This window comes from Pseudomonas sp. Irchel 3F6 (assembly GCF_900187595.1).
In the GTDB taxonomy this organism is placed as follows: domain Bacteria; phylum Pseudomonadota; class Gammaproteobacteria; order Pseudomonadales; family Pseudomonadaceae; genus Aquipseudomonas; species Aquipseudomonas siliginis.
This window is the reverse complement of the sequence record NZ_FYDP01000002.1, coordinates 572,947-630,330: the sequence shown is the minus strand read 5'-3', so window position 1 is coordinate 630,330 and position 57,384 is coordinate 572,947. Positions and strand designations below refer to the sequence as shown.

53 protein-coding genes (2 of these 53 cut by a window edge) are annotated in these 57,384 nt (G+C 61.1%); 27 read left to right on the top strand and 26 right to left on the bottom strand.

Annotation, left to right across the window (positions count from 1 at the left end; all coding sequences use genetic code 11):
- On the top strand, positions 1–855 hold the end of the coding sequence (gene bglX / locus CKW30_RS08890) for a beta-glucosidase BglX (protein ID WP_095180574.1). The gene continues 1,437 nt to the left of window position 1, outside the view; 855 of the gene's 2,292 nt are visible here — the last part of the coding sequence; the start codon falls outside the window, past its left edge; the stop codon is at positions 853–855.
- A gap of 196 nt (positions 856–1,051) precedes the next feature.
- Here the strand turns inward: bglX and CKW30_RS08885 are convergent, their stop codons facing one another.
- The 5 genes from CKW30_RS08885 to CKW30_RS08865 all read right to left on the bottom strand — a co-directional run bounded on the left by CKW30_RS08885 (position 1,052) and on the right by CKW30_RS08865 (position 5,387).
- Complete coding sequence (locus CKW30_RS08885) at positions 1,052–2,209, bottom strand: phosphatidylserine/phosphatidylglycerophosphate/cardiolipin synthase family protein (protein ID WP_056783426.1); 1,158 nt, start codon at positions 2,207–2,209, stop codon at positions 1,052–1,054.
- Between the two features lies 1 nt (position 2,210).
- Positions 2,211–2,801, bottom strand: a complete 591-nt coding sequence (locus CKW30_RS08880; protein ID WP_095180573.1) for a YceI family protein — start codon at positions 2,799–2,801, stop codon at positions 2,211–2,213.
- A 170-nt stretch (positions 2,802–2,971) separates the two neighbouring features.
- Entirely contained in the window at positions 2,972–3,268 is a 297-nt protein-coding gene (locus CKW30_RS08875) for a hypothetical protein (protein ID WP_056783423.1), read from the bottom strand.
- Positions 3,265–4,344: a serine hydrolase gene (locus CKW30_RS08870; protein WP_095180572.1), complete on the bottom strand. Its 1,080-nt coding sequence runs from the start codon at positions 4,342–4,344 to the stop codon at positions 3,265–3,267. Before CKW30_RS08870 ends, CKW30_RS08875 begins: the two co-directional genes overlap by 4 nt.
- Positions 4,345–4,508: 164 nt before the next feature.
- Positions 4,509–5,387: an acyl-CoA dehydrogenase family protein gene (locus CKW30_RS08865; protein ID WP_095180571.1), complete on the bottom strand. Its 879-nt coding sequence runs from the start codon at positions 5,385–5,387 to the stop codon at positions 4,509–4,511.
- 153 nt (positions 5,388–5,540) lie between these two features.
- Between CKW30_RS08865 and olsB the strand changes: the two genes are divergently transcribed.
- Positions 5,541–6,296 (top strand): L-ornithine N(alpha)-acyltransferase, encoded by a 756-nt coding sequence (olsB, locus tag CKW30_RS08860; protein WP_016771324.1) that lies wholly within the window; start codon positions 5,541–5,543, stop codon positions 6,294–6,296.
- The gene (locus CKW30_RS08855; protein ID WP_095180570.1) at positions 6,296–7,090 is read left to right on the top strand and encodes a 1-acyl-sn-glycerol-3-phosphate acyltransferase; all 795 of its coding nucleotides are present in this window, start codon (positions 6,296–6,298) and stop codon (positions 7,088–7,090) included. The genes olsB and CKW30_RS08855 overlap by 1 nt, the downstream gene beginning before the upstream one ends.
- A 105-nt stretch (positions 7,091–7,195) precedes the next feature.
- Here the strand turns inward: CKW30_RS08855 and CKW30_RS08850 are convergent, their stop codons facing one another.
- Complete coding sequence (locus CKW30_RS08850; RefSeq protein ID WP_095180569.1) at positions 7,196–7,780, bottom strand: ACP phosphodiesterase; 585 nt, start codon at positions 7,778–7,780, stop codon at positions 7,196–7,198.
- A gap of 168 nt (positions 7,781–7,948) precedes the next feature.
- Between CKW30_RS08850 and CKW30_RS08845 the strand changes: the two genes are divergently transcribed.
- From CKW30_RS08845 to CKW30_RS08835, 3 genes are read left to right on the top strand one after another with little or no spacing between them, the layout of a single operon-like run.
- Entirely contained in the window at positions 7,949–8,251 is a 303-nt protein-coding gene (locus CKW30_RS08845) for a helix-turn-helix transcriptional regulator (protein WP_016771327.1), read from the top strand.
- 34 nt (positions 8,252–8,285) lie between these two features.
- Positions 8,286–9,452 carry an MFS transporter gene (locus CKW30_RS08840; RefSeq protein WP_095180568.1) on the top strand — a complete coding sequence of 389 codons (1,167 nt, stop codon included), beginning with the start codon at positions 8,286–8,288 and terminating at the stop codon, positions 9,450–9,452.
- Between the two features lie 33 nt (positions 9,453–9,485).
- Positions 9,486–10,535 carry an alkene reductase gene (locus CKW30_RS08835; RefSeq protein WP_016771329.1) on the top strand — a complete coding sequence of 350 codons (1,050 nt, stop codon included), beginning with the start codon at positions 9,486–9,488 and terminating at the stop codon, positions 10,533–10,535.
- A gap of 397 nt (positions 10,536–10,932) precedes the next feature.
- On the opposite strand, the gene emhR is transcribed toward CKW30_RS08835, so the two are convergent.
- Positions 10,933–11,565: an efflux system transcriptional repressor EmhR gene (gene emhR / locus CKW30_RS08830; protein WP_016771330.1), complete on the bottom strand. Its 633-nt coding sequence runs from the start codon at positions 11,563–11,565 to the stop codon at positions 10,933–10,935.
- Positions 11,566–11,831: 266 nt separating this feature from the next.
- Between emhR and emhA the strand changes: the two genes are divergently transcribed.
- The 5 genes from emhA to CKW30_RS08805 all read left to right on the top strand — a co-directional run bounded on the left by emhA (position 11,832) and on the right by CKW30_RS08805 (position 20,389).
- On the top strand, positions 11,832–12,989 hold the full coding sequence (emhA, locus tag CKW30_RS08825) for an efflux RND transporter periplasmic adaptor subunit EmhA (protein WP_039762673.1): 1,158 nt from the start codon (positions 11,832–11,834) through the stop codon (positions 12,987–12,989).
- Between the two features lie 3 nt (positions 12,990–12,992).
- Positions 12,993–16,157 (top strand): efflux RND transporter permease subunit EmhB, encoded by a 3,165-nt coding sequence (emhB, locus tag CKW30_RS08820; protein WP_095180567.1) that lies wholly within the window; start codon positions 12,993–12,995, stop codon positions 16,155–16,157.
- Complete coding sequence (gene emhC, locus CKW30_RS08815) at positions 16,154–17,614, top strand: efflux RND transporter outer membrane subunit EmhC (RefSeq protein WP_095180566.1); 1,461 nt, start codon at positions 16,154–16,156, stop codon at positions 17,612–17,614. The genes emhB and emhC overlap by 4 nt, the downstream gene beginning before the upstream one ends.
- 416 nt (positions 17,615–18,030) lie before the next feature.
- Positions 18,031–19,290 carry an OprD family porin gene (locus CKW30_RS08810; RefSeq protein ID WP_095180565.1) on the top strand — a complete coding sequence of 420 codons (1,260 nt, stop codon included), beginning with the start codon at positions 18,031–18,033 and terminating at the stop codon, positions 19,288–19,290.
- Positions 19,291–19,582: 292 nt separating this feature from the next.
- Entirely contained in the window at positions 19,583–20,389 is an 807-nt protein-coding gene (locus CKW30_RS08805) for a methyltransferase domain-containing protein (protein ID WP_095180564.1), read from the top strand.
- A gap of 103 nt (positions 20,390–20,492) precedes the next feature.
- On the opposite strand, the gene pcaC is transcribed toward CKW30_RS08805, so the two are convergent.
- From pcaC to pcaR, 11 genes are all read right to left on the bottom strand, one after another.
- Positions 20,493–20,885: a 4-carboxymuconolactone decarboxylase gene (pcaC, locus tag CKW30_RS08800; RefSeq protein WP_007917093.1), complete on the bottom strand. Its 393-nt coding sequence runs from the start codon at positions 20,883–20,885 to the stop codon at positions 20,493–20,495.
- A gap of 10 nt (positions 20,886–20,895) precedes the next feature.
- Entirely contained in the window at positions 20,896–21,687 is a 792-nt protein-coding gene (gene pcaD / locus CKW30_RS08795) for a 3-oxoadipate enol-lactonase (RefSeq protein ID WP_095180563.1), read from the bottom strand.
- An 11-nt stretch (positions 21,688–21,698) separates the two neighbouring features.
- Complete coding sequence (locus tag CKW30_RS08790) at positions 21,699–23,063, bottom strand: 3-carboxy-cis,cis-muconate cycloisomerase (RefSeq protein WP_095180562.1); 1,365 nt, start codon at positions 23,061–23,063, stop codon at positions 21,699–21,701.
- Positions 23,064–23,108: 45 nt separating this feature from the next.
- Positions 23,109–24,404: an MFS family transporter gene (locus CKW30_RS08785; RefSeq protein WP_041478914.1), complete on the bottom strand. Its 1,296-nt coding sequence runs from the start codon at positions 24,402–24,404 to the stop codon at positions 23,109–23,111.
- A gap of 261 nt (positions 24,405–24,665) precedes the next feature.
- The gene (pcaG, locus tag CKW30_RS08780; RefSeq protein WP_095180561.1) at positions 24,666–25,232 is read right to left on the bottom strand and encodes a protocatechuate 3,4-dioxygenase subunit alpha; all 567 of its coding nucleotides are present in this window, start codon (positions 25,230–25,232) and stop codon (positions 24,666–24,668) included.
- Between the two features lies 1 nt (position 25,233).
- Entirely contained in the window at positions 25,234–25,938 is a 705-nt protein-coding gene (pcaH, locus tag CKW30_RS08775) for a protocatechuate 3,4-dioxygenase subunit beta (protein WP_041478916.1), read from the bottom strand.
- A gap of 36 nt (positions 25,939–25,974) precedes the next feature.
- Positions 25,975–27,180, bottom strand: a complete 1,206-nt coding sequence (gene pcaF / locus CKW30_RS08770; RefSeq protein ID WP_177434204.1) for a 3-oxoadipyl-CoA thiolase — start codon at positions 27,178–27,180, stop codon at positions 25,975–25,977.
- On the bottom strand, positions 27,177–27,956 hold the full coding sequence (locus CKW30_RS08765) for a CoA-transferase subunit beta (protein WP_016771341.1): 780 nt from the start codon (positions 27,954–27,956) through the stop codon (positions 27,177–27,179). Before CKW30_RS08765 ends, pcaF begins: the two co-directional genes overlap by 4 nt.
- Positions 27,956–28,813, bottom strand: a complete 858-nt coding sequence (locus CKW30_RS08760; RefSeq protein WP_095180559.1) for a CoA transferase subunit A — start codon at positions 28,811–28,813, stop codon at positions 27,956–27,958. The genes CKW30_RS08765 and CKW30_RS08760 overlap by 1 nt, the downstream gene beginning before the upstream one ends.
- A 269-nt stretch (positions 28,814–29,082) precedes the next feature.
- Positions 29,083–30,429, bottom strand: coding sequence for an MFS transporter (locus CKW30_RS08755; RefSeq protein ID WP_041478919.1), 1,347 nt, complete (start codon positions 30,427–30,429; stop codon positions 29,083–29,085).
- A 293-nt stretch (positions 30,430–30,722) separates the two neighbouring features.
- Positions 30,723–31,565 carry a pca regulon transcriptional regulator PcaR gene (gene pcaR / locus CKW30_RS08750; RefSeq protein ID WP_016771343.1) on the bottom strand — a complete coding sequence of 281 codons (843 nt, stop codon included), beginning with the start codon at positions 31,563–31,565 and terminating at the stop codon, positions 30,723–30,725.
- 631 nt (positions 31,566–32,196) lie between these two features.
- Between pcaR and CKW30_RS08745 the strand changes: the two genes are divergently transcribed.
- The gene (locus CKW30_RS08745; RefSeq protein WP_008080067.1) at positions 32,197–32,397 is read left to right on the top strand and encodes a hypothetical protein; all 201 of its coding nucleotides are present in this window, start codon (positions 32,197–32,199) and stop codon (positions 32,395–32,397) included.
- A gap of 370 nt (positions 32,398–32,767) precedes the next feature.
- A complete protein-coding gene (locus CKW30_RS08740; RefSeq protein WP_016771345.1) occupies positions 32,768–34,243 on the top strand; it encodes an inorganic phosphate transporter in 1,476 nt (491 codons plus the stop codon).
- A 975-nt stretch (positions 34,244–35,218) separates the two neighbouring features.
- Here CKW30_RS08740 and ccoM read toward each other — a convergent pair.
- From ccoM to CKW30_RS08730, 3 genes are all read right to left on the bottom strand, one after another.
- On the bottom strand, positions 35,219–35,332 hold the full coding sequence (gene ccoM, locus CKW30_RS27750) for a cytochrome c oxidase subunit CcoM (RefSeq protein WP_016771346.1): 114 nt from the start codon (positions 35,330–35,332) through the stop codon (positions 35,219–35,221).
- Between the two features lie 149 nt (positions 35,333–35,481).
- Positions 35,482–35,643, bottom strand: a complete 162-nt coding sequence (locus CKW30_RS27285; RefSeq protein WP_016771347.1) for a hypothetical protein — start codon at positions 35,641–35,643, stop codon at positions 35,482–35,484.
- A gap of 94 nt (positions 35,644–35,737) precedes the next feature.
- Entirely contained in the window at positions 35,738–36,079 is a 342-nt protein-coding gene (locus CKW30_RS08730; RefSeq protein ID WP_024011931.1) for a hypothetical protein, read from the bottom strand.
- 240 nt (positions 36,080–36,319) lie between these two features.
- Here CKW30_RS08730 and rapA point away from each other — a divergent pair, with 240 nt between their 5' ends.
- A complete protein-coding gene (rapA, locus tag CKW30_RS08725; protein ID WP_041478023.1) occupies positions 36,320–39,166 on the top strand; it encodes an RNA polymerase-associated protein RapA in 2,847 nt (948 codons plus the stop codon).
- Between the two features lie 110 nt (positions 39,167–39,276).
- Here rapA and CKW30_RS08720 read toward each other — a convergent pair whose 3' ends face one another.
- On the bottom strand, positions 39,277–40,626 hold the full coding sequence (locus tag CKW30_RS08720; RefSeq protein ID WP_056783397.1) for an MFS transporter: 1,350 nt from the start codon (positions 40,624–40,626) through the stop codon (positions 39,277–39,279).
- Positions 40,627–40,927: 301 nt separating this feature from the next.
- On the opposite strand from CKW30_RS08720, the gene CKW30_RS08715 reads away from it, so the two are divergent.
- Positions 40,928–41,296, top strand: coding sequence for a YkgJ family cysteine cluster protein (locus CKW30_RS08715; protein ID WP_024011928.1), 369 nt, complete (start codon positions 40,928–40,930; stop codon positions 41,294–41,296).
- Between the two features lie 150 nt (positions 41,297–41,446).
- Positions 41,447–43,729 (top strand): bifunctional diguanylate cyclase/phosphodiesterase, encoded by a 2,283-nt coding sequence (locus tag CKW30_RS08710; RefSeq protein WP_095180558.1) that lies wholly within the window; start codon positions 41,447–41,449, stop codon positions 43,727–43,729.
- Here CKW30_RS08710 and CKW30_RS08705 read toward each other — a convergent pair.
- Positions 43,620–44,516 (bottom strand): NAD(P)-dependent oxidoreductase, encoded by an 897-nt coding sequence (locus CKW30_RS08705; protein WP_177434203.1) that lies wholly within the window; start codon positions 44,514–44,516, stop codon positions 43,620–43,622. The genes CKW30_RS08710 and CKW30_RS08705 overlap by 110 nt on opposite strands.
- A gap of 196 nt (positions 44,517–44,712) precedes the next feature.
- Here CKW30_RS08705 and CKW30_RS08700 point away from each other — a divergent pair, with 196 nt between their 5' ends.
- Complete coding sequence (locus CKW30_RS08700) at positions 44,713–46,911, top strand: hypothetical protein (protein ID WP_095180557.1); 2,199 nt, start codon at positions 44,713–44,715, stop codon at positions 46,909–46,911.
- 284 nt (positions 46,912–47,195) lie between these two features.
- Here the strand turns inward: CKW30_RS08700 and CKW30_RS08695 are convergent, their stop codons facing one another.
- Complete coding sequence (locus CKW30_RS08695) at positions 47,196–47,501, bottom strand: DUF2288 domain-containing protein (RefSeq protein ID WP_016771353.1); 306 nt, start codon at positions 47,499–47,501, stop codon at positions 47,196–47,198.
- Between the two features lie 351 nt (positions 47,502–47,852).
- On the opposite strand from CKW30_RS08695, the gene CKW30_RS08690 reads away from it, so the two are divergent.
- The 9 genes from CKW30_RS08690 (at position 47,853) to CKW30_RS08650 (ending at position 55,529) form a co-directional block, all read left to right on the top strand.
- On the top strand, positions 47,853–48,980 hold the full coding sequence (locus CKW30_RS08690; RefSeq protein WP_016771354.1) for a branched-chain amino acid ABC transporter substrate-binding protein: 1,128 nt from the start codon (positions 47,853–47,855) through the stop codon (positions 48,978–48,980).
- 229 nt (positions 48,981–49,209) lie between these two features.
- Positions 49,210–50,133, top strand: coding sequence for a high-affinity branched-chain amino acid ABC transporter permease LivH (gene livH, locus CKW30_RS08685; RefSeq protein ID WP_016771355.1), 924 nt, complete (start codon positions 49,210–49,212; stop codon positions 50,131–50,133).
- Positions 50,130–51,386, top strand: a complete 1,257-nt coding sequence (locus tag CKW30_RS08680) for a high-affinity branched-chain amino acid ABC transporter permease LivM (RefSeq protein ID WP_016771356.1) — start codon at positions 50,130–50,132, stop codon at positions 51,384–51,386. Before livH ends, CKW30_RS08680 begins: the two co-directional genes overlap by 4 nt.
- On the top strand, positions 51,383–52,150 hold the full coding sequence (gene livG / locus CKW30_RS08675) for a high-affinity branched-chain amino acid ABC transporter ATP-binding protein LivG (protein ID WP_016771357.1): 768 nt from the start codon (positions 51,383–51,385) through the stop codon (positions 52,148–52,150). The genes CKW30_RS08680 and livG overlap by 4 nt, the downstream gene beginning before the upstream one ends.
- Positions 52,151–52,852 (top strand): ABC transporter ATP-binding protein, encoded by a 702-nt coding sequence (locus CKW30_RS08670; protein ID WP_003222380.1) that lies wholly within the window; start codon positions 52,151–52,153, stop codon positions 52,850–52,852. It abuts the gene before it with no gap.
- Positions 52,853–53,082: 230 nt separating this feature from the next.
- A complete protein-coding gene (locus CKW30_RS08665; RefSeq protein ID WP_041478029.1) occupies positions 53,083–53,388 on the top strand; it encodes a DUF2282 domain-containing protein in 306 nt (101 codons plus the stop codon).
- Positions 53,389–53,413: 25 nt separating this feature from the next.
- Entirely contained in the window at positions 53,414–54,301 is an 888-nt protein-coding gene (locus CKW30_RS08660) for a DUF692 domain-containing protein (RefSeq protein ID WP_095180556.1), read from the top strand.
- Positions 54,298–55,056, top strand: coding sequence for a DUF2063 domain-containing protein (locus CKW30_RS08655; RefSeq protein ID WP_095180555.1), 759 nt, complete (start codon positions 54,298–54,300; stop codon positions 55,054–55,056). The genes CKW30_RS08660 and CKW30_RS08655 overlap by 4 nt, the downstream gene beginning before the upstream one ends.
- Entirely contained in the window at positions 55,053–55,529 is a 477-nt protein-coding gene (locus tag CKW30_RS08650) for a DoxX family protein (RefSeq protein ID WP_095180554.1), read from the top strand. The genes CKW30_RS08655 and CKW30_RS08650 overlap by 4 nt, the downstream gene beginning before the upstream one ends.
- Before the next feature lie 98 nt (positions 55,530–55,627).
- Here the strand turns inward: CKW30_RS08650 and CKW30_RS08645 are convergent, their stop codons facing one another.
- The gene (locus CKW30_RS08645) at positions 55,628–56,542 is read right to left on the bottom strand and encodes a LysR family transcriptional regulator (RefSeq protein ID WP_056783386.1); all 915 of its coding nucleotides are present in this window, start codon (positions 56,540–56,542) and stop codon (positions 55,628–55,630) included.
- A gap of 104 nt (positions 56,543–56,646) precedes the next feature.
- Between CKW30_RS08645 and CKW30_RS08640 the strand changes: the two genes are divergently transcribed.
- Positions 56,647–57,246: a short chain dehydrogenase gene (locus CKW30_RS08640; protein WP_056783385.1), complete on the top strand. Its 600-nt coding sequence runs from the start codon at positions 56,647–56,649 to the stop codon at positions 57,244–57,246.
- Positions 57,247–57,250: 4 nt separating this feature from the next.
- Here the strand turns inward: CKW30_RS08640 and CKW30_RS08635 are convergent, their stop codons facing one another.
- Positions 57,251–57,384, bottom strand: partial view of a hypothetical protein gene (locus CKW30_RS08635; protein WP_095180553.1) — the 3' portion only. It continues 214 nt past the right edge of the window; only the last 134 of its 348 coding nucleotides appear in the window; its start codon lies beyond the right edge, outside the window; it ends in the stop codon at positions 57,251–57,253.

Genomic DNA, 57,384 nt, shown 5'->3' with positions numbered 1-57,384 from the left:
GTCGATGACCCGCGCCCGGCCAGCGTGCTGATCGACGAAGCGGTGAAAGCGGCGAAGGATGCTGACGTGATCGTCGCGGCTGTCGGCGAGTCCCGTGGCATGTCCCATGAATCCTCGAGTCGCACTGACCTGAACATCCCGGAAACCCAGCGCGAATTGATCCGCGCGCTGAAAGCCACTGGCAAACCGCTGGTGCTGGTGTTGATGAACGGCCGCCCGCTGACGATTCTCGAAGAGAACCAGTCGGCCGATGCGATTCTGGAAACCTGGTTCAGCGGCACCGAGGGCGGCAACGCCATCGCCGACGTGCTGTTCGGCGACTACAACCCGTCGGGCAAATTGCCGGTGACCTTCCCGCGTTCCGTGGGCCAGATCCCGACCTACTACAACCACCTGAGCATCGGCCGGCCGTTCACGCCGGGCAAACCGGGCAACTACACCTCGCAGTATTTCGATGACACCACCGGCCCGCTGTTTCCGTTCGGTTATGGCTTGAGCTACACCACCTTCGCCCTGAGCGATATGGCGCTGTCATCGACCACCCTGAACGCCAGCGGCAAGCTCGACGCCAGCGTCATGGTCAAGAACACCGGCAAGCGTGACGGCGAAACCGTGGTGCAGTTGTACATCCAGGACGTCACCGGTTCGATGATCCGCCCGGTGAAAGAGCTGAAGAACTTCCAGAAGATCATGCTCAAGGCCGGCGAACAGAAAGTCGTGCACTTCACCATCACCGAGGAAGACCTGAAGTTCTACAACGCCCAGCTCAAATACGCGGCCGAGCCTGGCAAGTTCAACGTACAGATCGGCCTGGATTCGCAGGCGGTGACGCAGCAGAGCTTTGAACTGCTGTAACAGCAAGCACACCGCCCCCCTGCACTGATCGTTCCCACGCTCTGCGTGGGAATGCAGCCCGTGACGCTCCGCGTCACTGGACGCGGAGCGTCCCTAGAGGCATTCCCACGCGGAGCGTGGGAACGATCAAATGACACACCGCTTTCGCGAGCAGGCTCGCTCCCACATTGGATTCAGGGTGTATTCAAAATCGTGGTTATCCGCGTCTATCGAGAATATTCACCACCAACCGATCCACCCAGCCCCACACCCGCTGCTTGACCCGCCGCCACAACGGTCGGCGCTGCCATTCCTCCAGGCTCACCAGCTGACTCAAGCCGAAGTCCTTCACAAAACTCGCCTCCACCGCTGCCGTCAACGCCGGGTCCAGTGCTTCCAGATTCGCCTCCAGATTGAAACGCAGATTCCAGTGATCGAAGTTGCACGAACCGATGCTTACCCATTCGTCGACCAGAACCATTTTCAGGTGCAGGAAGCACGGCTGGTATTCGAAGATCTGCACGCCGGCCTTGAGCAGGCGCGGGTAGTAGCGATGCCCGGCGTAGCGCACTGACGGGTGATCGGTGCGCGGGCCGGTCAGCAGCAACCGCACATCGACACCGCGTGCGGCGGCTTTGCGCAGCGAGCGGCGGATTTTCCAGGTCGGCAGAAAGTACGGCGTGGCCATCCAGATGCGTTTTTGCCCGCTGTTCAACGCACGGAACAACGACTGCAAAATGTCGCGATGTTGACGGGCATCGGCATACGCCACGCGGCCCATGCCTTCGCCCTTGTCCGGCACACGCGGCAGGCGCGGCAAACCAAAATGCGCGGCCGGGCGCCAGGCGCGGCGGTAACGGTTGGCGATCCACTGGCGATCAAACAGCAATTGCCAATCGATCACCAATGGGCCGCTGATCTCGACCATCACTTCGTGCCACTCGCTGACATCATGGCCCGGCGTCCAGAATTCATCGGTCACGCCGGTGCCGCCGACCACGGCCAGGCATTGGTCGACCAGCAGCAACTTGCGGTGGTCACGATAGAAATTGCCGACCCAGCGCCGCCAGCTCAGGCGATTGTAGAAACGCAGCTCGACCCCGGCCTGGGTCAGGCGCTGGCGCAGATGCAACGTGAACGCGAGGCTGCCGTAATCATCGAACAGGCAACGCACGCGCACTCCGCGCTCGGCCGCCGCGACCAGCGCCTGGACGATGGCTTCGGCGCAGGCGCCGGCCTCGACCAGGTACAGCTCCAGTTCGATCTGCTCGGTAGCTCCAGCGATGTGCTCGAGCATGCGCGGAAAGAACTGCGGGCCGTCGATCAACAGTTCGAAACGGTTGCCGTCACGCCAGGGGAACACCGCACCGCGCATGTCAGCGCGCCGTGAAAATCAGCACCGCACCCACCGGCACCGACAGACTGATCGCCGACAGATCGGCGAGTTTGCGCAGGTTTTCCAGGCCAGGCGCCAGATCGAAATCCTTGGCGTTGATCACCAGCGGTTCCAGCGTGACCACCTGAAAGCGCCGATCATCCAGACGCGTGGCGAGCAACTCGGCCGGGTATTCGTGCTGCTTGCCGTGCAGGCTGACGGTCAGCGGCAGGCGCAACTCCAGCTGCGCGCCGGGGGCCAGATCGTTGATCGGGCGCAGGTCGATCTGGGTAGTGATGGTGGCTGCGGGAAACTGCTCGATCTGGAACAGCTCCTTGCGCATGCGCTCATCGCGCAGCGGAATGCCGCTGTTGATCGATTCGAGCTCTACTTCGACCTCGGCGCGACCGTTGGGATCGACCTTGCCGTGCAGCACCAGAAAGCGCTGCACCTCCGACACGCTGGCATTTTTGGTGCTGACGAACGACAGCCGCGACGACTCGCCGTCCAGATACCAATTGGCCTGGGCCGGCAGCGCAGCGGCGGTCAACAGCAGACTGGCGAAGGTTGTATAGAGGGAGCGGTTGAACATTGAACACTCGTGGGGGCGATAAACCTGCACGAACCTTAACCGCCCGCCAAGTTATTGCAAGCCCTGTGGGAGCGAGCCTGCTCGCGAATGCAATGCTCGCCGCACAGCATGTATTGCGGCTTGCGACGATTTCGCGAGCAGGCTCGCTCCCACAGGGGAGACCAGATAATTCAGGGATTCAGGCGACAGCCCTGGCGTTCGCTCAGCCACTGCGCGCTGTTGCTGCGGCCCATGCCGCTGACGGTGATGGTTTTGCTCGAAGCGTCATCGGTAAAACCGCTGGTTGGCAGCCATTGCTTCACATAACCACGGCAATACCCGGCGTCGTTGTTCATCACATAACGACACGAGCAATATTCCTTGGCGGTGTAGGCGCTGATGATGTCCGGGAAAGCCCAGAGATTCTCCCGCTCATACCAACCCCAGCCGAGCAGCACGACCAACAGCAACAATAGAAACCGCTTCATCGCCGCACCGCCTGCAACACGCGTTTGAGCAGTTCGTTGTGCCGGTAGCTGCCATCGCGGTCATCGCCGTAACGCACGATCACCAGCTTCTGGCTGGGCATCACGTACAGCGCCTGGCCCCAGTGGCCGAGGGCGGCGAAGGTGTCGGGTGGGGCGTCGGGCCATGGTGATGTGGCGCCGTCGACAGGACGATTGAGCCACCAATGGCCGCCGGGTATGGCTTCGTCCTGATGCGCCTTGTAGCCGGCAAACGGTGTGAGGTTGAACGCGAGCCAATCCTCGGACAGCAACTGCCGATCGTTCCAGCGCCCGCCGCGCGCCATCAACAGACCGACCCGCGCCAGATCCCGCGCGGTGAGATAGGCATAGGACGAGGCGACAAAGGTGCCGCTGGCATCGCTTTCCCACACGGCGTGGCGAATGCCCAACGGCTCGAACAATGCTGTCCACGGATAATCGGCATAACGCTCTGCGCCGACCATGGTTTTCAGGGCAGCGGCGAGCAGATTGCTGTCACCGCTGGAATAACGGAAAGCCTGACCCGGCGCGGCGTAGGCGTCGTGGTCCGCAGTGAACGCGGCCATGTCGCGATGGCCGCGGGTGTAGAGCATCGCCACCACCGAAGATTTCAGCGGCGCGTATTCGTAGTCTTCCTGCCAATCCAGACCGGAGGCCCAGTTCAGCAGATGGCCGAGGGTGATCGCCGGGTGTTTTTCCAGCGCTGGGTAGAACTTCAGCGCCGGATCGTCGAGCTTGAACCGGCCTTCGCCGCAGGCCACACCGAGAACGGTTGCCAGCAGACTTTTGCTGATCGACCAGGTCAGATGCGGTGTCTGAGCAGTGGTCGGAGCGGCGTAGCGTTCGTAAATGATCTGGCCGTCGCGGATGATCAGCAAGGCGTCGGTGCGGATGCCTTCGCGGGTGGCGTCGTTACGGGGCGCGAAGGCGTAGTTTTCCAGCGCCTCGACGGCCGGGCCGGTGATCTGCGGGGCGATGGGCCATTGCTCGCCGGGCCATTGTTCGGCGCGGACGGTGAGGCTGATCAGCAGCAGGAACAGGGACAGGCCTTTGAACATGGTGGGCGCTCAGGGAATGAACCTGTCGAGACTAGTCGGGGTTTATGACAGATGTATGGTGATTTTGAGGCCGCCTTCGCGAGCAGGCTCGCTCCCACAGTTGATCGCATTTCAATTGAAGAATACCGTCCCTGTGGGAGCGAGCCTGCTCGCGAAGGGGCCGCTCAGGTCACCGCCAAAGCCTTGGCCAACCGCTTCGCCCTCGCCCCTGCCGCCAACTGCATCACGCCCTTGTCCCGCTGCCACATCTGCGCCCACTCCACCGGGCCATTGCCCAATGCCTGGTCCACCTCCCCCGCCAGCGCTTCAAACTGCGCAAACAACCCGCCCAACAGCACATGCCCGGGCGGATTGTTCGGCGCTTGCCGGCTGGCCTCGGCGCACCCGGCCAGCAGCGCCAGCAAACGCAATTGCAGGGCCTGCGGCCAGTCGCTGTCCTGGCCGACGCCGTACAACCACGCGGTCATGGCGCTGAGCACGTAGACATCTTCAAGGGTGCGAAACGGTTTGACGTAGGCGTCCCAGCCATCGCCAGCGAGCAATTCGCACAGGGCGCCGTCGAGGTACAGGCGACCGTGGCTGATGTCCGGCATCAACGGCAACGCCGGAAGTTTTTCCACCTTCACGCCGGGCTCGCCGGGATACACCACCGCCAGACTCAGGCGCGGTGTTTCGCCAGGCTCCTCACTGCGCGCAGCCACCAGTAACCAATCGGCGGCGTCGCCTGCGGTGACGAAATCCTTGCGCCCACTCAAGCGCAAATCGCGCAGCCGCGTTTGCATATCGGCCGGGCGCAGGCTGCGTTGCTCGGTCGCGCACAAGGCGCCGAGGCTCAGCGGCGCGCTCGGCCACAACATGCGCAGCGCCGCCTGATAACCCACCAGAAACGCCAGCCCCGGCGTCGCCATCCGCCGCCCGCCGGCCACCGCCAATTCGAACGGCGTGACGTTGCCCAGCGCCTGCAACAACGTTGCAAAGCCCTCGGCCAGATCAGCAGCGGCGGGCAAGCGTTCACGGCGGTGCAGCAGATCTGGCCAGGGCATGGGCGCCTCCTTGTGGGTTGTCATATAAGCATCACCGAACGTTCATGGCGATGACACCGGGGCTACATAGCCTGACTTTGCACAACACGGCTGCATAAAGAAAGTCGATCGGCTGCAACCCACGACGGGTTAAAGGCCCGTACGGAGATTCACATGACGCAAATCGCCCGCATCAGCGACACCGGCAATGAACGCCGCCTGCAAGCCGAACGCCTGATCGGCGCCGAAGCCTTGCAGCAAGCCCAGGCCCTGCGCTTCGCCGTCTTCAGTGGCGAGTTCAACGCCAAACTGAAAGGCGCCGAACTGGGTCTGGACATGGATGATTATGATGTTCACTGCAGCCACATCGGCGTGCGTGATCTGAACACCGGGCGCCTGGTGGCGACCACGCGTCTGCTCGATCACACCGCCGCCAGCAGCCTCGGCAAGTTCTACAGCGAAGAAGAATTCAGCCTGCACGGCCTCGCCCATCTGCAAGGCCCGATCCTGGAAATCGGCCGCACCTGCGTCGATCCGGCGTACCGCAACGGCGGCACCATCGCCGTGCTCTGGGGCGAATTGGCCGAAGTGCTCAATCAGGGCGGCTACAGCTACCTGATGGGTTGCGCGAGCATCCCGATGCAGGACGGCGGCATTCAGGCCCATGCGATCATGCAGCGTCTGCGCGAGCGTTATCTGTGCACCGAACACTTGCGCGCCGAACCGAAAAATCCGCTGCCGACGCTGGATATCCCGTCCAACGTCATCGCCGAAATGCCGCCGCTGCTCAAGGCTTACATGCGCCTCGGTGCGAAGATCTGCGGCGAGCCGTGCTGGGACGAAGACTTCCAGGTAGCCGACGTGTTCATCCTGCTCAAGCGCGACGAACTATGCCCGCGCTACGCCAAACACTTCAAGGCGGCGGTGTGATGAGCCGGTTGCGGGTGTACGCGCGAATCGCGCGAGTGCTGCTGGTGGTGACGCTGGGGCTGACCATGGCCAGCGTCTTCGGCGTGTTCGAGCGCATTGGTCTGGCGCACTCGATGGAGCGGCGTCAGCGCTGGTCGCGCTTCTTCATGGCGCGGCTGAGCAACGCCCTGCCGTTTCGCGTGAGCGTGCATGGCGAGCTGCCGAAACAGCCGATGCTTTGGGTCAGCAATCACGTGTCGTGGACCGACATTCCGCTGCTGGGCATGCTCACGCCGCTGTCGTTTCTGTCCAAGGCCGAAGTGCGCACCTGGCCGGTGGCCGGCTGGCTCGCGGCCAAGGCCGGCAGCCTGTTCATCCGCCGTGGGTCGGGCGACAGTCAGTTGATCCGCAAGCAGATGACCCGCCATCTGCAAACTGAACATGCACTGCTGATGTTCCCCGAAGGCACCACCACCGATGGCCGTTCGCTGCGCACCTTTCATGGTCGCCTGCTGTCGGCGGCGATCGATTCCGAGGTGATGCTGCAACCGGTGGCGATTCGTTATCTGCGTGACGGCGAAATCGATACGCTCGCACCGTTCATTGGTGACGATGATTTGCTCTCGCACCTGATGCGCCTGTTCAGCCATGACTGCGGCGATGTCGAGGTGCATCTGCTCAAGCCGATTGCCTGTCAGGGCCGCGAGCGCGCGGCGCTGGCGTTCGAAGCGCAGCAGGCGGTGCAGAGGGTGTTGTTTGGTGAGGTGGCGAAACCTGCCGAACCGCGTCGCGCAGGCGATTTGATCGCCGCCTGAAAATACAAATCCCCTGTGGGAGCGAGCCTGCTCGCGAATGCGACCTGTCAGTCGCCGAATATATTGACTGACAGGACGCCTTCGCGAGCAGGCTCGCTCCCACATTCAGATCTTCAGTGGATCAGAGTTTTGTGCGAAATCCTGCAATTGCGGGTAGAACAAGCTGAAGTCTTCACTCAACGGCTCATACAACCGCCGCAACTCCGCCATTGCCCCCGCCAATTCCTCCGGCCTGGTCAGCCGTCGCGAGATCCCGCGCAGCACCTGCTCCAGCACCTCAAACTCGCGATACGAGCCCAGCCAGTCGTTGGCGACCATGTGCGGGGCGATCTTTGCCAGCCGCTCCGGCAATTGCCGTTCGCGGGACAGCACCTGATAGACGTCTGCGGTGAACTGCTCCAGCGGTCGGTCGGCATACAGCGTCCAGTCCCGCGCCAGGCAATGATCGAAAAACACATCGAGGACGATTCCGGCATAACGCCGCCGCGTTTCGCTGAAGCGGCCCAGGGCAGTGTCCACCAGTGGATGCCGATCGGTGAACACGTCGATGCGCCGATGCAGCGCAATCGCCGCCTCTACCTCGGGGTCGAACTGGCCTTGCAGCCGACCTTTGACGAAGTCGCCATAGAGACTGCCGAGTAACTGACCGGGGCGCTGGCCGCCGAGATGCAAATGCGCGAGATAATTCATGAGCGCAGCTTAGCACTGGGTTCGGACATTCAGCACCCTCGTATCGTTATAACCCGATATAACGATTTATGCGCTCGTCAGACCGAATTCATATTGGTATATCGCGATCCAACGATTTAAAGTTCGTCCCATCGCGATATATCGCTACTGCCAACACGAGCCCAAGCCATGAACCTCGACCTCGACGAAATAATAAAAGCCCTGGCGCACCCAGTACGGCGAGACATCCTCAACTGGCTGAAGGACCCGAAAGGCGAATTCCCCGAGCAGTTGCACAACCACGAATACGGTATTTGCGCCGGGCAGATCGATCAGCGTTGCGGCCTGTCGCAATCGACCGTGTCGGCCCACCTGGCGACGTTGCAACGGGCCGGGCTGATCAGCAGCCAGAAGGCCGGGCAGTGGCATTTTTTCAAACGTAACGAGGACGTCATCCAGGCGTTTCTCAGCACCCTCAGTAAAGAGCTCTGACCCTTAACGTCAGCCAGCCGACAAGGAAACCTGCATGCCCCTTTCGCTTCTCATCCTCGCCCTGAGCGCCTTCGCCATCGGCACCACCGAATTCGTCATCATGGGCCTGCTGCCCGACGTGGCGGCGGATCTCGGTGTGTCGATTCCCGGCGCCGGCTGGCTGGTCACCGGTTACGCCCTGGGCGTGGCCATCGGTGCACCGTTCATGGCGCTGGCCACCGCCAAGTTGCCGCGCAAGGCAGCGCTGGTAGCGTTGATGGGCATCTTCATTGTCGGCAACCTGCTCTGCGCCATCGCCAGCGACTACAACGTGCTGATGTTTGCCCGGATAGTCACCGCGCTGTGTCACGGCGCGTTCTTCGGCATCGGCTCGGTGGTGGCGGCCAATCTGGTCGCGCCCAACAAACGTGCCTCGGCAGTAGCCTTGATGTTCACCGGCCTGACCCTGGCCAACGTACTTGGCGTACCGCTGGGCACCGCATTGGGTCAGGAAGCCGGCTGGCGTTCGACCTTCTGGGCGGTGACCGTCATCGGTGTGATCGCGCTGATCGGCCTGATCCGCTTTCTGCCGGCCAAGCGTGACGAAGAGAAACTCGACATGCGCGCCGAACTCGCCGCCCTCAAAGGCGCCGGCATCTGGCTGTCGCTGAGCATGACCGCGCTGTTCGCCGCCTCGGTCTTCACCCTGTTCACCTACGTTGCGCCACTGCTTGGCGAAGTCACTGGCGTGTCGCCGCGTGGCGTGACCTGGACACTGATGCTCATCGGCCTCGGTCTGACGGTCGGCAACATCATCGGCGGCAAACTCGCCGACAAAGGCATGGCCGCCACGCTGATCGGCGTGTTCATCGCCATGGCCGTGGTGTCCACGGTGTTGAGCTGGACCAGCGTCGCGCTGATCCCGACTGAAATCACCCTGTTCCTCTGGGCCACCGCGTGTTTCGCCGCTGTGCCCGCGCTGCAAGTCAACGTGGTGACCTTCGGCAAGGCTGCGCCGAACCTGGTTTCGACCCTGAACATCGGCGCTTTCAACGTCGGCAACGCGCTTGGCGCTTGGGTCGGCGGCAGCGTCATCGCCCACGGCTACGGCCTGACCAGCGTGCCACTGGCCGCCGCCGCGCTGGCCGTACTTGCCCTGCTGGTGACCCTGATTACCTTCCGCCAGAACGGCAGTGCCGAGCTGGCCCCTGCTTCCAACTGATCAACTTCCTTTATTAAAGAGAGGCTTTTAGACATGGCGACTATTTTCGACCCGATCAAACTCGGCGACATCGAGCTGAACAACCGCATTATCATGGCCCCGCTGACCCGCTGCCGCGCCGACGAAGGCCGTGTGCCGAACGCGCTGATGGCCGAATACTACGTACAACGCGCCTCGGCTGGCCTGATCCTCAGCGAAGCCACTTCGGTAACGCCGATGGGCGTCGGCTACCCGGACACCCCGGGCATCTGGTCCAACGATCAAGTGCGTGGCTGGGCCAACGTGACCAAAGCGATTCACGGCGCCGGCGGCAAGATCTTCCTGCAACTGTGGCACGTCGGCCGCATTTCTCACCCTTCGTACCTGAACGGTGAAGCACCGGTTGCGCCAAGCGCCATCCAGCCAAAGGGCCACGTCAGCCTGGTCCGCCCGCTGGCCGACTACCCAACGCCGCGCGCGCTGGAAACCGCTGAAATCGCCGACATCGTCGACGCCTATCGCACCGGTGCCGAGAACGCCAAGGCCGCCGGTTTCGACGGCGTGGAAATCCACGGCGCCAACGGCTACCTGCTCGACCAGTTCCTGCAAAGCAGCACCAACCAGCGCACCGACCAGTACGGCGGCTCGCTGGAAAACCGTGCGCGCCTGCTGCTGGAAGTGACCGACGCCGCGATCGAAGTCTGGGGCGCTGGCCGCGTTGGTGTGCACCTGGCACCGCGTGCCGATTCCCATGACATGGGCGATGACAATCTTGCCGAGACCTTCACCTACGTCGCCCGTGAACTGGGCAAGCGTGGCATCGCGTTCATCTGCTCGCGCGAAAAAGAAGGCGCCGACAGCCTCGGCCCGCAACTGAAAGAAGCTTTCGGTGGCCCGTACATCGCCAACGAGAAGTTCACCAAGGAAAGCGCCAACGAGTGGCTGGCCAGCGGTAAGGCAGACGCCGTAGCGTTCGGCGTGCCGTTCATTGCCAACCCGGACCTGCCGGCACGTTTGCAGGCTGATGCGCCGCTGAACGAGCCGCATCCGGAGACTTTCTACGGCAAGGGTCCGGTCGGTTATATCGACTATCCGACCTTGTAATCACGCTGTAGCGCAGAAATGAAAAAGCCCCTGACTTTTGAGAGTCAGGGGCTTTTTGTTGTTCGGCTTCAGACTTGTTGCGTGGCACCCGGCGTAGCCCCTCATCGGAACGCCGCCCGCCCAGCCCTCCCCCGAGGGAGAGGGAGCCGATTGCTGTGCTTTTCAAACTTTGAGTTCGGCGGGATATTTCAGATCGGCCCAGCTTGGGCAAACAACCCGGTCGGTCCCCTCTCCCTGTGGGAGAGGGCTAGGGTGAGGGAAAAGCGGCGAAACACGGATTCACAAGAGCTACACAATTTCCCTACAAAATCCACGGCTGGCTACGTTTAAACTCCCCGCCGCGATCATCGGCCATGGCGGCTGATTGACATCCTGCCGGGCAATTGCGCATTTTGTTTCATTTGCGCAGGCTTGGGCTCAGGCGCAGCATGTCCAGCCCGGTGTCGACCCAGCGTTCAGCCTCGGCGTGCAGTTCGAAGCTGTCCGGGGCCAGCAGCCAGCCGTACAGCAGGCCGTCGATGTAGGCATGAATGCTGATGGCCGCGCGGGCAGTGTCGAGGTCTTCCGGCAACTGGCCGCGATTCACCGCATTACGCAGGGTCAGGCCGATGCGCAGATTGCAATCGAGACTGGCCGTCCGGCGCTGCTGGCGCAGATCGCACATTTCATCGGTGAACTCGCACTTATGAAACAGAATTTCGTTGATGCGCCGGGTTTTCGGGTCCAGTGCAACTTGATGAAACAAATGAATCAGCAACTGCCGCATGCAGCCCAGCGGGTCCGGTTCGTCCTCGCTTTCGCTGGCCTTGGCCAGTTCATCCAGCGGTTCGTGCAGGCTGTCGAGCATGGCCTGGACCAGATCGGCCTTGTTGCTGAAATGCCAGTAGATGGCGCCACGCGTCACGCCGGCGAGGGTCGCGATGTCCGCCAGGGTGGTGCGGGCAACCCCCCTTTCATAAAAGGCTTTCTCGGCCGCTTCCAGGATCTGGCTGCGGGTTTCCTGAGCTTCCTCTTTGGTACGACGGACCATGGCAGTAAAACCTCAAACAGGATGTTTCAGGGATGGCTGAATATCCGCTGAATAAAGAGGGGGCGATCTCTCGTGAATCGACTCCCCGGCCTACAATTTCAAACCTTGCGACGACTTTTGTATCAGGGTGGGTACGCGGCGCAGGTGTTTACAAACAACCATGAACGTAAGTATATTACTTAGCAAGCTACTTATCCACCCGGTGCCCGATTTTTACTCTTTCACACTTCTTGTGCGCTTCATGCGCGCCTGACCCGAGGATCTTCATGCAATTCAAGCCAGCTGTTACCGCTCTGGTCACTGCCGTCGCCCTGGCATCGCTGCTCAGCGGATGTAAAAAGGAAGAAGCGGCCCCTGCCGCTCCGCCCCCTCAGGTCGGCGTCGTCACCCTGCAACCACAAGCCTTTACCCTGACCTCGGAACTTCCGGGCCGCACCAGTGCGTTCCGCATCGCTGAAGTTCGCCCGCAGGTCAACGGCATCATTCTCAAGCGTCTGTTCAAGGAAGGCGCCGACGTCAAAGCCGGTCAGCAGCTTTATCAGATCGATCCGTCGGTCTATGAAGCGACGCTGAAAAGTGCCGAAGCCAACCTGCGTTCGACCAAGTCGATCTCCGACCGCTACAAGCAACTGGTCGATGAGCAAGCCGTAAGCCGTCAGGAATACGACACCGCATTGGCCAACCGCCTGCAATCGGAAGCGTCGCTTCAGACTGCGCAGATCAACGTGCGTTACACCAAGGTCTATGCGCCGATCTCCGGCCGTATCGGCCGCTCTTCGGTCACCGAAGGCGCACTGGTGAGCAATGGCCAGGCCGATGCAATGGCAGTGATTCAGCAGCTCGATCCGATCTACGTCGACGTCACCCAGTCGTCGGTGGAACTGCTGGAACTGCGCCGCGAACTGGAAAGCGGCCGTCTGCAGAAGGCTGGCGACAACGCCGCTGCGGTCAAGCTGACCCTGGAAGACGGCAGCCAGTACAAGCTCGACGGCAAGCTGGAATTCTCCGAAGTCTCGGTTGACCAGACCACCGGCTCGGTGACCCTGCGCGCCGTGTTCCCCAACCCCGATCACACCCTGCTGCCAGGCATGTTCGTCCACGCCCAGTTGCAGGCCGGCGTCAACAGCGCAGCGATCCTCGCGCCACAGCAAGGCGTGACCCGCGACCTCAAAGGCACCCCGACCGCACTGGTCGTCGGCGCCGACAACAAGGTCGAACTGCGTCAGCTCAAGGCCAGCCGCACCGTCGGCAGCCAGTGGCTGATCGAAGACGGCCTGAAAGCCGGCGATCGTCTGATCACCGAAGGGCTGCAGTACGTCAAACCGGGCGTCGAGGTCAAAGCGACCGAGGCGACTAACGTCGGCACCAAGAACCCGGCCCCCGCACAGGCAGCTGACAAAGCCGCCGGCGGCAAAGGGGAGTAACCCATGTCAAAATTCTTCATCGACCGTCCGATTTTCGCCTGGGTAATCGCCCTGGTGATCATGCTGGTCGGGGCACTTTCGATCCTGAAATTGCCGATCAACCAATACCCGAGCATTGCGCCACCGGCCATTGCGATCCAGGTGACCTACCCGGGTGCGTCCGCACAAACCGTGCAGGACACCGTGGTCCAGGTCATCGAGCAACAGCTCAACGGTATCGACAACCTGCGTTATGTGTCGTCGGAAAGTAACTCCGACGGCAGCATGACCATCACCGCGACCTTCGAGCAAGGCACCAACTCCGACACCGCGCAGGTACAGGTCCAGAACAAGCTGAACCTGGCCACCCCGCTGCTGCCGCAGGAAGTGCAGCAACAGGGTATCCGCGTGACCAAGGCAGTGAAGAACTTCCTGCTGGTAATCGGCGTGGTGTCGCGTGACGGCAGCATGAGCAAGGACGACCTGTCCAACTACATCGTGTCGAACATGCAGGACCCGATCTCGCGCACCGCCGGTGTCGGTGACTTCCAAGTCTTCGGTGCGCAGTACGCGATGCGTATCTGGCTCGACCCGGCCAAGTTGAACAACTTCAACCTGACCCCGGTCGACGTGAAGAACGCCATTGCTGCGCAGAACGTCCAGGTGTCGTCCGGTCAGCTCGGTGGCTTGCCTGCCGTGCAGGGCCAGCAACTGAACGCGACGATCATCGGCAAGACCCGTCTGCAGACCGCCGAGCAGTTCAAGGAAATCCTGCTCAAGGTCAACAAGGACGGCTCGCAGGTTCGCCTCAAAGACGTGGCTGAAGTTGGTCTCGGCGGCGAGAACTACGCGATCAGCGCCCAGTTCAACGGCAGCCCGGCTTCCGGTCTGGCGGTGAAACTGGCCAACGGCGCCAACGCCCTCGATACCGCCAAAGCGCTGCGCAACACCATCGACAGCCTCAAGCCGTTCTTCCCGCAAGGCATGGAAGTGGTGTTCCCGTACGACACCACTCCGGTGGTGACCGAGTCGATCAAAGGCGTGGTGCACACGCTGGTCGAAGCGATCGCGCTGGTGTTCCTGGTGATGTTCCTGTTCCTGCAGAACTTCCGCGCCACCGTCATCACCACGATGACCGTGCCAGTGGTACTGCTCGGTACGTTCGGCATCCTCGCCGCCGCCGGTTTCAGCATCAACACCCTGACCATGTTCGGCATGGTGCTGGCCATCGGTCTGCTGGTGGACGATGCCATCGTCGTGGTGGAAAACGTCGAGCGGGTGATGAGCGAAGAAGGCTTGTCACCGAAGGAAGCGACGAAGAAATCCATGGGCCAGATCCAGGGCGCACTGGTCGGTATCGCCCTCGTACTCTCGGCGGTACTGCTGCCGATGGCATTCTTCAGCGGCTCCACTGGTGTGATCTACAAGCAGTTCTCGATCACCATCGTTTCGGCGATGGCCCTGTCGGTGCTGGTTGCCCTGATCTTCACCCCGGCGCTGTGCGCGACCATGCTCAAGCCGATTCCGAAAGGCGAGCACGGTACCCCGAAGAAAGGTTTCTTCGGCTGGTTCAACCGCAACTTCGACCGTGGCGTGCGCAGCTACGAGCGCGGCGTCGGCAACATGCTGACCCGCAAGGCGCCGTACCTGCTGGCGTATCTGCTGATCGTCGTCGGCATGATCTGGCTGTTCACCCGCATCCCGACCGCGTTCCTGCCGGAAGAAGACCAGGGCGTACTGTTCGCCCAGGTGCAGACCCCGGCCGGTTCCAGTGCCCAGCGCACGCAGGTGGTCGTGGATGAAATGCGTGAGTACCTGCTGCGTCCGAACAAGGACGGTGGTGAGGCGGACGCGGTGGCTTCGGTGTTCACCGTGACCGGCTTCAACTTCGCCGGCCGTGGGCAGAGCTCGGGTATGGCGTTCATCATGCTCAAACCGTGGGGCGAGCGTAACGCCGACAACAGCGTGTTCAAGCTCGCCGCGCGTGCCCAGCAACACTTCTTCAGCTTCCGCGACGCGATGGTGTTTGCCTTCGCCCCTCCAGCGGTTCTGGAATTGGGTAACGCCACCGGTTTCGACGTGTTCCTGCAAGACCGCGCCGGTATCGGTCACGAAAAACTGATGGAAGCGCGTAACCAGTTCCTCGGCATGGCGGCGCAAAGCAAGGTGCTGACCCAGGTGCGTCCGAACGGCCTGAACGATGAGCCGCAGTTCCAGCTGGAAATCGACGACGAGAAGGCCAGTGCCCTCGGCATCACCATCAGCGATATCAACAACACCCTGTCGATCGCGCTGGGCAGTAGCTACGTCAACGACTTCATCGACCGTGGTCGGGTGAAGAAAGTCTACGTGCAGGGCCAGCCGGATTCGCGCATGAGCCCCGAAGACCTGAAGAAGTGGTACGTGCGCAACGCCGAAGGCACCATGGTTCCGTTCTCGGCGTTCGCCAAGGGTGAGTGGGTCTACGGTTCGCCGAAACTGGCGCGTTACAACGGTGTGGAAGCGGTCGAGGTCCTCGGGGCTCCGGCGCCGGGCTACTCCACCGGTGAAGCGATGGCTGAAGTCGAAGCGATTGCCAAGAAGCTGCCGGCCGGTGTCGGTATCTCCTGGACCGGTCTGTCCTACGAGGAACGTCTGTCCGGCTCGCAAGCGCCAGCGCTGTACGCCCTGTCGCTGCTGATGGTGTTCCTGTGTCTGGCGGCGCTGTATGAGAGCTGGTCGATTCCGATCGCGGTCATGCTCGTGGTACCGCTGGGGATCATCGGTGCACTGATGGCTACCAGCCTGCGCGGTCTGTCCAACGACGTGTACTTCCAGGTGGGCTTGTTGACGACCATCGGTCTGGCGGCTAAAAACGCCATTCTGATCGTCGAATTCGCCAAGGAACTGCATGAACAGGGACGCAGCCTGCGCGAGGCGGCAATCGAAGCCTGCCGCATGCGTCTGCGCCCGATCATCATGACCTCGCTGGCCTTCGTTCTCGGTGTTGTGCCGCTGGCGATTTCCACCGGCGCCGGTTCAGGCAGTCAGCACGCGATCGGTACCGGCGTGATTGGCGGTATGGTCACGGCCACGATCCTGGCGATCTTCTGGGTCCCACTGTTCTTCGTTACTGTGTCGTCCATCGGTCAGCGTAAAAAGACCGACGCGGATGAGACTACTGAAACTCCTAAAGAGGCTGGCCAATGAGCAAGTCGCTACTCTCCATCGCAGTCGCCGCCTTCGTGCTGAGCGGTTGCTCGCTGATACCTGACTATCAGCAGCCTGAGGCTCCGGTCGCAGGTCAGTACCCGCAGGGGCCGGCATATTCGCCGGCCCAGGCTCCGGCGCAAGCCGCTGCCGAACAGGGCTGGAAGCAGTTTTTCCATGACCCTGCCCTGCAACAGCTGATCCAGGTCGCCTTGGAAAACAACCGCGACCTGCGTGTCGCGGCGCTGAACATCGACGCTTACGCGGCGCAGTACCGCATCCAGCGCGCCGACCTGTTCCCGGCAGTGTCGGCCAATGCCGCCGGCAGCCGCCAGCGTCTGCCGGCCCGTGCCTCGCAGACCGGCGAGTCGATGATCAGCAGCTCCTACTCGGCTACCGTCGGCGTCAGCGCCTACGAACTCGACCTGTTCGGTCGGGTGCGCAGCCTGAGCGAGCAAGCGTTGCAACAGTACTTCGCTACTGAAGAAGCACGCCGCAGTACGCAGATCAGTCTGGTCGCCAACGTCGCCAATGCTTACCTGACCTGGCAAGCGGACAAGGAACTGCTCAAGCTGACGCAGGACACCCTCGGTGCCTTCGAAGAAAGCTACAAGCTGACCAGCCGCAGCAACGAAGTCGGTGTGGCCTCGGCGCTGGATCTGGCACAGTCGCGCACTTCCGTGGAAAACGCCCGGGCACAATTGGCGCGTTATACCCGCCAGGTCGCGCAGAACGAAAACAGCCTGACCCTGCTGCTCGGCACCGGTATCCCGGCCAATCTGCAAGCCGCCAAACCGCTGTCTGATGATCTGCTCAGCGACGTACCGGCCGGTCTGCCTTCGGACCTGCTGCAACGTCGTCCGGACATCCTCCAGGCCGAGTACAACCTGAAGGCGGCCAACGCCAACATCGGTGCGGCCCGTGCAGCGTTCTTCCCGAGCATCAGCCTGACCGCCAACGCGGGCAGCCTGAGCCCGGATCTGTCCGGCCTGTTCAAGGGTGGTTCGGGGACGTGGCTGTTCCAGCCGCAGATCAACCTGCCGATCTTCAACGCCGGCAGCCTGCGCGCCAGCCTCGACTACGCCAAGATCCAGAAGGACATTGGCGTGGCGAACTACGAGAAGTCCATCCAGACCGCCTTCCAGGAAGTCGCCGACGGCCTCGCCGCCCGCCAGACCTACACCGAGCAGCTGCAAGCGCAGCGCGATTTCGTGCAGGCCAACCAGGATTACTACCGCTTGGCCGAACGTCGCTATCGCATCGGCGTCGACAGCAACCTGACCTTCCTCGATGCCCAGCGTCAGTTGTTCAGCGCACAACAAGCGCTGATCACCGACCGCCTCGCGCAGTTGACCAGTGCCGTCAACCTGTACAAGGCCCTGGGCGGTGGCTGGAATGCGCAGACCGCGCAGAACGAAGCGCTGAAAGAAGAAGCGCCGAAGATGAAGCTGTTCTGATCATCGGCTGACTACATCAAGCCCACCTTATTGGTGGGCTTTTTGTTGCCTGTCGCAAAGGTTTCGCGGCCGAACTGGCCTCTTCGCGAGCAGGCTCGCTCCCACAGGGAAACGCATTCCAGTTGTGGGAGCGAGCCTGCTCGCGAAGAGGACCTCACACTCACCACAAATCCGCATGAATCTTGCGTTCGATAACCGCCCAAAACCCGCTTTCAGCAATTGAACCCGAACACACAGGCCCTTCACCATTCGAACCAGAAAACCAATAACAACAAGGTTCGACACCATGCTCCAGCGCCCTGCCCCGCCCGGCTGACCGCCACCGCTGCATCTCAGACCTGCATCACGTTGCCTGCGCCGCATCCGCCGCGACAGCGCAGCCGTTCGCCCTAAAAAAACAAGAGAGACCCAAGTCCATGACAGTTTTCCCTGTGCCCTACGCATTGCCCGCTGTGATCGCCCTGGCCATCGCCGGTCTGGCCCTGCCGGCAAGCGCCGAAGAAGGCGGCTTCGTTGAAGGCGCCAAGGTCAACCTCAACCTGCGCAACTTCTATATCAACCGCAACTTCACCAACCCGACCAAAACCCAGGGCAAGGCTGAAGACTGGACGCAGAGTTTCATCCTCGACGCCAAATCCGGCTTTACCCAAGGCACGGTCGGTTTCGGCATGGACGTACTCGGGCTGTATTCGATCAAGCTCGATGGCGGTAAAGGCACGGGCGGCACGCAGTTGTTGCCGCTGGACCATGACGGCCGCCCGGCGGACAACTTCGGCCGCACCAACGTCGCGCTCAAGGCCAGACTTTCGCAGACCGAGGTCAAGGTCGGCGAGTGGATGCCGGTATTGCCGATTCTGCGTTCGGACGACGGTCGCTCGCTGCCGCAAACCTTCCGTGGCGGCCAGATCACCTCCAAGGAAATCGCCGGCCTGACCCTCTATGGCGGCCAGTTCCGCGCCAACAGCCCGCGCGACGACAGCAGCATGAGCGACATGTCGATGACCGGCAAAGCCGCGTTCACCTCTGATCGTTTCAACTTCCAGGGCGGCGAATACCTGTTCAACGACAAGCGCACACAGATCGGCCTGTGGAACGCGCAACTCAAGGACATCTACAGCCAGCAGTACCTCAATGTGCTGCACAGTCAGCCGCTCGGCGACTGGACGCTGGGCGCCAACCTCGGCTTTTTCTACGGCAAGGAAGATGGCAGCGCGCGTGCCGGCGACCTGGACAACAAGACCTGGTACGGCATGTTTTCGGCCAAGTACGGCGGCAACACGTTCTACCTCGGCCTGCAGAAACTGACCGGCGACAGCGCCTGGATGCGCGTCAACGGCACCAGCGGCGGCACCTTGGCCAACGACAGCTACAACGCCAGTTATGACAACGCTCAGGAACGCTCCTGGCAGCTGCGCCACGACTACAACTTCGCCGCCATGGGCATCCCCGGCCTGACCCTGATGAACCGCTACATCAGCGGCGACAACGTGCACACCGGGACGATCACCGACGGCAAGGAATGGGGCCGCGAATCGGAACTCGGTTACACGGTGCAGAGCGGCACGTTGAAGGATTTGAACGTCAGATGGCGCAACTCGACCATGCGCCGCGACTTCAGCAACAACGAGTTCGATGAGAACCGGTTGATCGTCAGCTACCCGATCAGCCTGCTTTAACCAAACATGCTCCACTGTGGGAGCGAGCCTGCTCGCGAAAGCGCTGCTTCAGTCGACATCTGTGTCGAATATGAAATGGCCTTCGCGAGCAGGCTCGCTCCCACATTTGATTCCCATCACAGATGCATGTCATTGGTCAGGCCATGTAGCGCTTTTGCGGGCGGCGGTTACAGTGAGCAAACCTGAAGGACTCAGGTGCTCCAACCCTTCACGCTTCCGTTTCGTAGTCGGTCTCCAGCTGTGCACCAGGTTGTCATCGGAAGACACCATTTGATCACCGGAGGATCACCTCATGATCACGCGCCGCACCACTGCACCCGATTGGGACGCCAAGGCGTACCAGCAGTTTTCGCGTCTCAGACAACGTCCGGTCAACGAATTGCTCGACCGCGTCGACCTGCACAACCCGCAACGCATTTACGACCTCGGCTGCGGCACCGGCATTGCCACGCAGTTGTTGGCCAAACGCTGGCCGCGCGCGCAGTTGCAGGGCGTCGACAGCTCCGCGCAGATGCTCGATGAGGCACGCTGCCTGCCGATCCGGGCGCTGTGGAAACATTGCGACCTGCTTGATTGGCAACCTGAGCAACCGGCGGATCTGCTGTTCGCAGCCGCCGTGCTGCACTTTATCGAAGGCCATGAAAAACTGCTGCCGCGCCTGCTCGGTTATCTGAATCCCGGCGGCTGTCTGGCGGCGCACATGCCGGACTGGCGCGATGCGCTGTGGTATCGGCTGATGCTCGACACCCTCGAAAACGGCGGCCCCGGTGGCACACCACTGGGCACACCTGAACTGCGCCAGCGCATGGCGGCGCGGCCGTTATTGGCACTGGAGGATTACTATCGGTTGCTCGCGCCCATGACTACGTCGCTGGATATCAGGGAGACCGAGCAGTTGCAGGTGGTTGACGGCAAGTCGCCGGTGTATGACTGGGTGAAGGTCTCGGCGCTGCGGCCGGTGATGCAGGCGTTGAGTTCAGCGGAACAGGCGCGGTTTATCTATCACTACCTGATGCGGGTGCATGAGCATTATCCGCAGGAGGGGGATGGGCATACGTTGTTTGCATTCAAGCGAATATTTATTGTCGCCAGGGTGTGATTCGTTACGGCCGCTACCGCTTTCGCGAGCAGGCTCGCTCCCACAGGGAAATGCATTCCAATGTGGGAGCGAGCCTGCTCGCGAAGGCGTCAGTGCAACAACCTCACTCGCGGGATTCAACCCCGAGTTCATCCCACACCGATTCCGCCAAATGAAACGTCGCGTTCGCCGCCGGTATGCCGCAGTAGATCGCGCTCTGCATGATCACTTCCTTGATCTCGCCACGGCTCACACCATTATTGGCCGCCGCGCGCAGGTGCAGTTTCAGTTCGCCCTCGCGGTTCATGCCGATCAGCATGGCGATGGTGATCAGGCTGCGGGTATGGCGGGGCAGGCCCGGACGCGTCCAGATGTCGCCCCAGGCGTGGCGGGTGATCATTTCCTGGAACTCCGAGTTGAACTCGGTCAGCGTGGTCAGGCTGCGATCGACGTGGGCATCGCCCAGCACCGCGCGGCGGACTTGCATGCCTTCGTCGTAACGTTGTTTCTCGTCCACAAAATCTTCCTCACTGAGCCTGCAAAAACGCCAGCACACGGTCGCTGAAATCGGCGCCGGCCTGCACGTTGGACAAATGCGCCGCATGGAACTCGGCGTACTCGGCGCCGCGCACATGGTCGCGAATGAAATGCCCGCCGGACGGCGGCGTCACCGCATCTTCGCTGCCGGCAATCACCAGCAACGGCACGTTGATCGAAGCCAGTTGTTCACGGAAATCGGCATCGCGCACGGCCGCGCAGTTGGCCGCATAGCCTTGTGGATTGGTCGCGGCGAGCATGTCAGTAATCTTCTTCGCCGCCTCGGGATGCGCTGCGGAAAAGTCTGGGGTGAACCAGCGCGCAATCGAGGCATCCCGCAGTGCGACCATCGCCGCCGGGCCGTCACGCAACACGGTTTCGATGCGTGGATTCCATACCGACGGATCGCCGATTTTCGCCGCCGTGTTGCACACGATCAATTTGTGCAGACGATGCCCGGCATTGATCCCCAGCCACTGACCGATCAGCCCGCCCATCGACAGTCCGCAAAAATGCGCGCGCTCGATATGCAGCGCATCGAGCAGACCGAGTACGTCATGGCCCAACTGCTCGATGCTGTACGGCCCTTCGGTGACCAGCGATTGCCCATGGCCGCGCGTGTCGAAACGCAGCACGCGGAAATGCTCGGTGAACGCCGGCATCTGCGCGTCCCACATGTGCAGGTCGGTGCCCAGCGAGTTGGACAGCACCAGCACCGGCGCAGCGGCCGGGCCTTCTATTTGATAGTGCAGTTCGCCATCGGCGAGTTGAACGAAAGCCACAGCCCTCTCCTTCAGACATTCAAAGCGTTGTGTTCAGCCACCGCGCGCTCGACCCAGGCTTGCGCCTGGCCAAGGTAATGCGCGGGGTTCAGAAGATCATCGAGTTCAGCGCCACTGAGTTCGGCGGTGACTTGCGGCTCGTCAGCCAGCACCGCACGCAAATGGCGTTGTTCGGCCACCGCGCGTTTGCAGCACTGTTCGAGCAGATGATGCGCGGTGTCGCGGCCGACGCGTTGGGCGAGGACGATGCTCACCGCTTCGGCCAGCACCAGGCCTTGGGTCAATTCGAGGTTGCGGGCCATGCGCGCCGCATCGACTTCCAGACCGTCGGCCAGCAAACGCGCCTGTTGCAGCGAACCGGACACCAGGCAGCAGATCTCCGGCAGGGTTTCCCATTCGGCGTGCCACAAACCGAGACTGCGTTCGTGTTCCTGCGGCATCGCGCTGAACAGCGTCGACACCAGCCCCGGCACCCGCGTGGCCGCGCCGATCAGCACCGCCGCGCCGACCGGGTTACGTTTGTGCGGCATAGTCGAAGAACCGCCCTTGCCCGGTGCGGCGGGCTCGAACACTTCCGCCGCTTCGGTCTGCATCAACAGGCTGATGTCGCGGCCGAATTTGCCGAGGCTGCCGGCGATCAGGCCAAGCACCGCGCCGAACTCGACGATGCGGTCACGCTGGGTATGCCACGGTTGCTCGGGCAGGGTCAGTTGCAGTTCCTCGGCCAAGGCTTCGGCAATCGGCAACGCCTGTGCCCCCAGCGCCGCGAGCGTGCCCGAGGCGCCACCGAATTGCAGCACCAGCAGACGTGGCTTGAGTTGTTGCAGACGCTGACGGCTGCGCGTGACGGCACCCAGCCATCCGGCGATTTTCATACCGAGGGTCACTGGCGTCGCGTGTTGCAGCCAGGTGCGACCGGCCAGTGGCGTGGCGGCGAAACGTTGTGCCTGAGTGGCGAGCGAGTCGGCCAGTTGTGCCAGTTGGTTTTCGATCAGCGCCAGCGCCTGGCGCAATTGCAAGACCAGCCCGGAATCCATCACGTCCTGACTGGTCGCGCCCAGATGCACATAGCGCTCGGCCTCGGCATCGCTCGAGGCGATCTGCTTGCCCAAGGCCTTGACCAGTGGAATCGCCGAATTGCCGGCCGTGGCAATCGCCTCGCCCAGCGCCGCGAAGTCATACAGACCGGCGTCGCACGCTGTGGCAATCGGTGCCACGGCCGATGAAGGAATCAGCCCGACCCGCGCCTCAGCCCGGGCCAGCGCCGCTTCGAAATCAAGCATCGCCTGCACCCGGCCCTGATCGCAGAACACTTCGCGCATATCGCGGGCGGTGAAGTAGGCATCGAACAATTGATTGCCCGGTCGCTGAGTCATAAACAGTCCTTGCCGGCGCGGGCCTCGCAGCCCGCGCACATGGGTTTACAGATCGTGGTGCAGATACTTCGCCTGCTTGGGCAAACGCAGGCTGAACAGGAAAGCCACCGCCATCATCGCCGTGACGTACCAGTAGAAGGCGTTTTCCATGCCGCCAGCCTTGAGGCTCAAGGCAACGAATTCCGCCGAACCGCCGAAGATTGCATTCGCCACCGCGTAAGCCAGGCCGACACCAAGCGCGCGGACTTCCGGCGGGAACATCTCGGCTTTTACCAGACCGCTGATCGAGGTGTAGAAGCTCACAATCGCCAGCGCCAGGGTGATCAGCACGAAGGCGAGGAACGGGCTGCTGATACTTTTCAGGCTGAGCAGAATCGGCACGGTGAACAGCGTGCCAAGCGCGCCGAACCAGAGCATCGAATTACGCCGGCCGATCTTGTCGGCGAGCATGCCGAACAACGGCTGCATGCACATATACAGGAACAGCGCGCCGGTCATGATGTAGCTGGCGGTCTTGGCGTGCATCCCGGCGGTGTTCACCAGGTATTTCTGCATGTAAGTGGTGAAGGTGTAGAAAATCAGCGAGCCGCCAGCGGTGTAGCCGAGCACGGTGATGAACGCCGCTTTGTGATCGCGGAACAGTGCAGTGATGCTGCCGGCGTCTTTATGCGCACGGGTTTCCTTATTGGTGGTTTCCTTCAGCGAACGACGCAGGAACAGCGAAATCAGCGCCGCCACCGCACCGACCACGAACGGGATCCGCCAGCCGTAGGCACGCAGGTCTTCTTCAGTGAGGAACTGTTGCAGCACCACCACCAGCGACACCGCCAGCAATTGGCCGCCAATCAGCGTCACGTACTGGAACGAGGCGAAGAATCCGCGCTGACCCTTGAGCGCGACTTCGCTCATGTAAGTCGCGGTGGTGCCGTACTCGCCGCCGACCGACAGACCTTGCAGCAAACGCGCGAACAGCAACAGCACCGGTGCCCAGACGCCGATGTCCTTGTAGGTCGGCAGGCAGGCAATCAGCAGCGAGCCGAAGCACATCATCAGAATCGAGATGAGCATCGAGTTCTTGCGCCCGTGCTTGTCAGCGACCCGGCCGAAAATCCAGCCACCAATCGGACGCATCAGGAACCCGGCAGCGAACACGCCAGCGGTGTTGACCAGTTGCACAGTCGGGTTATCGGAGGGGAAAAACGCCGGGGCGAAATAGATCGCGCAGAAGGCGTAGACGTAGAAGTCGAACCATTCGACGAGGTTGCCGGACGAAGCGCCGACGATGGCAAAGATGCGCTTGCTGCGCTCTTCGCCGGTGTAGTGGGAGGTGGTGGTTGTCATTGTTTTTCACTCGATAGGGACAGTCACAGTCTAGACATACTTTGCAACAGTCCCGTTCCGCATCGGATCATCACCCACGTATGGATCAGCCTTTGTGGCGAGGAGATTTATCCCCGCTCGAGTGCAAAGCACTCGCAAATCAGATACACGCGGTTCATCTGAATACCGCGCCGACTGGTTTTTGGGGCTGCTTCGCAGCCCAGCGGGGATAAATCCCCTCACCACAGGGACTCTGTCCTGCAGGGGATTTGGGGTGTTCTCTCAATAATCGAAGAACACCGTCTCGGCATCGGTGCCCTGCAGAACTACATTCCACTGGTACACACCCGACGCATCCGCCTTGGCCAGCAACGTCTGGCGACGCTCCGCCGGCACGCACTCGAGCAACGGGTCAGCAACGTTCGCCGGTTCGCCTTCAAAATAAATCCGCGTCAGCAAATGCTTGACCAGACCACGAGCAAACACCAGCACCACCAGATGCGGCGCCTGGGTCGAGCCTTTCAACCCCGGCACAGAGCCCGGTTTGATCGTGGTGAAACGGAAGCGCCCTTCGGCGTCGACCGGCACCCGACCGAAACCTTCAAAATTCGGGTCGAGCGGTTTGTCCTGCTGATCTTCCGGGTGGTCGTACTTGCCGGCGGCGTTGGCCTGCCAGACTTCGAGCATGGCGTCGTTGACGACATCGCCATTGCCATCCACCACTTGGCCGGTGATTGCCACGCGCTCGCCGAGGGTCAGCTCGTTGGCCAGGGTTTCGCGGTTCAGCCAGGTCAGGCCGATGTGGTAATACGGCCCGACGGTGTGGGACGTGGTCGCATAAAGCGTCATCTTATTTCTCCATCGGCGTGGCTTCACGGCCGCGCAGCACGATGTCCCAGCGGTAACCGAGGGCGTAGGACGGAATGGTTTTTTCCAGATCGAAACTGGCGATCAGGCGTTCCTTGGCCGAAGTGTCCGGCACGCAGTTGTAGATCGGGTCATACGCCAGCAGCGGATCACCGGGGAAGTACATCTGCGTGACCAGACGCGTAAGAATGCTCGGCCCAAACAGGGAAAAGTGGATGTGCGCCGGGCGCCAGGCGTTGTGGTGGTTGCCCCACGGATAGGCGCCGGGCTTGATGGTCTGGAACTGGTACCAGCCATCGGCATCGGTGACGGTGCGGCCGGTGCCGGTGAAGTTCGGGTCCAGCGGCGCGTCGTGCAGGTCGCGGGCATGGTTGTAGCGGCCGGCGGCGTTGGCCTGCCAGATCTCCACCAGAATCCCCGGCACCGGCAGGCCGTCTTCGTCGAGCACGCGGCCGTGAATGATGATGCGCTCGCCCAATGGCTCGCCGTCGTGCTGAGCGGTGAGGTCATTGTCCTTCTCGGCAACGTGTTCGGCGCCGATGGTCGGCCCGGTGATTTCCGAGAGTGAATGGGGCAGGTGCACCAACGGCTTGGACGGCGAGCGCAGGTTGGTGGATTGATACGTCGGGTGCAGGTAGTCAGGCTGAGTGCCTGCCTGTGGGCGACGGTAACCAGGCTTGTCAGTCATTTCGCTTTCCTCAGTTCTTGTAAGTGCCGCAGCGCGTCAGACACGTTCGATGGCCAGGGCCAGACCCTGGCCAACACCGACGCACATGGTCGCCAGACCTTTCTTGCCGCCAGTCTTTTCCAGATGATGCAGGGCGGTCAGCACCAGCCGCGCACCGCTCATGCCCAACGGGTGACCGAGAGCAATCGCGCCGCCATTCGGGTTGACCTGCGGCGCATCGTCGGCCAGGCCCAACTCGCGCAATACCGCCAGACCCTGGCTGGCAAACGCTTCGTTGAGTTCGATCACGTCGAAATCGCTGACCGCCACTCCAAGGCGCTCGGTCAGTTTGCGCACCGCCGGCACCGGGCCGATGCCCATCACCCGTGGTGCGACGCCGGCGCTGGCCATGCCGAGCACTTTTGCGCGAGCAGTCAGGCCGTGTTTTTTCACCGCTTCGGCTGACGCCAGAATCAGCGCAGCAGCACCATCATTGACCCCGGAGGCATTGCCGGCGGTGACGGTTTTGTCTGCGCCGTTGACCGGTTTCAACTTGGTCAACGCTTCAATCGTGGTATCGGCGCGCGGATGTTCGTCCTGGCTGACCACGGTTTCGCCCTTCTTGTGGGCAATACGTACTTCAACAATTTCTTCGGCGAAGTAACCGGCGGCCTGCGCGGCGGCGGTACGTTGCTGACTGCGCAAGGCAAAGGCGTCCTGATCTGCGCGCGAGACCTTATAGTCGTCGGCGACGTTGTCAGCGGTTTGCGGCATGGCATCGACGCCGTACTGCGCCTTCATCAGCGGGTTGATGAAACGCCAGCCGATGGTGGTGTCCTCCAGCTTCATGTTGCGCGAGAACGCCGCGTCGGCCTTGCCCATCACGAATGGCGCGCGGGACATCGACTCGACGCCACCGGCAATCGCCAACTCCATCTCGCCACTGGCGATAGCGCGGAATGCGGTGCCGATCGCGTCCATGCCCGAAGCGCAGAGGCGATTGAGCGTAACGCCGGGCACGCTGTCCGGCAGGCCGGCGAGCAGCAATGCCATGCGTGCGACGTTGCGGTTGTCTTCGCCGGCCTGATTGGCGCAGCCGAGGAACACCTCATCGACGGCATTCCAGTCCACCGATGGATTGCGCTCCATCAGGGCCTTGATCGGCACGGCGGCCAGGTCGTCGGCGCGCACGGCGGACAATGCGCCACCGAAGCGGCCAATGGGGGTGCGAATCGCGTCGCAGATATACACGTCACGCATCATGCTTCTCCCGGTGCCTGACCGTGGGCGGCAGCGGTGCGCGCTTCAAGATCACGCAGCGCCGTCAGCTCGACTTCGGTCGGCTCAGCGGTGGTTTCAACAGAGTCGGCAAAACGGATCGCCCAACCGGTGGCGGCGACCACTTGCTCGCGGGTCACGCCCGGATGCAGCGCGGTGACCACAAATTCGTGGGTGCCCTCCTCCGGTTCCATGATGCACAGGTCGGTGATGATCCCCACCGGCCCGGCGCCCGGCAGGCCGAGACGTTTACGCGAATCGCCGCCCTCGCCGTGACCGACCGAGGTGATGAAATCGAGTTTGTCGACAAACGAACGCGCCGACTGTTTAAGGATGATCAGCACGCTTTTCGCCGAACCGGCAATCTCCGGCGCGCCACCGGCACCCGGCAGGCGCACTTTCGGCGCGTGGTAGTCGCCGACCACGGTGGTGTTGATGTTGCCGAAACGGTCGACCTGCGCGGCGCCGAGGAAGCCAACGTCGATGCGCCCGCCCTGCAACCAATAGCGAAAAATCTCACCGGTCGGCACCACGGTGTCGGCGGTCTCGGCCAGCTCACCGTCACCGATGGACAGCGGCAGTACGCTCGGCTTAGCGCCAATCGGGCCGGATTCGTAAATCAGCACCACGTCCGGCGATGAAGTCAGGCGCGCGAGGTTGGCGGCTTTCGATGGCAGGCCGATGCCGACGAAGCATACCGAGCCGTTCTTCAGGCGCCGGGCCGCCGCGACGGTCATCATTTCATTGGTGGTGTAAGTCATTACTTGGCCTCCGAAGCAGCGGCCAATTTGGCCTGGAATTCGCTGAAGTCAGCGCAGCCATGGATGTATTCGTTGATCCACGCGGTAAACGTCTCACGGTCGCGAGCGATCGGGTCCCACGCCTGATAGAAACGATTGTCACGCTCGGTGTAACCGTGGGCGTAGGACGGATGCGCGCCGCCCGGCACGTGGCAGACCGCGCTCAAGGCCCAGGTCGGCAGTACGCAAGCGTTCATCGGTGCGTTGAGGTCATCGACGATCTCTTCCACCGTGACGATGCAGCGCTTGGCCGCCAGCGCGGCTTCTTTCTGCACACCGAGAATGCCCCAGAGCAGCACGTTGCCTTTGCGGTCGGCCTTTTGCGCGTGGATCACGGTGACGTCCGGGCGCACCGATGGCACTGCCGCCAGCACTTCGCTGGTGAACGGACAGGTCACGGTTTTGATCAGCGGATTGACCTTCGGCAGGTCGGAACCGGCGTAGGCACGCAGCACCGCGAACGGCAGCCCGGACGCGCCGGCGACGTAGGCGTTGGCGAGGTCGGCGTGGCTGTGTTCTTCGATTTCCAGCGCGTGTGGCCACTGCTTTTCGACCGCGTCACGCAGACGGTGCAGCGAACCCACACCCGGGTTGCCGCCCCAGGAGAAAATCAGTTTGCGCGCGCAACCGGCGCCGATCAGTTGGTCGTAGATCAGGTCAGGCGTCATCCGCACCAGCGTCAGATCTTTCTTGCCTTGACGAATGATTTCATGACCCGCTGCCGTAGGGATCAGGTGAGTGAAGCCTTCGAGGGCGACGGTATCGCCGTCGTTGACGAATTGCTTCACCGCGTCGTGCAGCGAAAGGATCTCAGCCATGGAGCGGGCTCCTGTTCTTGTAAGGAATCGCCAGTGATAAAAAGGCGCGAGGTTCAGCGCCGGAGTCACTGAAGATTAAGCTCGGGAAAATCGCCAAACAATCCGATAATCGACTGAGTGTTCGTTTATCGAACGGATTGTTGTTCAGCTAACAATCAGATCAAAAGCTTCGCGAGCAGGCTCGCTCCCACCTTGGAATGCATTCCAGAATGTGGGAGCGAGCCTGCTCGCGAAGGGGCCAGCCTGTTCAATAACGATCTGCGCCCGATTCAGGTCGCATCCGCATGACTGACCATGCCCTTGATCAACACCGCCGCCGTCGCCAACCCCGCCGGGATCACCAGCGCGGTCAGCACTTGCTCGAAATTCCAGCCCAGGCCGAGCAAGGTTGCGCCCATCCACGCCCCAAGAATCGCGCCGAAGCGGCCGATGCCGAGCATCCACGACACCCCGGTCGCGCGGCCTTGCGTCGGGTAGAAGCGTGCTGCCAATGACGGCATCGCCGATTGCGCGCCGTTAACGCACATGCCCGCCACCAGTACCAGCGTCGCCAGCAAAGTGATGTTGCCCAGGCTCTGCCCCACGGCGTAGGCAAACACCCCGGCCAGCAGGTAGAAAATACCGATGACCTTGTGCGGATTGAAGCGGTCCATCGCCCAGCCCACCCCGACCGCGCTCAACACCCCACCAAACTGGAACAACGCACCGATGAACGCGGCCTGTTCCATGCTCGCGCCGCTGTCGCGCATCAGCGTCGGCAGCCAACTGGTCAGCAGGTAGACGATCACCAGGCCCATGAAATAGGTCAGCCACAACAGCAGCGTGCCGGTGCTGTAAGTGCCGGAGAAGATCACCGCGAAGACATTGCGCGCCTTGACGGTTTTCTGTTCCGGCACGCTGAAGCTCGCAGCCTGGGCGACGGTAATTGGATCGATCGGTGCCAAGGTCTTGCGAACTTTGTCGGTGCCGCGGTTGCGTACCACCAGGTAGCGCGCCGACTCCGGCAGCCAGAACACCAATACCACCGCGAGGATCAGCGGCAGGATCCCGCCGATCATCAACAGCGCGTGCCAGCCGAACGCCGGGATCAGTTTTGCCGAGATGAAACCGCCGCCGGCCATGCCGAGGTTGAAGCCGCAGAACATGCTGGTCACCAGCAGCGACTTCTTGCGCTCCGGGGTGTATTCCGAGAGCAGCGTCGTCGCGTTGGGCATGCCCGCGCCGAGACCGAGGCCGGTAAGGAAGCGCAACACCAGCAGTTGTTCGACGTTGGTGCTGTACGCCGAGGCCAGGCTGAAGCCGCCGAACAGAATCACCGCACCGACGAGTACGACTTTGCGCCCGAAGCGGTCAGCCAAAGGGCCGGAGCCGAGGGCGCCGAAGACCATGCCGATCAGCGCAGCACTCATCACCGGGCCGAGGCTGGCGCGGTCGATGCCCCAGTCTTGCGACAGCGCCGGGGCGATGAAGCCCATGGCGGCGGTGTCGAGGCCGTCGAGAAATACGATCAGGAAACACAGGATCACCACTCGCCACTGATAGCGCGAGATCGGTTGGGCGTTGATAAAGGTCTGCACATCGAGGCAGTTACCCACAGCGGACTGAGGCTGGTTCATTATTTTTATTCCACGCAAAAAACGCAGTCGAACGGCGGCCGGCCAAAGGAAGGCACGGTCACAAGAATAGAAGGTTGTTATCAGGCGTTGCGGTGAACCCGGCAACAACGGGTGGGATACGGACAGTCGGGGAGCGAGCGCATGGTGAGTTGCCTCTTGTCATTATTATGGGGTCGACAGTCCGGCGAGCTCATTCACATCAGCGCCGGATGACGCTGCCGCGACATTAATGATCCGAGGGTTTTAGCGTCAATTCGATAAACGCAACACTGTGCGTTTATCGAACAGCTTCCTCAGGCGAACAACTGCGCACTGAGGTCGCGGCTGGCGCTGAGCAGGCCGGGCAGGAAGCGCTGCTCCAGCTCGGCGCGGCTGACTCGCCCGGCGTGGGTGCTGACATTCAGCGCGGCGACCACTTGCCCGGAGGCGTCGTACACCGGCACAGCGATCGAGCGCAGGCCCTGTTCCAGTTCCTGATCGACAATGCACCAGCCCTGCTGACGCACCTGCTGCAAACATTCGAGCAACGCGTCCGGGGTATGAATGGTGCGGCTGGTCTTGGCCACCAGTTCGGCGTGGTCGAGGTATTCGCCCAGGGAGGTGTCATCCAGTGCCGCTAGCAGAATCCGCCCCATCGACGTGCAATACGCCGGCAACCGCCCACCGACGGAAAGGTCGACCGAGATCAATCGCTGAGTGGTCGCCGAACGTGCGATATAGAGAATGTCATCGCCCTCCAGCGTCGCCATGTTGCAGGCTTCGTGCAGTTGCTCGCTCATACGGTCGAGATACGGCTGTGCGGAAACGGCCAGCGGGGTTGAGGACAGATAGGCGTGGCCGAGGGTCAGCACTTTCGGCAGCAGCGAATAGGTGCGCCCGTCGGTGGTGGCGTAGCCGAGCTTGATCAGCGTGTGCAGACAACGGCGCACGGCGGCGCGGGGAATTTCCGTGCGATGACTGATCTGCGCGATGGTCAGGTGGCGTTTACGTTCCTGAAACGCCTGCACCACCGCCAGACCACGGGCCAAGGACGTCATGAAATCCGGATCACCGGTCAGCGCCTGAATGCGCTTGGCCGGCGAAGCGACGATGGGCGGCGCCACCGACGTGAAGGAGTTGCGCATTTGATCGTTCATTTCTTGTCCTTGTCCGGCACGCATCGATGCCTAGTCAAACGGCTCGCCGCGCGATGCACAAGCATCGCGGCGCCAACATTGGGCGATTATCGAACCGCCGACCGATAATCGCAATCCAGCCGCCCGCCCTCCTCTTCATCCTTGAGGCAGCTTTAGCGATTCTGCTCGCAACTTAGTTGTTCCAGTTAATGGCGCCAAAAACAGAACGCCTGTTCTATAACGCGGTCTTTACACTTAACTAGCGGTAAAAGTTGCCGGTAACAAAACCCTCACACATTCAGAACCGTTTTTAACTTGGCAAAGATAGTCATTCCCGAATCGGCCGCTATAATGCACCCTAGTCGCGGCGCTTTAATCAAAAGCCCGCGACTTGCTGAAACGAGGTCCTTCGTCTCAGCTCCGGCCAGCGCCCGGCGCCCATCACACATGCAACGCCAGCGCTCGCTGAAACAGGAAACTGATGCTGCGTCAGTTTTTATCTGGTGCCGTAGCCGCCTGTAACACGGAAGTCTTGATCGCCTCTGCAATGTCTCCGCGCCTGATCGGGCTGTGGATGACTGGCGGGTTCGCTCAATTGACTCGTTGCAGTGTGTTTCACCGGATATTCAATTCAACTCATACAGGTAGCACCGTGACAAAAGACGAACTGCGCGCGGAACTAGAGCGCCAGGAACAACGTTACAAGGAAGTTTACGGCGGGGAAGTCACCACCTACGCCGCTCAGCCGGAACCGGAACGCAAGGCATGGCGCAAGCGCCCTACTGTTCAGGATCAGGTGTTCAAGCAGGAAATCGAAAAGATCGAAAAGGAACTCAAAGCCGAAGAGCCATGAGCCACGGCGGTTGAGCATTCGAAAGTCGGCGTCCGCCTGAGCCACAGCGCGGTGGAAGACGACATCTCGCGCGCCCGCTATCTGCGGGCAGCGGCTGCATCGCTGTTCTGGGGCTTATGAACGAGCGTCCCACAGGTTTCAGAGATATTTCAGACAAGCGTTTGAGCCTTTGCGATGTCTGAAAAAACGGCTCGAAAATATAGTTTATTCAATAAAATCAAGTAGTTGAAAAACCCTGCGTGCTGCTTGGTTTTCACGCCCTGCAACAAATTAAATCGAAGAAGGGTGTGACCAGTGAGCAGACGGGGCATCGATTTCCTGTCTTTTCTGGCATAATCGCGCCCCCTTACGACCGGGTCAGAAAACCTTCATGATCGATTTATTCAGCGGACTGGATGCTTGGGTGCTTGTGAGCCTCTTGCTCGCCCTGACGTTTGTCCTCGCCTTCGAGTTCATCAATGGATTTCATGACACCGCTAACGCGGTAGCCACTGTTATCTACACCAAAGCCATGCCGCCACACCTGGCGGTGTTCTTTTCCGGTGTGTTCAATTTCCTCGGCGTGCTGCTGGGCGGCGTTGGCGTGGCGTATGCCATCGTCCACCTGCTGCCGGTTGAGCTGCTGATCAATGTGAACACCGGCCATGGCCTGGCGATGGTGTTCTCGTTGCTCGCCGCGGCAATCGCCTGGAATTTGGGCACCTGGTACTTCGGTATCCCGGCTTCCAGCTCGCACACCCTGATCGGCTCGATCCTCGGCGTCGGTCTGGCCAACGCGCTGATCAACGACATTCCGTTGAGAGATGGCGTGAACTGGCAGAAAGCGATCGACATCGGCGCCTCGCTGGTGTTCTCGCCGATGGCCGGCTTCCTCATCGCCGCGCTGGTGCTGATCGGCCTGAAATGGTGGCGCCCGCTGTCGAAGATGCACAAGACGCCGGAACAGCGCCGCAAGATCGACGACAAAAAGCACCCGCCGTTCTGGAACCGTCTGGTCCTGGTGATCTCGGCCATGGCCGTGAGCTTCGTGCACGGTTCCAACGACGGCCAGAAAGGCATCGGCCTGATCATGCTGGTGCTGATCGGTATCGTCCCGGCGCAGTTCGTACTCGATCTGAACAGCACCACCTACCAGATCGAACGCACCCGCGACGCGACCCTGCACCTGAGCCAGTTCTACCAGCGCAACGCCGATTCGCTGGGTGAGTTCCTGGCCCTGGGCAAGAGCGTGGAAGGCGACCTGCCGGAGAAGTTCCGCTGCAACCCGCAGCAGACCGAACCGACCATCACCGCCCTGCTGCATACCCTCAAAGGTGTAGCGGACTACCATTCGCTGTCGTCGGACAGCCGCATCGAAGTGCGTCGCTACCTGCTCTGCCTGGACGACACGGCGAAGAAAGTCGGCAAATTGCCTGGCCTGGAAGCCCGTGAAAAGGCTGACCTCGACAAGCTGCGCAAAGACCTGACCACCACCACTGAATACGCCCCGTTCTGGGTGATTCTGGCGGTCGCCCTGGCACTGGGCCTGGGCACCATGGTCGGCTGGAAGCGTGTGGTGCTGACCATTGGCGAGAAGATCGGCAAGCAGGGCATGACCTATTCCCAGGGCATGTCGGCGCAGATCACCACCGCCAGTTTGATCGGCATGGCCAACATTTTCAGCCTGCCGGTGTCGACCACTCATGTGTTGTCTTCGGGTGTGGCCGGGACCATGGTTGCCAATAAAAGCGGCCTGCAGGGTGGCACGGTCAAGACTATTCTGCTGGCCTGGGTGTTGACCTTGCCAGCGACCGTGGCGCTGTCGGCCGGGTTGTTCTGGTTGGCTTCGAAGGCTTTGGGTAGTTGATCGATTGTTGCTTGTGAAGGAGGCGCGATTCTTTGGAATCGCGCCTTTTTTGTTTTTTGGATTGGGGGCATATCCGTTGCTGCGGGTGCTGCCGCTGGCGGTTTCGCTCTTACAGCGAGTCACCTTTTTCAGACGCCAAAAAGGTAACCCAAAAGGCTTTGCCCCGGCGTACGGCCCGCTCGCTGGAGCTCGGGGTACCTTCGTTACGGGACCGATCCGGGCGCAGCGGCTCCGGTTGGCTTCGCTGCACCTACACTCGCTGTGTACGACTGCGTCGTACAGTCGCTACGCTCCCACCCCCGGATCGATCCCGTAACGAAGCCTGCCGAAGGGGCAAAAGATCAAAAGCAAAAGCCAAAGCCAGATCAAGAGCCCCTCACCCTAGCCCTCTCCCAGAGGGAGAGGGGACTGACCGAGGTGTTTGGGCGAAACACGCCGACTTGCGATACCGAGTCGAATGCAGGTTTTGAACACCGCAAAAATCGGCTCCCTCTCCCTCGGGGAGGGCTGGGGTGAGGGGCGAATCCACCGAAAATCTCAAGCCATGCGACGCTTCTAACCACTCAACAATGAGCGCAAGCTCGAGTGCTTTTGATCTACGGGCGACGTCGGAAGGCTGAGCGGAGGGATTGATCCGGGCGTGGGAGCGCAGCGACCGTCTGGCGCAGCCAGACACAGCGGAAGGAGGTGCAGCGAAGCAAACCGGAGCCGCTGCGCCCGGATCAGTCCCGAAACGAAGGAACCCGAGCCTGCGAGGGCCGAACGCAGGAGCTAGCGTTTTTTGCTTACTTTTTTAGGCGCTTGTAAAAAAGTAAGTCGCCGTCAGGCGAAACCGCCAGCAGCCGCTACCGAAGCAACGGATATTCACCCACCCCCCCAACAGCCTGGTCGGCCCAAAGGCCGCCAAGGCACAAAAAAAAAGGGGCAACCGAAGTCGCCCCAAAATGCCTTGCGTGCCCATCAATCCAGAAGAACTCACTTGCGCCGCTTATGCGCATCCTTCCAGATAAAAAATCCAAACCCTGCAAAAAACAGCACCATGAGCCCCACCGTGAGAACCCCGGCAAACACCACGTTATCGAAAAACATGACTGACCTCCCGGCCCTGCTTTGCTTTGCTGCGATGGATTCAAATTAACAAACACACAGGCGCACATATTGACCAGGATCAATATCCGCAACGAAGGGAAATAAAGGAGGGGAAATAACTGATCTGCATCAACCAATGCAGCGGGAGATCAACGCTTTTTCGGCTTGTTCTTCGACTTTTTCTTGGCTTTTCCCAACGGCATCGCCTGCTCGAAAGCCTGGCGCACTTCGTTCAGGCGCTTTTCGTTGAGGTCATGCACTCGCTTGGCGCGTTCAGTGCTGAGGTCGATCAGTTTGTCGTCTTGGCTCATGGCGTCCGGCACATCGCAGAAGAGATCACAGCTGCCGTCACCGACAGGATTGCGCCAATCATGCCGCTTGGCGCAGGCGCTGACCAGTCGCTGCTCAAATCTCGATATCAACCCACAAGCCCTGACGCGGCTGATCGTCTATCAGCGGCACCACCGGCACGGTGTTGTCGGCGTTCAGCTCAGTGCCCGGCACGGCCAGATGCTCTTCCGGATCCTCATCCGCCTCGCGGCGCCGACGGTCACGTTCCTGTTGGCGGCGCTGTTCTTCGCGCGCGAGCAGACGATCCTCTTCCGGATCACGCTTCTGCAGATCGATCGTGCTTTCGTTGGAGCTTTCCTGCACCGGCACCACCGGCGGGATGTCCGGCCGCTGGCGGATCGGATCCTGCTGGGAAGTGATCGGCACGGCGCTCAAGGGGAGCATCGGTGGCAACATATAAAGGTCTCCTGTCTGCAGGCTATCGGCTGGGGTGCAGGCGCCTTGAGCCGCCTGTCGTAATTGTGTGATGCACCTCGCACCCGCAGGCTGCGATCTTTCATGGGACAACGCAAAACCCAAGTGTTCCCACAGATCAAAAGATCGCAGCCTTCGGCAGCTCCTACGCCAGTAATCTTTGGCCCTGAAGCCCTCATTCCGTTAAGATAGCCCGCTTTTTCAAGGTGGGAGTCAGGCAGCATGGCGCAGCAGTATCAACCGGGGCAACGCTGGATCAGTGACAGCGAAGCAGAGCTTGGTTTAGGCACCGTTCTGGCACAGGACGGCCGCTTGCTGACCGTGCTTTACCCGGCCACTGGCGAAACCCGCCAGTACGCGCTACGGAATGCGCCCCTGACCCGCGTGCGGTTCTCGCCGGGCGACTCCATCACCCATTTCGAAGGCTGGAAGATGACCGTGCAGCAGGTCGACGACGTCGACGGGCTGATGGTCTATCACGGCCTCAACGGGCAGAACGAAGTCGTCACCCTGCCGGAAACCCAGCTGTCGAACTTCATTCAGTTCCGTCTGGCCAGCGACCGCCTGTTCGCCGGACAGATCGACCCGCTGCCGTGGTTCTCCCTGCGCTACAACACCCTTGAACACACCAGCCGCCAGTTGCAGTCCTCGCTGTGGGGCCTGGGTGGCGTGCGTGCGCAACCGATCGCGCACCAGCTGCACATCGCCCGCGAAGTCGCCGACCGTATCGCCCCGCGCGTATTGCTGGCGGACGAAGTAGGTCTGGGTAAAACCATCGAAGCCGGTCTGGTCATCCATCGCCAACTGCTTTCGGGGCGCGCCAACCGCGTGCTGATCCTGGTCCCGGAAAACCTCCAGCATCAGTGGCTGGTGGAGATGCGCCGCCGCTTCAATCTGCAGGTCGCGCTGTTCGACGAAGAACGCTTTATCGAAAGCGATGCCACCAACCCGTTCGAAGACACGCAACTGGCGCTGGTCGCGCTGGAGTGGCTGGTCGACGACGAGAAGGCGCAGGACGCCTTGTTCGCTGCCGGTTGGGACCTGATGGTGGTGGACGAAGCGCATCACCTGGTCTGGCATGAAGACAAGGCCAGCGCGGAATATTCGCTGGTCGAGCAACTGGCCGAAGTGATTCCCGGCGTGCTGCTGCTCACCGCCACCCCGGAACAACTCGGTCAGGACAGCCACTTCGCCCGTCTGCGCCTGCTCGACCCGAATCGTTTCCACGACCTGGCCGCGTTCCGCGCCGAGAGCGACAACTATCGCCCGGTCGCCGAAGCCGTGCAGGAACTGCTCGACAAGGGCCGTCTCTCGGCCGAAGCGCACAAGACCATTCACGGTTTCCTCGGCAACGAAGGTGAAGCCCTGCTCACCGCCGTCAACGATGGCGACACTGAAGCCAGCGCCCGCCTCGTGCGTGAGCTGCTCGATCGCCACGGCACCGGTCGCGTGCTGTTCCGTAATACCCGCGCGGCCGTGCAGGGTTTCCCGGAGCGCAAACTGCATCCGTACCCGTTGCCGTGCCCGGACGAATACCTCGAACTGCCGCTGGGCGAACACGCCGAGCTGTACCCGGAAGTCAGCTTCCAGGCGCAGCCGGAAGCCAGTGAAGAAGAGCGCTGGTGGAAATTCGATCCGCGCGTCGAGTGGCTGATCGATCAGCTGAAAATGCTCAAGCGCACCAAGGTGCTGGTGATCTGCGCCCACGCCGAAACCGCGATGGACCTGGAAGACGCGTTGCGCGTGCGTTCCGGCATCCCGGCCACGGTGTTCCACGAAGGCATGAACATCCTCGAGCGTGACCGCGCCGCCGCCTACTTCGCTGATGAAGAGTTCGGCGCGCAAGTGCTGATCTGCTCGGAAATCGGCAGTGAGGGTCGCAACTTCCAGTTCGCTCATCATCTGGTGCTGTTCGATCTGCCGTCGCACCCGGACCTGCTCGAGCAGCGTATCGGTCGTCTTGACCGGATCGGCCAGAAACACATCATCGAACTGCACGTGCCGTACCTGGAAACCAGCCCGCAAGAGCGCCTGTTCCAGTGGTACCACGAAGCGCTCAACGCCTTCCTCAACACATGCCCGACCGGCAACGCCTTGCAGCATCAGTTCGGCCCACGCCTGCTGCCGCTGCTCGAAGAAGCCGATGACGGCGAGTGGCAAGCGCTGATCGACGAAGCACGCGCCGAGCGTGAGCGTCTCGAAGCCGAGCTGCACACCGGTCGCGACCGTCTGCTGGAACTGAACTCCGGCGGCGCTGGCGAAGGTGAAGCGCTGGTCGAGGCGATTCTCGAGCAGGACGATCAGTTCGCCCTGCCGATCTACATGGAAACCCTGTTCGACGCCTTCGGCATCGACAGCGAAGACCATTCGGAAAACGCCCTGATCCTCAAGCCGAGCGAGAAGATGCTCGACGCCAGTTTCCCGCTGGGCGACGACGAAGGCGTGACCATCACCTACGACCGCAACCAGGCGCTGTCGCGCGAAGACATGCAGTTCATCACCTGGGAACACCCGATGGTGCAGGGCGGCATGGATCTGGTGCTGTCCGGTTCGATGGGCAACACCGCCGTCGCGCTGATCAAGAACAAGGCGTTGAAGCCGGGCACTGTGTTGCTGGAATTGCTCTACGTCAGCGAAGTGGTCGCACCGCGCTCGCTGCAACTGGGTCGCTACCTGCCACCGGCGGCGCTGCGTTGCCTGCTCGATGCCAATGGCAACGACTTGTCGCCACGGGTGTCGTTCGAAACCCTCAACGATCAGCTGGAAAGCGTGCCCCGCGCCAGCGCCAACAAATTCATCCAGGCTCAACGCGATCAGTTGACGCCACGGATCAATGCCGGCGAAGAAAAGATCGCCCCGCGTCACGCCGAACGTGTGGCCGAAGCGCGCCGCCGTCTGGCCGCCGACACCGACGAAGAACTGGCGCGCCTGACCGCGTTGCAGGCGGTCAATCCGACCGTGCGCGACAGCGAACTGGAGGCGTTGCGCACTCAGCGTGAGCAAGGTCTGGCGATGCTCGACAAAGCGGCGCTGCGCCTGGAAGCGATTCGGGTGTTGGTGGCGGGTTAACCGCCCCGCTTCACCGCTGAAAACCAAGAGGCCCGCAGTGATGCGGGCCGATCATTCCCACGCTCTGCGTGGGAACGATCATGTGGGAGCGAGCCTGCTCGCGAAAACGGTCAGGCAGTCGCCGCAGAAATTTCAGGCTCAACCACAGCCACCAACCCCTCCTTCATCCGCTGTGCATCGCGAACAAAACACCGCGATGCCAGAAACAGAAAGACCATGGTCAGGAACAGCGCCACTGGGATCAGGTACATCGCGTCATGCAGGCCGACAGCCTTGAACGCTTCGGTCATCTGCTCAGCCCCTGCCGCCAGCATCGCCGTGTGCGCGAAGTGATCCGACAGACCACCCACGACCACCGGCCCCAACCCGCCGCCGAGCAGATACAGACCGGCGAAGAACAACGCCATCGCCGTGGCCCGCAGGCGCGGTTCGACGACGTCCTGAATCGCCGTGTACACGCAGGTATAGAAGTTGTAAGCGAACAGCCAGCCAACGCTGAACACCGCGACGAACACGCCGATCTCAATGCGCCCGGCATGCAGCGCCCAGGCTGTGCACAACGTTGAAATGATTAAGCTGAACGCGGCAAACAGCAGCCGCCCACTGGCGAAGCGCTGGTGGATCTTGTCGGCGATCCAGCCGCCAAGGGTCAGCCCGACCAATCCCGTCACGCCAACGATCAACCCGGTTGCCACCGCCGCCTCCTGCAACGGCATGAGAAAGTAGCGTTGCAGCATCGGCACCAGAAACGAGTTGCAGGCATAGGTCGCGAAGTTGAAGCACAGCCCGGCCATCACCAGCCACAGGAAGGTCGGCACAGCGAGAACGCGGCGGATAGGCCTGTCGACTTTCTCTTGCGAGACCTGCACGGTTTCAGCCGCGCCGCGTTTCGGCTCTTTGATGAAGAACATGAACACCGCGAGGATCAGCCCCGGCACGGCGGCGATGAAGAACGGCGCGCGCCAGCTGTCGAAGGCCTTGACCATCGCGCCGATGGTGAAGAACGCCAGCAGCAGCCCCAGCGGCAGGCCCAGCATGAAAATACCCATCGCCCTCGCCCGACGGTGCGCCGGAAACAGATCGCCGATCAGCGAGTTGGCCGCTGGTGCGTAACTGGCTTCGCCGATGCCGATGCCCATGCGCACGATCAAAAAGCTCCAGAAACTGCCGACCATACCGTTGACCGCAGTCAGCGCACTCCAGGTGGCCAGGCCCCAGCCCATCAGCTTGCTGCGTGAACCGGTGTCGGCCATGCGCCCGAGTGGCAGGCCGGCAATGGCGTAAACGATGGTGAACGCGGTGCCGATGATGCCCAGCTGAAAGTCGCTGAGGTGCCATTCCATGCGGATCGGTTCGATGATGATCGCCGGGATGGTGCGGTCGAAGAAATTGAACAGGTTGGCGAGGAACAGCAGGAACAGAATGCGCCAGGCATTCGCCGCTTGGGTCGAGTTCTGCATGGGTCCGTCTCTTTATTGTTATGAGGGCTTCACTGCCAGCGCGTCGAGCCCGGAACCTGCAATCTAGTCAGCCGCACGGGGGCTGTCTGTCATCATTCGTCAGCCTGATATCGACCCATCGCACTGTAACGAAACGTAAGCCCTTGATAAGTCTGGAATCCCCCGCCATACGGGGCTTTCGCGGCAAAATCCGGCGACAAAAAAATAGTTTCGCGCCCCCCTTCCCAACGCCATGGCAAAGTCTAGAATGGCCGCCGGATCCGTCCGGATCTTCCGATCAATCCCTTTGATACCCCCGCCCATGTCCGAAGCCAGTCCGTGTCTGAATTGCGGTGCCTGCTGTTCCCATTTTCGTGTGTCTTTTTTCTGGGGTGAGTGCTCATCCTCTGGCGGAACGGTGCCCGATGAACTGGTCGCGCAGATCACCCCGAGCCGGGTGGCAATGATCGGCACCGATCGCAAACCGGCGCGTTGCATGTCCCTGGCGGGTGAGGTCGGCAGTGCCGTGGCCTGCACGATCTATGACAAGCGCTCGAGTACGTGTCGTGAGTTCGAGGCGTCGTGGGAGAACGGCGAACACAATCCGGACTGCGACAAGGCCCGCGCTGCCCACGGCCTGCCGCCCTTGCCGCCACACTGGAATGATCTGCCGCTGGAGCGCATTGCCTGAGCCTTAGCGCAAATCGCTATGAGGCTAATGGCAAAATCATTACCACCAATGTGCCACTACGCCTTGCAGCGTGAAAACCGCCTCTATACTCCATCCATTCGCCTGCGTTGATTGACGCACGGGCCAGATGAATCCGAGACGGGGCATGCTATGGAGTGGCTTGGTTTGCAGTTTGTTGCCGAGCTGCCGGCGAGCGGGCAGATTCTCCTCGATTGCAGCCACAACCCTTTGTTGGTGATGGTGGCCTATCTGGTCGCCTGCGCGGCGAGTTTCGCCACCCTGGACATGGCAGAGCGCCTGGTGCATGCCGAAGATCCGGGGTCGCGGCGCATCTGGCGCTGGATCGGCGCGACCTGCCTGGCCGGCGGCATCTGGGCCATGCACTTCATCGGCATGCTGGCCTTCCAGACCCCCATCGATATTCAGTACGACCTCGGCATCACCCTCTTGTCGTTACTGATCGCTCTGCTCGCCTCGTGGCTGGCCATGCACACTCTCAGTGAGGTGCAGCCGAGCGCGCTGCATTGCCTGAAGACCGCGTGTGTCATCGGTTTGGGCATCGCTGGCATGCATTACGTCGGCATGGCCGCGATGAAGTCGAGCGCCACCGCCTACTATCAGCCAGGGCTGTTAGCGCTGTCGGTGCTGATTGCCATCGGCGCCAGTTTCACCGCGCTGTGGGTGGCGCGCTATCTCAGCGAAGGCAGCGGGGTCGCGCATCAATTGCTCAAGTACAGCGCGGCGCTGATTCTCGGCGCCGGCATCATCAGCATGCACTTCACCGGCATGGCCGCGTTGGATCTGGTTCTTCCCGAAGGTGCCCTGGCAGCGAGCGGCAGTGAAACCGGGCATTTGCAACTTGGCCTGACCGTGGCGCTGATCATCCTGTTGATTCTCGGCAGTGCGATCAGCGCCGCCCTCGCCGACAAGAAACTGCAGAACAAGGAAAACGACCTGCGCCGGGTCAACGCCCTGCTCAGCCAACTCGATCAGGCGCGCATGTCTTTGCAGCAAGCGGCCAATTACGACGCGCTGACCAACCTGATCAACCGCCGTGGTTTCAACCAGATGTTCGCCGAAAAACTCAGCCAGAAAACCAGCGAAGGCGGCATGCTCGCGGTGATGTTTCTCGACATCGACCACTTCAAGCGCATCAACGATAGCCTCGGCCATGATGCCGGTGACGCGCTGCTCAAAGTCATCGCCCAGCACATCAAGAGCTCGGTGCGCAGCCACGAAGACGTGGTCGCGCGGTTCGGCGGCGACGAGTTTTGCATCCTCATCAGCCTGCGCGACCGCGAAGAGGCGCGCGGTATGGCGCAGCGCATCATGCACAAGATGAAAGAGCCGATCGAACTGGCCGGCCGGCGCATGGTGATGACCACCAGCATCGGCATCAGCCTGTTTCCCGAAGACGGCACTACCTGCGAAGAGCTGCTCAAACACGCCGACCTGGCCCTGTACCAATCCAAAGGCGCCGGGCGCAACGGTCTGCACTTCTTCAATTCCAGCCTGAAGACCCGCGCCAGTTTCGAGCTGCAACTGGAAGAAGAACTGCGCAGTGCGCTACGGCAAGACAACGCGCTGATGCTCTACTACCAGCCGATCTTCGAAGTGAAAACCGGACGCGTGACCAAGCTCGAGGCGCTGATTCGCTGGCAGCATCCGGTTCACGGTTTGCTCACACCGGATCGCTTCATAGGTATCGCCGAGAACAACGGTTTGATCGCCGAACTGGACAATTGGGTGCTGCGCCGCGCCTGCAAGGATCTTGGCGAGCTGTCGCGGCATGGTTGTGCCGAATTGAAAATCGCCTGGAACTGCTCGCCGCTGAATCTGGCGCGCGAAGAGCTGGCCGAGGAGATCGAGCACGCCTTGCACACGGCGGGCGTTGCCCCGGAACGCCTGGAACTGGAGGTCACCGAAAACGCCTTGATGGGCAATATCGCCGACACTCTGGTGCTGCTGCGGCAGATCCGCGCCCTCGGTGTGTCGCTGTCGATCGATGATTTCGGCACCGGCTATTCGTCGCTGGCCTACCTCAAGCGTCTGCCGCTGAACACCCTGAAAATCGACCGCTCGTTCATCCTCGACATTCCCACCGCCACGGCGGACATAGAGATCGTGCAGGCGATCATCGTCATGGCCCACACCCTGCATCTGCAGGTGGTCACTGAGGGCGTCGAGAGCCTGGAGCAATATGAGTTTCTCGAGCGTTCGGGCTGCGACTTCATTCAGGGTTATCTGCTCAGCCGCCCGGTGCCGCTGGACGAATTGCGCGCGGTGCTCGATGAAATCAACCAGCGCAAACCCGTGCTCGGGGTCAATCCGTTGAGTCTGGCGCGCGATACATTTGCACCAGCGTCGCTGGATCCTTCGCTAAAAAGCCTTGCGCCCCATGCAGGCGCATCAACTGTGCGGCCAATCCGCTGATTGGCGTCGCCGAGCCCTGCTCGCGGGAAAATTTCACTGCTGTGTCGAGATCCTTGAGCAGCGTGCGCACGTGCCACTTGACCGGTTCGAAACGGCTTTCGGCCATTTGCGGGGCAAGGATCTGCAACGGCTTCGAATCAGCAAAGCCACCGGCCAGCGCCTCGGCGATCAGACTGGCATCGACCCCGGCCTGCTCGGCCAACGCCACCACTTCGGCAATCACCAGCGCATTGCACGCGACGATCATCTGGTTGCAGGCCTTGGTCACCTGGCCGGCGCCAACGCCGCCCATGTGCGTGACGCGCTGACCGAGGTTGAGCAGCACCGGGCGCACGCGCTCAAGATCTGCCGCTGCACCACCGACCATGATTGCCAGACTGCCGGCCTCGGCGCCCACCACGCCGCCGGACACTGGTGAATCGAGCCAGCCCATGGCGGTTTTCTCGGCCAGCGCTGCGGCCATCTCGCGAGTCGCGGTCGGTTCAAGACTGGAGAAATCCACCAATAGCTGGCCGTTTTTCGCACCTTCGGCAACACCGCCAGTGCCAAACACCACTTCACGCACCACGGCGGTATCGGCCAGGCACAGCATAACGATGTCGGCGTGTGCGCACAGTTCGGCGGGGCTCGATACCTGGCGGGCGCCGGTCGCAACCAGCGGTGCGCACTTGTCCGGGTTGCGGTTCCACACCGTCAACGGGTAACCCGCCGCCAGCAGACGCCGGCACATGGGCAGGCCCATCAGGCCGATTCCGGCAAACCCCAACGAAGGTAGCGTTGACATCATTTCGCCTCTTTTCGATTAAAGATCACCGAATCATGGCCGATTCATCAACGATCAGGAAAGGATTCCGCCCGGCGATCAGACCAGCCAGCACTACGACGCCCGGGCCGTATTCGCGCACACAAGACGCGAGATCTTATTCCGTGAGGTTCGCCGGCACTGTTCGGCGGGCCAACCCAGTCCAGGTAAATGGCGCACCATGACCTCTAAAAACAACCCCGCCAGTGCAACAGCCGATCTGACCCTGAGCCCCGCCGCGAACAGCGCGTCATTATCCAGACCGACGCCGCCCTCGCGCCCGCTGTCGACCCAGCAATACCTGTACTTCACCGAAACCAACACCGACCGCATCCTCGATAACCTCGACGGCCTGCGCGATTCGGTGTTCCCGCGCCCGGCGCATCAGGAAGGCGACAACGAGCAGCACAACGACCAGGAATTTCCCTCGGTGTGCCTGATCGGCCTCGGTCGCTGCGGCTCCAACATCGCCCTCGACGTGGCGGAACTGGTGTACAACGCGCGCAAGTTCTACCTCAACGAATTCAACAACGAAGACCGCCCGAGCGACCGACGCCTGGCCGACAAGGGCTACAGCCCAGCGCAGTGGATCAAGAACAATCTGCGCATCGGCACCAGCAAATCGACCAAACCGGTGTTTCTGGTCGAACCGCTGGTGATGCTTGGCGACCTCGACAAGGACATCGCCGGGCGCATCCGTTTCTCGCGCAAGGGCGAGAAAAGCGGCTTCCTGCGCGACTACAGCAAAATGAAGATCATGGACTTGTCCGAAGTCCACGCCGGTGGCGCCGGTAACGCGCCGATCCTCGGCCAGTACCTGGCGAAGATCATCCTCAACAAGGACACCCAGCGCTTCTCCAGCCCCGACTGGAAAATGATCCACTCGTACCTGATCGACAGCTGCGGGATCAAGGCCAACCAGTCGCGCCTGTATTTCTCGATCTTCAGTGCCGGCGGCGGTACCGGTTCGGGCATGGCCTCGGAGTTCGGTCTGGCGCAGCAGCACTCGTACATGAACAAGACCTTCGACACCAAGCCGATGGACGAGCATGACGGCAAGAGCGGCCATTCGTTTGTCTTTGAGCCGATCTTCACCAGCGGCATCTGCGTGCTGCCGAACATTTCCGACCACCGCAGCGAAATGTCCGAGGCGCTGCACATCAACGCCGGGCGCCTGCTGTGCAAATACCTGTCGGAGGAATGGGATTTCTCCTACAACTTCGCCAACGAAGACAGCAGCGAAGCCAGCGTGATGGGGCGTATCCGCCCGTGGAACGCGATGATGCTGATCTCCAACGACATCATGCGTTACGCCGAAGAAAGCGATGACGGCAACATCCAGAACATTGATGTCAATGCCATGGAGAAACACGCCAACCAGTACATCTCGCAGCAGATCTTCAACATTCTGACGGCGCAGGCAGTCACCACTGACTACGACCAGAACTACTTCCGCCGCGCCGGCATCGACATCGGCGAAACCATCCGCCTGGATGCCAACGACCTGTTCATGAGTCTGGCCGGGCCGGTGGCGATTGCCTACGCCGAATCGGTGGTACCGGAAACCCCGCCGCCGAGCAGCGACAAGTTCAAGGTCTTCGATAAAGAGCCACAGCGCCTGAACATCGACGACCTGTTCTTCCGTTCGATCGACCTGCCGCACTTCAACAAGGTCACTCAGGCCATCGAAGGCATCAGCCTGCTGCCGATCGAATCCAAGCGTTATCGCGCTTCGCTTGAGCAGTACAAGAATTCCGGCTACGACGCCGCCGCGCTGCACGATTTGCACTTCTTCAAGAATTGCTCGTCGGTGGTCTCGATCGTCTCGCTGCCGAAAGACTACAAACTGTCGTACATGGATCTGAACCGGTTGAAGACCCACCTCAACAGCCTGTTCCCCAACACCACGCTCAAGCGCTATGCGCTGGTGATCGGCGCTTCGGCCAACCTGTCGCTGACCACCCTGATCGCCAAGAGCCCGTGCCTGTCGGACGACTTCCTCACGCTGATCGTGGCGTTCATCAAGCGCTGCTTCGCGAAGAATCCGTACCGTTTCGACGAGACGCTGGATAACTCGATTCTCGACTTCATCATTCAGGAAGACTTCGACGAAGAGCGGATCGACGACCTGCTCAACGAATTCGAGAACCCGGCGAAGATCCTCGATACCAACTGGTACGCGATCAAACCGATGTACGAGAAGAAATACCGCGAGCTGATCAACGACAAGGACAAGTTCGTCTCGATCAATGACATTCGCCTGTCACGCGATTGCGTGAAGAAGTCGATCAAGTACCTGCGCGAGATCTACCGCCACCGGATTGGCAAGACCAAGGTCATTTCGCTGAATAACCATACCGGCAAGACTTACTCGGTCTGATCCAGCACCGAGTCGCCCCATTCGCGAGCAGGCTCGCTCCCACAGGAAAGTGCATTCCAGTGTGGGAGCGAGCCTGCTCGCGAAGGCGCCCTCGACTTCACCGACAAACTCCAACACTGCGAACATTCAGAAACAATTAAGCGACCCTCAGGCCGCTCCATAAACTGTTCCCGTTACGTTTACGTCACCGTGAGGCGTGGCATTTCTCCACGGCAAGGTGCCATCACGCTACTCCGCTACACACTTGCGGCGCGGCAATCGAGGCGCCAAAAGGGTGCAGGCAATTAAACGGCCGCCCTTTCCTGGATCAGAATCCACGGCGAAACCACCACGGCCCACAGCTGCGGATCACGTTCGAAAATATCCAGCGCCCGCGTTTCAGACAGCTTGGCGACCTTGTCGTCGGCCAGCCAGGCCGCGACTTTCTCGCCTTCATCCGAGGCCACGGCCTCGGCGGCGGCGATCAAATCCAGGTCAGGGTCGACCCACAATAGGGCACCCTTGGCGAAGAACGGCTCCAGCTCTTTCCAGGTAATAGATGCCGTTTCACCAAGCAGCTTGGCATAGAGGGTGCTAGGTTCTTGATTCATGGGAGCTGTCCGGAAAAGAAATCGACGCGAATGATAACGTCGGTGGTCCGGCAGAAAAACCCGGTTGCAAATCGCTGCACCGAACGAAAAGAGCAGGAACGCCAGGGAATGCTGCCTTTTGGGATATATGCCCCCGATTGCCCCGCCGCAATTCTGTCTCTTTCATTCAAAAATGCGACACCCCCAAGTTTTGCCCCGTGGCGCCCGCTTCCCAGTTGATCAAGCGGCGCTCTACACTGTACCGGTACAGTTGCCGGGGCATTTTCCGGAGGGTATCGCAAAGATATCTGACCCGGTTCTGCTGCTACGGCGCCAGAACTCTAAAAAATACAACAGTAAGAGTGGAGCACTATGACTAAGGCTACTAAGCAGATTTCCAAACTGTTTGCCGCTATGGTTCTGGCCGGGGTTGCCAGCCATTCGTTCGCAGCTGACACCATCAAAATCGGTATCGCCGGCCCTAAAACCGGTCCAGTAGCCCAGTACGGCGACATGCAGTTCAGTGGCGCGAAAATGGCCATCGAGCAGATCAACGCCAAGGGCGGCGTCGACGGCAAGAAACTCGAAGCCGTTGAATACGACGATGCCTGCGATCCGAAACAAGCGGTAGCGGTAGCGAACAAGGTCGTCAACGACGGCGTCAAGTTCGTGGTCGGTCACTTGTGCTCCAGCTCCACCCAGCCAGCTTCGGACATCTACGAAGACGAAGGCGTGATCATGATCACCCCGGCTGCCACCAGCCCGGACATCACCGCCCGTGGCTACAAAATGATCTTCCGCACCATCGGTCTCGACAGCGCTCAAGGCCCTGCCGCCGGCAACTACATCGCCGATCACGTGAAACCGAAAGTGGTTGGCGTGCTGCACGACAAACAGCAGTACGGTGAAGGCATCGCCACCGCCGTCAAATCGACCCTCGAGAAGAAAGGCACCAAGGTTGCCGTCTTCGAAGGCGTCAACGCTGGCGACAAGGACTTCTCCGCCATCATCGCCAAGCTCAAGCAAGCCGGCGTCGACTTCGTCTACTACGGCGGCTACCACCCGGAGTTGGGTCTGATCCTGCGCCAAGCTCAGGAAAAAGGCCTGAAAGCCCGCTTCATGGGTCCGGAAGGCGTGGGTAACGACTCGATCACCCAGATCGCCAAGGATGCGTCCGAAGGCCTGCTGGTGACCCTGCCGAAATCCTTCGACCAGGATCCGGCCAACGTTGCCCTGGCTGACGCGTTCAAGGCCAAGAAGGAAGATCCGAGCGGTCCGTTCGTGTTCCCGTCCTACTCGGCAGTGACCGTGATTGCCGAAGGCATCAAGGCGGCCAAGTCCGAAGACGCGACCAAAGTGGCTGAAGCCATCCACGCCGGTTCGTTCAAGACCCCGACCGGCGACCTGAGCTTCGACGACAAGGGCGACCTGAAGGACTTCAAATTTGTCGTGTACGAGTGGCACAACGGCAAACCTAAAACTGAAGTTTCGCCTCAGTAAGGCCTTGCCCGACTGACTGCCAATAAAGCCCACGGCGTGCCGTGGGCTTTGTTTTGCGAATGTATGGGCCGCGCTGGCGTGATCCGCCAGTCTGCCCACCTGAAAATCTCAAAACCGTCATCAGCGGTTCGCTGGCAAAACCCGGATTCGAAGTGGATAGAGATCCACGGGGCCGGGCGGGAAAATGACTCCACCAGTGAAATGCGTACAGGTTTTTAGGAGCGCTGTAATGCCTGACCTCTATCACTTCTTCCAACAGCTGGTTAACGGCCTCAACGTTGGCAGCATGTATGCCCTGATCGCCATCGGCTACACGATGGTCTACGGCATCATTGGAATGATCAACTTCGCCCACGGCGAGGTGTACATGATCGGTTCCTACGTGGCCTTCATCGCCATCGCCGGGCTGACCATGATGGGACTCGACAGTGTCCCGCTGTTGATGACTGCGGCGTTCATCGCCAGCATCGTCGTCACCAGTTCCTACGGTTACAGCATCGAACGGATCGCCTACCGCCCCCTGCGCGGCAGCAACCGTCTGATCCCGCTGATTTCTGCCATCGGTATGTCGATCTTCCTGCAGAACACCGTTCTGCTGGCGCAAGACTCCAAGGACAAAGCTATCCCCAACCTGATCCCGGGCAACTTCGCCTTCGGTCCGGGTGGCGCACAAGAAGTGCTGATTTCCTACATGCAGATCGTGGTGTTCGTGGTGACCCTGATCGCCATGCTCGGCCTGACCCTGTTCATCTCCCGTTCCCGCCTGGGCCGCGCCTGCCGCGCCTGTGCCGAGGACATCAAGATGGCCAACCTGCTCGGCATCAACACCAACAACATCATCGCCCTGACCTTCGTCATCGGTGCTGCGCTGGCCGCCGTTGCCGCGGTGCTGCTGAGCATGCAATACGGCGTGATCAACCCCAACGCCGGTTTCCTCGTCGGCCTCAAGGCCTTCACCGCTGCGGTACTGGGCGGCATCGGCAGCATCCCCGGGGCAATGCTCGGCGGCTTGGTGCTCGGTGTAGCGGAAGCGTTCGGTGCCGATATCTTCGGCGACCAGTACAAGGACGTCGTTGCGTTCGGCCTGCTGGTTCTGGTGCTGTTGTTCCGTCCGACCGGCATTCTGGGCCGTCCGGAGGTTGAGAAAGTATGACTAGGAATCTTAAACAGGCACTGTTCAGTGCCTTGCTGGTGTGGGCGGTGGCCTACCCGGTACTGGGTCTGAAACTGACCATCGTCGGCATCAATCTGGAAGTGCACAACACCAGCCCTGCGGTACTTGCGACCATCGCGATCTGCTCGGTGCTGATGTTCTTGCGCGTGCTGTTCAACCAGCAGATCAGCAAGGCCTGGCGCTCCTCGCCGGGCATGCCGCTGATCCCGGCCAAGGCCAGCAACTTCCTGACCCTGCCAACCACCCAGCGCTATTTCATCATTGCGCTGATTCTGATCGCCCTGGTCTGGCCGTTCTTCGGCTCCCGTGGCGCGGTGGATATCGCAACGCTGATCCTGATCTACGTGATGCTCGGCCTGGGCCTGAACATCGTCGTCGGTCTGGCCGGTCTGCTTGACCTGGGCTACGTCGGTTTCTACGCCGTCGGCGCCTACAGCTACGCGCTGCTGTCGCATTACTACGGCTTGAGCTTCTGGATCTGCCTGCCGATTGCCGGCCTGATGGCGGCGACGTTCGGCTTCCTGCTGGGCTTCCCGGTGTTGCGTCTGCGCGGCGACTATCTGGCGATCGTGACCTTGGGTTTCGGCGAAATCATCCGTCTGTTCCTGCGTAACCTGACCGACATCACCGGTGGCCCGAACGGCATCAGCAACATCGAAAAACCGACGTTCTTCGGCCTGACCTTCGAGCGCAAAGCCGCCGAAGGCCTGCAGACGTTCCACGAGTATTTCGGCCTGCAATACAACTCGATCAACAAGGTGATCTTCCTTTACCTGGTTGCGCTGTTGCTCGCACTGGCCGCGCTGTTCGTGATCAACCGTCTGCTGCGCATGCCGATCGGCCGTGCGTGGGAAGCGCTGCGTGAAGACGAAATCGCCTGCCGCGCGTTGGGCCTGAACCCGACCGTGATCAAGCTCTCCGCCTTCACCCTGGGTGCTGCGTTCGCCGGTTTCGCCGGCAGCTTCTTCGCTGCACGTCAGGGGCTGGTGACGCCCGAGTCGTTCACCTTCATCGAGTCGGCGATCATCCTCGCCATCGTCGTGTTGGGTGGCATGGGCTCGCAACTGGGCGTGATTCTGGCGGCGATCGTGATGATCCTGTTGCCGGAAATGATGCGTGAGTTCAGCGAGTACCGCATGTTGATGTTCGGTGCGCTGATGGTGCTGATGATGATCTGGCGTCCACAAGGTCTGCTGCCGATGCAACGCCCACACATGGAGTTGCGCAAATGAGCCGCGAGATCCTTAAAGTCGAAAATCTGAGCATGCGCTTCGGCGGTTTGCTGGCGGTCAACGGCGTGGCGCTGACCGTCAAGGAAAAGCAGGTGGTTGCCCTGATCGGCCCGAACGGCGCCGGCAAGACCACCGTGTTCAACTGCCTGACCGGTTTCTATCAGCCTACCGGCGGCAGCATCCTGCTCGACGGCGAGCCGATCCAGGGCCTGCCGGGCCACAAGATCGCCCTCAAAGGCGTGGTGCGTACCTTCCAGAACGTGCGTTTGTTCAAGGACATGACCGCGGTCGAGAACCTGTTGATCGCCCAGCACCGTCACTTGAACACCAACTTCCTGTCCGGCCTGTTCAAGACCCCGGCGTTCCGCAAAAGCGAGCGCGAGGCGATGGAATTTGCCGAATACTGGCTGGAAAAGGTCAACCTCAAAGAGTTCGCCAACCGCACCGCCGGCACCCTCGCCTACGGCCAGCAACGGCGTCTGGAAATCGCCCGCTGCATGATGACCCGTCCGCGGATTCTCATGCTCGACGAACCGGCCGCCGGCCTGAACCCGAAGGAAACCGAAGACCTCAAGGCGCTGATCGGTGTGTTGCGCGAAGAGCACAACGTTACCGTGCTGCTGATTGAACACGACATGAAACTGGTCATGAGCATTTCCGACCACATCGTCGTGATCAATCAGGGCACGCCGCTGGCCGACGGTACGCCGGAACAGATCCGCGACAATCCTGAAGTGATCAAAGCCTACCTGGGGGAAGCGTAAATGCTGCAGTTCGAAAACGTTTCCACCTTCTACGGCAAGATTCAGGCCCTGCACAGCGTCAACGTCGAAGTCCGTCAGGGCGAGATCGTGACACTGATCGGCGCCAACGGTGCCGGCAAATCCACGCTGCTGATGACACTCTGCGGTTCGCCGCAGGCGCACAGCGGCAGCATCCGCTACATGGGTGAGGAACTGGTCGGCCAGGACTCGTCGCAGATCATGCGCAAGAGCATCGCCGTGGTCCCGGAAGGTCGTCGAGTGTTTGCCCGTCTGACCGTGGAAGAAAACCTGTCGATGGGCGGATTTTTCACCGACAAGGGCGACTATCAGGAACAGATGGACAAGGTCCTCGGACTTTTCCCACGCCTGAAAGAGCGTTTCAACCAGCGCGGCGGCACCATGTCCGGCGGCGAACAGCAGATGCTCGCCATCGGCCGTGCACTGATGAGCAAGCCCAAGCTGCTGCTGCTCGACGAGCCGTCGCTGGGTCTGGCGCCGATCATCATCCAGCAGATCTTCGACATCATCGAACAGCTGCGCAAGGACGGTGTGACGGTGTTCCTGGTCGAGCAGAACGCCAACCAGGCGCTGAAAATCGCCGACCGCGCCTACGTTCTGGAGAACGGCCGCGTGGTCATGCAAGGCACCGGTGAAGCGCTGCTGACCGACCCGAAAGTGCGCGAGGCGTACCTCGGCGGTTGAGTGTTATCGCTGCACAGAAAAACGGCTTTCGGGCCGTTTTTTTATGCCCAAACGAAAAACACCGATCCTCTGTGGGAGCGAGCCTGCTCGCTCCCACAGGGATACTGCTGAATCCGAAATTTTTTATAAATTTCTCGCCCCACCTGTAACGCATCCCCCCACCCGTTCTCTAGAGGGACAAGCAAGCGCAACAGCACTTGCAGAAACCCTGATAAACCTGGAGAAACATCATGACTGCGACTACCCGTACCCTGTCCGCCACCGCTCTGGTTCTGGCTCTCGGTTCCGCTCTGAGCATCGCCACTGTCTCCACCGCTCAGGCCGCTGATGCCAACATGGAAAAATGCTTCGGCGTAGCCCTCAAAGGCAAGAACGATTGCGCCGCAGGTGCCGGCACCACCTGCGCCGGCACGGCGAAAATGGACTATCAGGCCAACGCCTGGAAGCTCGTTCCGAAGGGCACCTGCGCCACCACCGAGAGCAAAACCTCGCCGACCGGTTTCGGTCAGCTCGAAGCCTTCAAAGCCAAGTCCTGATCCACGGCCTGCCTGAGTGACGCCCATGTTCAGTCATCACGAACCGTCCCTGCCGCGCACTCAGGCAGCTCGCACCGAGCTCCCTGCCCGCGCCGGGCTGGGGCTCAAGACCGGGCACTTCCTTGATGTGCTCGGCTCCGTACCGGACCTCGGTTTCTTCGAGGTCCACGCCGAAAACTACATGGTGGCCGGCGGCCCGTTTCATCATTTTCTCGGTCTGATTCGCGAACAGTACCCGCTGTCACTGCATGGCGTGGGACTGTCGATCGGTGGCGAAGGCCCGCTGGACAGCCAGCACCTCAAACGCCTCGCCGAGCTGATCGAGCGCTATCAACCGCAAGCCTTTTCCGAACATCTGGCATGGTCGAGCCACGGCCCGGTGTTCCTCAATGACCTGCTGCCACTGGCTTACGACACGCCGACGCTGAACCGCGTCTGTGCGCACATCGACCAGGTGCAGAACACTCTGAAACGACCGATGCTGCTGGAGAACCCGGCGACCTATCTGGGATTTGAGCACTCGACGATCGACGAGGCCGAGTTCATCGCCGAAGTAATCCGCCGCAGCGGCTGCGGCTTGTTGCTCGACGTCAACAATGTCTACGTGTCGTGCATCAATCATCAGCGCGATCCGTCGGCCTACCTTGATGCGTTACCGCTGCACGCAGCCGGCGAGATTCATCTGGCCGGCTTCGCTGAAGATTGCGACAACCTCGGCGACCGCTTGCTGATCGACGATCACGGCGCGCCGATTGATCCGGCCGTCTGGGATCTGTACCGGCAAGTGCTGCAACGTATCGGCCCGGTGGCGACACTCATCGAACGCGATAATCACGTCCCGACTTTCAACGCATTGCTCGCCGAAGCGCAGCAAGCCGAGACGCTGTTGCGTCGCGCGGAGCGTGCGGCATGAGCACGCAGGCGGACTTCGCCGCCGCTTTGCTCAATGCGCAACTGCCGTATCCCAAGGGCCTGTGCAGCCGCAATGGCGCTGATCCGTCGCGGCGTTTCGCGGTCTATCGCAACAACGTGCAAAGCTCGCTGATCAATGCCCTGGCCGACAGTTATCCGGTGGTGCTGCAATTGGTCGGCGAGGAATTCTTCCGCGCCATGGCGGCGATTTTCGTCCAGAGTCAGCCGCCTCACAGTCCGTTGATGAGCCGCTATGGCGAGGACTTCGCCGACTTCATCGCACAATTCGAACCCATTGCCGGCGTGCCTTATGTCGCAGACGTCGCGCGACTGGAGCACTTGCGTACTGTTGCCTACCACGCCGCCGATGCGCAGCCGATCCGGCCTGAACAAGTCAGTGCCGCGCTGGCCGATCCGCAGTCGCTGAGTGAACTGTGTTTCGAACTGCATCCCTCGCTGCACCTGCTCGACTCTGCTTTCGCGGTGGTGGCGATCTGGGCCGCGCATCAGCAGGAGCCAAGTCTGGCGGGCATTGGCCTCCATCAAGGCCAGCATGCCCTGGTGCTGCGCAACGGTCTCGACGTTGAGGTGTTTGCTCTTGAGGCGGGTGCGAGCGTGTTCATTGGTCATCTGCTCCAGGACTCGCCACTGCTCGCGGCGGCAGAAAACAGCCCGCCGTTCGATCTCGCCCAAACCCTCGCCTTACTGATTGCGCATAACGCGATTACCCGTCTGAATTACAAGGAGTTGCCATGAACGCCTTTATCCTGCGCGTCATCGCGCTGTTGGAAAAAATCCCGCACAGCCTGATTGCCTTCATCGCGCGTTTTTCCATCGCTGCGGTGTTCTGGAAATCCGGGCAAACCAAGGTCGAAGGACTGGCCGTCGATTTGATTGACGGCACTTTTGAACTGGGCTGGCCACGTTTGGCCGATTCGACGATTCCGTTGTTTCAGAGCGAGTACAACCTGCCGCTGTTGTCGCCGGAAATTGCCGCGCATCTGGCGGCGTTTGCCGAGCATGTGTTTCCGCTGCTGATCCTGCTCGGCCTAGCGACGCGGTTTTCCGCGCTGGCATTGCTCGGCATGACCCTGACCATTCAACTGTTTGTCTACCCGGATGCCTACCCGACCCACGGCACCTGGGCGGCGGTGTTGCTGTACCTGATGGCGACCGGGCCGGGCAAATTGTCGATCGATCAGCTGATTGCCCGCCGATGCCAAGGCTGACCTGAAACTGTAGGAGCTGCCGAAGGCTGCGATCTTTTGATCTTGCTTCTAAAAATCCAAAGATCGCAGCCTTCGGCAGCTCCTACACAGGTTCGGTGTCAGCGCTGGAGTCGATCCAGCGCCTCGCCACTGCGCTTGAACCAGCCCATCAAATAATCCGCCAACACCTGCGTGCGCTTGGGCAATCCCCCCTGATACGGGTGCACCAGATACATCGGCATGCGTCGCGTCTGGTAATCGCGCAGCAACCAGCGCAAGCGGCCGTCCGCCAGTTCCGCTTGCAGTAGATACGACGGCAGACGGGCGATGCCGGCGCCGGACAGCGCTGCTTTCTTCAACAGGCTGTAGTGATTGCTGGCAAACGGACCCGAAACCCGCACCCGCAGCAACTCGTGCTGCTGGTGATACAGCCATTCTTCGCGACCGCTGTAATGGCTGTTGAGCAGACAACGATGCTCGGCCAAGGCATGGGGCGTCGCCGGCTCGCCGAAGCGCTCGAGGTAGGCCGGGCTGGCGCAGGTCATTTCGTGCCACGCCAACAACGGCTTGGCCACCAGCCGATCGTCATTGGCGACTTCGGCGCGAATCGCCAGATCAAAGCCATCGCGCGACAGATCGCGATAGCTGTTGTTCAGCTCCAGCTCGATTTGCACCTCGGGGTATTGCCCGGAAAACTCCAGCAGCAAGCCATCGAAGAAGGTCTCGCCGAGCGACACCGGAACCGTCATGCGCACGGGGCCGGCCATGTCGTCCTTCAACCGCGCCAAAGCCTGGCGTGCGCGTTCGACCTGGACCACCAGCGCCTGGGCCTGCGGCAGCAGCGCCGCCCCCGCCGCCGTCAGACTCAAGCGCCGGGTGGTGCGTTGCAGCAATACCACACCGAACTGCGCTTCGAGCTGGCTGATGCGCTTGGACAACTGGCCCTTGCTGCAGCCCAACTGCTGCGCCGCAAGGGTGAAACTGCCGGCCTCGATCAGCACAGCGAACGCGGCGAGATCATCCATTTCGCTCATGGATTGTTTCCAATTGAAAACCAAAGGTTGCCTATTAGTGCGCTTATCCGCTGAAAAAACCACCCTAGACTGAAACCTCATTCACACACATGGGGTACAGCACGATGAAAATTCTGTTGATAGGCGCAGGCGGCACCATCGGCTCAGCGGTGGACAAAGAATTGTCGCAACGTCACGAGGTCATTCGTATCGGTCGTAACAGCGGTGACTTGCAAGTGGATATCAGCGACAGCGCCTCGATCCGCAAGCTGTTCGAACAGACCGGCAAGTTCGATGCGCTGATCTGCGCGGCGGGCAACGTGACGTTTGCAGCGCTGGACGACATGACTGAGGACAGCTTCGCCCTCGGCCTGAAAGACAAACTGATGGGCCAGATCAACCTGCTGCTGATCGGCCGCGAGTACGCCAACGATGGCGCTTCGTTCACGTTTACCACCGGCGTGCTCAGCCACGACCCGATTCGCAGCGGTGCCTCGGCAGCGCTGGTCAACGGCGCCATCGACAGCTTCGTCCGCGCCGCCGCCATCGAACTGCCGCGTGGCCTGCGGGTGAACTCGGTGAGCCCGACCGTACTGACCGAAGCCCTGGGCAAATACGCGCCCTACTTCCGTGGCTTCAAGCCGGTTCCTGCCGCGGAAGTGGCATTGGCCTACGCGAAAAGTGTCGAAGGATTGCAAACAGGGCAGACGTTTCACGTGGCCTGAATGATTAATCGATCAAGGTAGGTAAAAGCCGTTTGGCGACAGACCGCGACATAGAGATCCTGAACTCCCCGCCCAGCTCGGATCGCACTGTCGCCGTGGAAATGTGCTGGCCGTTGATCGAAAGACTCAATGGCTGGC

Coding starts and splice junctions, on each gene's coding strand:
- CKW30_RS08885 (WP_056783426.1), bottom strand. CDS start 2,209: ATGCGCGGTGCGGTGTTCCCCTGGCGTGACGGCAACCGTTTCGAACTG.
- CKW30_RS08880 (WP_095180573.1), bottom strand. CDS start 2,801: ATGTTCAACCGCTCCCTCTATACAACCTTCGCCAGTCTGCTGTTGACC.
- CKW30_RS08875 (WP_056783423.1), bottom strand. CDS start 3,268: ATGAAGCGGTTTCTATTGTTGCTGTTGGTCGTGCTGCTCGGCTGGGGT.
- CKW30_RS08870 (WP_095180572.1), bottom strand. CDS start 4,344: ATGTTCAAAGGCCTGTCCCTGTTCCTGCTGCTGATCAGCCTCACCGTC.
- CKW30_RS08865 (WP_095180571.1), bottom strand. CDS start 5,387: ATGCCCTGGCCAGATCTGCTGCACCGCCGTGAACGCTTGCCCGCCGCT.
- olsB (WP_016771324.1), top strand. CDS start 5,541: ATGACGCAAATCGCCCGCATCAGCGACACCGGCAATGAACGCCGCCTG.
- CKW30_RS08855 (WP_095180570.1), top strand. CDS start 6,296: ATGAGCCGGTTGCGGGTGTACGCGCGAATCGCGCGAGTGCTGCTGGTG.
- CKW30_RS08850 (WP_095180569.1), bottom strand. CDS start 7,780: ATGAATTATCTCGCGCATTTGCATCTCGGCGGCCAGCGCCCCGGTCAG.
- CKW30_RS08845 (WP_016771327.1), top strand. CDS start 7,949: ATGAACCTCGACCTCGACGAAATAATAAAAGCCCTGGCGCACCCAGTA.
- CKW30_RS08840 (WP_095180568.1), top strand. CDS start 8,286: ATGCCCCTTTCGCTTCTCATCCTCGCCCTGAGCGCCTTCGCCATCGGC.
- CKW30_RS08835 (WP_016771329.1), top strand. CDS start 9,486: ATGGCGACTATTTTCGACCCGATCAAACTCGGCGACATCGAGCTGAAC.
- emhR (WP_016771330.1), bottom strand. CDS start 11,565: ATGGTCCGTCGTACCAAAGAGGAAGCTCAGGAAACCCGCAGCCAGATC.
- emhA (WP_039762673.1), top strand. CDS start 11,832: ATGCAATTCAAGCCAGCTGTTACCGCTCTGGTCACTGCCGTCGCCCTG.
- emhB (WP_095180567.1), top strand. CDS start 12,993: ATGTCAAAATTCTTCATCGACCGTCCGATTTTCGCCTGGGTAATCGCC.
- emhC (WP_095180566.1), top strand. CDS start 16,154: ATGAGCAAGTCGCTACTCTCCATCGCAGTCGCCGCCTTCGTGCTGAGC.
- CKW30_RS08810 (WP_095180565.1), top strand. CDS start 18,031: ATGACAGTTTTCCCTGTGCCCTACGCATTGCCCGCTGTGATCGCCCTG.
- CKW30_RS08805 (WP_095180564.1), top strand. CDS start 19,583: ATGATCACGCGCCGCACCACTGCACCCGATTGGGACGCCAAGGCGTAC.
- CKW30_RS08790 (WP_095180562.1), bottom strand. CDS start 23,063: ATGACTCAGCGACCGGGCAATCAATTGTTCGATGCCTACTTCACCGCC.
- CKW30_RS08785 (WP_041478914.1), bottom strand. CDS start 24,404: ATGACAACCACCACCTCCCACTACACCGGCGAAGAGCGCAGCAAGCGC.
- pcaG (WP_095180561.1), bottom strand. CDS start 25,232: ATGACGCTTTATGCGACCACGTCCCACACCGTCGGGCCGTATTACCAC.
- pcaH (WP_041478916.1), bottom strand. CDS start 25,938: ATGACTGACAAGCCTGGTTACCGTCGCCCACAGGCAGGCACTCAGCCT.
- pcaF (WP_177434204.1), bottom strand. CDS start 27,180: ATGATGCGTGACGTGTATATCTGCGACGCGATTCGCACCCCCATTGGC.
- CKW30_RS08765 (WP_016771341.1), bottom strand. CDS start 27,956: ATGACTTACACCACCAATGAAATGATGACCGTCGCGGCGGCCCGGCGC.
- CKW30_RS08760 (WP_095180559.1), bottom strand. CDS start 28,813: ATGGCTGAGATCCTTTCGCTGCACGACGCGGTGAAGCAATTCGTCAAC.
- CKW30_RS08755 (WP_041478919.1), bottom strand. CDS start 30,429: ATGAACCAGCCTCAGTCCGCTGTGGGTAACTGCCTCGATGTGCAGACC.
- pcaR (WP_016771343.1), bottom strand. CDS start 31,565: ATGAACGATCAAATGCGCAACTCCTTCACGTCGGTGGCGCCGCCCATC.
- CKW30_RS08740 (WP_016771345.1), top strand. CDS start 32,768: ATGATCGATTTATTCAGCGGACTGGATGCTTGGGTGCTTGTGAGCCTC.
- ccoM (WP_016771346.1), bottom strand. CDS start 35,332: ATGTTTTTCGATAACGTGGTGTTTGCCGGGGTTCTCACGGTGGGGCTC.
- CKW30_RS27285 (WP_016771347.1), bottom strand. CDS start 35,643: ATGAGCCAAGACGACAAACTGATCGACCTCAGCACTGAACGCGCCAAG.
- CKW30_RS08730 (WP_024011931.1), bottom strand. CDS start 36,079: ATGTTGCCACCGATGCTCCCCTTGAGCGCCGTGCCGATCACTTCCCAG.
- rapA (WP_041478023.1), top strand. CDS start 36,320: ATGGCGCAGCAGTATCAACCGGGGCAACGCTGGATCAGTGACAGCGAA.
- CKW30_RS08720 (WP_056783397.1), bottom strand. CDS start 40,626: ATGCAGAACTCGACCCAAGCGGCGAATGCCTGGCGCATTCTGTTCCTG.
- CKW30_RS08715 (WP_024011928.1), top strand. CDS start 40,928: ATGTCCGAAGCCAGTCCGTGTCTGAATTGCGGTGCCTGCTGTTCCCAT.
- CKW30_RS08710 (WP_095180558.1), top strand. CDS start 41,447: ATGGAGTGGCTTGGTTTGCAGTTTGTTGCCGAGCTGCCGGCGAGCGGG.
- CKW30_RS08705 (WP_177434203.1), bottom strand. CDS start 44,516: ATGATGTCAACGCTACCTTCGTTGGGGTTTGCCGGAATCGGCCTGATG.
- CKW30_RS08700 (WP_095180557.1), top strand. CDS start 44,713: ATGACCTCTAAAAACAACCCCGCCAGTGCAACAGCCGATCTGACCCTG.
- CKW30_RS08695 (WP_016771353.1), bottom strand. CDS start 47,501: ATGAATCAAGAACCTAGCACCCTCTATGCCAAGCTGCTTGGTGAAACG.
- CKW30_RS08690 (WP_016771354.1), top strand. CDS start 47,853: ATGACTAAGGCTACTAAGCAGATTTCCAAACTGTTTGCCGCTATGGTT.
- livH (WP_016771355.1), top strand. CDS start 49,210: ATGCCTGACCTCTATCACTTCTTCCAACAGCTGGTTAACGGCCTCAAC.
- CKW30_RS08680 (WP_016771356.1), top strand. CDS start 50,130: ATGACTAGGAATCTTAAACAGGCACTGTTCAGTGCCTTGCTGGTGTGG.
- livG (WP_016771357.1), top strand. CDS start 51,383: ATGAGCCGCGAGATCCTTAAAGTCGAAAATCTGAGCATGCGCTTCGGC.
- CKW30_RS08670 (WP_003222380.1), top strand. CDS start 52,151: ATGCTGCAGTTCGAAAACGTTTCCACCTTCTACGGCAAGATTCAGGCC.
- CKW30_RS08665 (WP_041478029.1), top strand. CDS start 53,083: ATGACTGCGACTACCCGTACCCTGTCCGCCACCGCTCTGGTTCTGGCT.
- CKW30_RS08660 (WP_095180556.1), top strand. CDS start 53,414: ATGTTCAGTCATCACGAACCGTCCCTGCCGCGCACTCAGGCAGCTCGC.
- CKW30_RS08655 (WP_095180555.1), top strand. CDS start 54,298: ATGAGCACGCAGGCGGACTTCGCCGCCGCTTTGCTCAATGCGCAACTG.
- CKW30_RS08650 (WP_095180554.1), top strand. CDS start 55,053: ATGAACGCCTTTATCCTGCGCGTCATCGCGCTGTTGGAAAAAATCCCG.
- CKW30_RS08645 (WP_056783386.1), bottom strand. CDS start 56,542: ATGAGCGAAATGGATGATCTCGCCGCGTTCGCTGTGCTGATCGAGGCC.
- CKW30_RS08640 (WP_056783385.1), top strand. CDS start 56,647: ATGAAAATTCTGTTGATAGGCGCAGGCGGCACCATCGGCTCAGCGGTG.